This window comes from Streptomyces griseoflavus (assembly GCF_014649995.1).
Classification (GTDB): domain Bacteria; phylum Actinomycetota; class Actinomycetes; order Streptomycetales; family Streptomycetaceae; genus Streptomyces; species Streptomyces griseoflavus.
In genome coordinates, this window is record NZ_BMUC01000001.1 from 1,189,724 (window position 1) to 1,247,173 (window position 57,450).

Genomic DNA, 57,450 nt, shown 5'->3' on the forward strand with positions numbered 1-57,450 from the left:
AGGGCCGCCGTCACCGCCAGGGCTCCCCCGGCCGCGGCGAGGAGCAGCCGGTGATCGAGGAGTTCGACCAGCGCCGCTCCCACCGCGAGACCGAGGACGTTCGGGGAGAAGACCACGGTGTTGGCGGTGGCGGTGGCCCGGCCCAGCAGCGGGGCCGGGGTCTCCTGCTGCACGGCGGTCAGCGTGGCGATCAGCACGGCGGGCAGCCCCACCCCGATCGCCGCGCTGCACACCCACGCCAGGACGTCGTCCGGCACCGCGCGCAGCGCCACCCCGGCGGAGAGCAGGACGATGCCGCAGGCGGCGAAACGCCGGGGGCCGAAACGGCGCAGCGCCGGGCCGGAGAGCAGACCGACGGCCACCGACCCCGCGCCCTGCACGGCGTACAGCACGCCGGCGTACGCGGGGGAGCGGCCGAGGTCCTCCACCACGGCGTAGATCAGCGCCCCGCTGAGGCCCGCGCAGAGCATCGTCGCGCCGCCCGCCAGGACGAGGGGGCGCAGGAGGGGATGGGACCGCAGATGGCGGGCGCCCTCGGCGGTCCGCTTCCGCCGGCCGCCGGACGGGGGCGCCGGCCTGTCCTCCCGTACGCGCAGCAGCGCGTACACCACGGCGGCCAGCAGGAAGGTGACCGCGTCCAGGAAGGCGACGGCCGCCCCGCCGTACGCCGTGTACAGGGCCGCGCCGGCGAGCGGGGCCAGCAGCTTCATGCCCTCGTTGGCGGTCATCCGCAGCCCGTTGAAGTCACCGAGCAGGGAGCGGTCCACGGCGGTGGCGATCAGTGCCGACTCCGCCGCGTCGTGGACCACGCCCGAAGCCCCGTATACGAACAGCACCGCGTAGAGGAGCCACAGCCCGCCCGGCGACCCGACGCCGCACAGGGTGAGCAGCAGCCCCGCCATGAGCAGGCTCGTGGCGATCAGCAGCGGTCTGCGGCGCACCCGGTCCGCGAGCGTTCCCAGCAGCGGGCCCGCCAGGGTCGGCGCCCACATCGCGAGCACGCACAGGGCGGCGAGTCCGTCCGAGCCGGTGAGGTCCTTGACCCACACCCCGGAGGCCAGCCACAGCGCGGAGGTGCCGAAACCGGAGATGACCACCCCCGTGAGGTAGAGGCCCGCGTTGCGGTCGCGCAGCACCCGGACCGTCGTCCATCGCGTCGTCGTCATGCCTGCTCATCGTGGTGCTGAGGCGGGGCGGCCCGCATCGGGCGGATGCCTTAGAGGACGGCCGCGCGTGGCGGCCGGCGGGCGCGGGCGGTACGTCATCCGGACCATGGAGGACGGGGGCGGCCGGTGCGGGCAACGGGGGCGGCCGGTGCGGGCCGGGACGGGAGCGACGCGGCGGCCGATGAGTTCCGCCACCGGGGCCGGTCCACCCCTGTGGCACACCACCGTCTCCCGGGAGCAGGTCATGACCGACACCACGCTCGACCTCGGACCGCAGACCCTCGTCGTGGCCCGTCTCGCCGAGGCCGTCACCGACGCGCACCTGGCGGATCCGACGCCCTGTCCGCGCTACGCCGTACGTCACCTGCTGGGTCACCTCCTCGGGCTGGCCGTGGCCTTCCGCGACGCCGGGCGGAAGGACCTGGGCGTCACCACCGACACCAGCCCGGACGCCGCCCTGCCGGACATCGGGCCGGGCTGGCGCGAGGACCTGCCCAAGGTGCTCGACGAACTCGCCGGGGCCTGGCGCGACCCGGCCGCCTGGACCGGCACGACCCGCGCGGGAGGGGTGGACCTGCCGGGCGGGGTCGCCGGCGCGGTCACCGCCGACGAACTGGTCGTCCACGGCTGGGACCTGGCCCGTGCCACCGGACAGCCGTACACCCCCGCCCCGGCCGCGTTGGAGGCCGCGCACGGGTTCCTCCTGGCCGCCGCCCAGGAGGGCGAGCGGGGCGAGGGCATCTTCGGCCCCGTCGTCCCCGTCCCGTCCGGCGCCCCGCTCCTGGACCGGACGATCGGCCTCAGCGGCCGGGACCCGGGCTGGACGCGGCCCGCGTAGCGAAGCGGCCGCCCGTCCGGACACGGGGGAGCGGCGGCCGGGAAACGCCACCGCGGCCTCCGCACCTCCCGCGCCCACCGTCGGCGCCCCCCGCAAACCGGACCAGACCGGTCCCGCTCCCGGTCACCTTCCCGTGCGGCGGGGCGCCGAGGCGTGGGCCGGTGCGGGATCCAGGAGGTTCGCCGAGTTGCGGCGGCACACGGACCGGCGCGCAGCTGCTCCGCGTGGATCTCCCGCCCGCACCCTCCCCTCTCCCGGCCCCGGCCGGCCGGCGCCCCCGTCGCGATCTCCGCGCCGGGTGCGGCGCCCCACGCGCGGCGTCACCCCTCTCACCTCAGACGACGTCGTCCATGACGCCGGGGCCCACGGGCTGCGCGCCGAGTGCGCGGACCGGGGTCTCACCCCCTCCGTGTGCCGCGCCCACCGGAGCCACGCCCGACGCCGGCCCCTGCCTCCGCACGGAGGGCACCGGAACACGTCGCGACAGCGAACGGTTCCGCCTCGTCCCCGAGGCCCCCGCCGGCCCGGCCCCGACCGCCTTCGGCGGCTCCGCCGCCCCGCCCGTGAGGGCCGCGCCCGCACCGTGTGACGCAACGACAAGTTCCTTTGTCGGAAGCATTGACGAAACTCCGGGCCCGCTCCTACGGTCATCCGCGTCGTACTTCGTACGTCATATATGAGACGCGATACGCGAGATCTGATCCCGCGACATCCGAGAGGCGCGCATGACCTCTGTGCCCACGCCGATCCCCTCACGCACGCAGTTCGTGCTGGAGGAGATCAAACGCCGCATCCTCACCGGCCGGTTCACACCGGGCCAGGCCCTGGTCGAGACCGACCTCGCCGCACAGTTCGGGGTGTCCAAGACCCCGGTGCGCGAGGCGCTCAAGACCCTGGCCGGCACGGGCCTGGTCGTGATGAGCCAGTACAAGGGCGTCACGGTGCGCATGGTCGACGCGGACATGGCGCGCGAGGTCTACGACGTGCGGCTGCTCCTCGAACCGGAGGCACTCAAGCGCGCCGTGTGCCGCGGAGCCTCCCTCGACGCCGCGCGTGCCGCGCTGACCCGGGCCGACGAGGCCACGGACACCGCGGAACGCTCCCTCGCCAACCGTGAGTTCCACCGCGCCCTCTACGTGCCGTGCGGCAACCCGCTGCTCGGCCGGATGCTCGACGAGGTCCGTGACCAGGCCGCTCTGGTCTCCGCCGTCGCCTGGGCCGCCGACCCCTCCTGGGAGCGGGAGGCCGGCGAGCACCGGGAGATCCTGCGGCTCGCCCTCGGCGGGGACGCGGACGGCGCGGCGCGCGCCCTGCACTCGCACATCGCGTCGTTCGTGCGACGGGCCTTCCCCGAAGCGGAGTTCGAGGCGGCCCCGGAAGCCCAGAAAGAGGACGGTCAGGCATGACAACGACGTTCGAGACCCAGCGGGCGGCCCTGGCCGACGTGGTGGCGATCCCGGTGACCCCGTTCGCCGAGGACGGCTCCGTCGACCCAGGCACCTACCGGGCCCTGCTGCGTCGTCTCCTCGACGGTGGCATCACCACCCTCACCCCCAACGGCAACACCGGAGAGTTCTACGCCCTCACCCCCGGAGAGCGCCGCCTGATCACCGAGCTGACCGTCGAGGAGGCCGGCGGCCGCGCGGCGATCCTGGTCGGCGTCGGCCACGACGTGCCCACCGCCGTCGACTCCGCGCGGCACGCGCGGGAACTCGGCGCGCAGATGGTGATGGTGCACCAGCCCGTCCACCCCTACGTCTCCCAGAGCGGCTGGGTCGACTACCACCGCGCCATCGCCGAGGCGGTGCCCGAGCTGGGCGTCGTCCCCTACATCCGCAACGACCGGCTCACCGGCGCCCGCCTCGCCGAACTCGCCGACGCCTGCCCCAACGTCATCGGCGTGAAGTACTCGGTGCCGGACGCGGCGCGCTTCGCCGCGTTCGCCCGGGACGCGGGAGTGGAACGGTTCGTGTGGGTGGCGGGGCTCGCCGAGCCGTACGCCCCCTCCTACTTCTCGGCCGGCGCCACCGGCTTCACCTCCGGCCTGGTCAACGTCGCCCCGTCCGTCTCGCTGAACATGATCGAGGCGCTGCGCTCCGGCGACTACCCGACCGCGATGAAGGTGTGGGAGCAGATCCGCCGCTTCGAGGAACTGCGCGCCGCCAACGGCTCCGCCAACAACGTCACCGTCGTCAAGGAAGCCCTCGCCTCCCTCGGCCTGTGCCGCCGGGAGGTCCGCCCGCCGAGCAGGCCGCTGCCCGAGAACGAGCGCGCCGAAGTCGCCTCCATCGCCGCCGGATGGTCCCTGTGAAGTCCCCCGAACAGCTCCGCAGCCACCAGTGGTACGGCACCGACGGACTGCGCTCCTTCAGCCACCGCGCCCGCACCCGCCAGCTCGGCTACCTGCCCGAGGAGCACCTGGGCAAGCCCGTCATCGCGATCCTCAACACCTGGTCCGACATCAACCCCTGCCACGTCCACCTGCGCGACCGGGCGCAGGCCGTCAAGCGGGGCGTGTGGCAGGCCGGCGGCTTCCCCCTCGAGTTCCCCGTCTCCACCCTCAGTGAGACCTTCCAGAAGCCGACCCCCATGCTCTACCGCAACCTCCTCTCCCTGGAGACCGAGGAGCTGCTGCGGTCCTACCCGGTCGACGGGGCCGTGCTGATGGGCGGCTGCGACAAGTCCACCCCGGCGCTGCTGATGGGCGCCGCCAGCGCCGACCTGCCCACCGTGTTCGTGCCGGCCGGACCCATGCTGCCCGGGCACTGGCGGGGCGAGACGCTCGGTTCCGGCACCGACATGTGGAAGTACTGGGACGACAAGCGGGCCGGTGTCATCGGCGACTGCGAGATGCAGGAACTGGAGAGCGGCCTGGCCCGCTCACCCGGCCACTGCATGACGATGGGCACGGCCTCCACGCTGACCGCCGCCGCCGAGGCCCTCGGCGTCACCGTCCCGGGCGCCTCCAGCATCCCGGCCATCGACTCCGGGCACGACCGGATGGCCGCCAGGGCCGGCATGACCGCCGTCGACCTGGTCCACAAGGACCGGAAGCTGAGCGACATCCTCACCGCCGACGCCTTCGAGGACGCGGTCACCACCGTCCTCGGACTCGGCGGGTCCACCAACGCCGTCATCCATCTGATCGCCATGGCCGGACGCGCCGGGGTGAAGCTCACCCTCGACGACTTCGACCGTGTCGCCCGCACCGTCCCGGTGCTGGCCAACGTCCGCCCCGGCGGACAGAAGTACCTGATGGAGGACTTCCACTTCGCGGGCGGACTGCCCGGCTTCCTCTCCCGCATCCCCGATCTGCTCCACCTGGACCGGCCCACCGTCTGCCACGACACCCTGCGCGAGCAGATCGCCGGCGCGCGGGTGCACGACGACGACGTCATCCGCACCCGCGACAACCCGGTCGCGGACGAGGGCGGAGTCGCCGTCCTGCGCGGCAACCTCTGCCCGGACGGCGCCGTCATCAAGCACATCGCCGCCGAACCGCACCTGCTGAAGCACACCGGTCGCGCCGTCGTCTTCGACGACTACAAGCAGATGCAGCGGACCATCGACGACCCCGCCCTGAACATCACCGCGGACAGCGTGCTGGTGCTGCGGGGCTCCGGCCCCAAGGGCGGCCCGGGCATGCCCGAGTACGGGATGCTGCCGCTCCCCGACCACCTGCTCAAGCAGGGTGTGCGGGACATGGTGCGGATCTCCGACGCCCGCATGAGCGGGACCAGTTACGGAGCGTGCGTGCTGCACGTCGCCCCCGAGTCCCACGTCGGCGGGCCGCTGGCCCTGGTGCGCACCGGCGACACGATCACCCTCGACGTCGACAGCCGCGTGCTCCATCTCCACGTCGACGACGAGGAGCTGAAGCGGCGCAGGGCACGGTGGACACCGCCGCCCGCCCGCCACGAACGCGGCTACGGCGCCCTCTACGACGACCAGATCACCCAGGCCGACACCGGCTGCGACTTCGAGTTCCTCGCCCGTCCGGGCACGGTCCAGGACCCCTACGCGGGCTGACCCGCCGGATCCGGGCGGGCTCCCGCACACCCGCGAAGAAAGCGCTTCCACACCAGAGCTCGACGGCTCACGCACCGCACAGCACGTACCGAGAAACGGAGAACAGTCATGGCCCAAGCCGCAGCCGTGGCGAAACCGCCCACGCCACCCCGGCGGCGCCGTGCCTCCGCCACGCCCCGCAGGCTCCCCTACCTGCTGATCGCGCCGGCCGCCCTGCTCATGCTGGGGTTCATCGCCTACCCGGTCCTCAGCGTCTTCTACTACAGCCTGCAGGACTACAACCCCACCAAGCCCTGGCGGAACGGCTTCGCGGGCTTCGGCAACTTCACCCGCATCTTCACCGAGGACCCGCTGTTCTGGGACACCCTCGTCTTCAGCGCCAAGTGGGTGTTCGTCGAGGTCGGCCTGCAACTGCTGTTCGGCCTCGCCCTCGCCCTCATCGTCAACCAGACCTTCGTCGGCCGGGCCCTCGGCCGCGCCCTGGTCTTCTCACCGTGGGCCGTCTCCGGCGTGCTGACCTCCGCGATCTGGGTGCTGCTCTACAACTCCCAGACCGGCATCACCCGTTACCTCGCGGACATGGGCATCGGCGACTACGGCGTCAGCTGGCTGTCCGACACGTCCACCGTCTTCCCGGCCGTGGTCGTCGCCGACCTGTGGCGCGGTGTCCCCTTCTTCGCCATCCTCATCCTCGCCGACCTCCAGTCCGTCTCCAGGGACCTGTACGAGGCCGCCGAGGTCGACGGGGCCAGCCGCTTCAAGCAGTTCCTCCACATCACCCTGCCCCACCTGAAGGACGCCATCATCCTGTCCACCCTGCTGCGCGCGGTGTGGGAGTTCAACAACGTCGACCTGCTCTACACGCTGACCGGCGGCGGACCGGCGGGCGAGACCACGACCCTGCCGCTCTACATCGCCAACACATCAGTGGACGCACACGACTTCGGCTACGCGTCGGCCCTGACGACGGTCGCCTTCGTGATCCTGCTCTTCTGCTCGATGGTCTACCTGCGGCTGAGCAAGTTCGGAGGCGAGAAGTGATCACCAAGGAAGCCACCGCGGCCGCCCCCGCGCCCCCGCGCACCGCCCCCGAGCCCCCGCGTCCGGCGAAGAGGCGCCGGGCCTGGGACGAGGCACCCCGCTGGCAGATCTACCTGCCGCTCGGCATCTACCTCGTCTTCACCCTCATCCCCTTCTACTGGATCCTGCTCTTCGCGCTCCGCCCCGCCGGCTCCACCTCGCTGGTGCCCTGGCCGATGACCACCGTCCACTTCGAGAAGGTCTGGACGGACCGCGGTTTCGGCACCTTCTTCTACAACAGCGTGCTGGTCGGCGTCGTCACCCTGCTCATGACGACCCTGGTCGCGCTGGCCGGCGGCTACGCGCTCGCCCGCTTCGACTTCAAGGTCAAGCGCGGGTTCATGCTGGCCCTGCTCTGCTCCCAGTTCGTGCCCGGCGCGCTGCTCCTGGTCCCGCTGTTCGAGATCTTCGCCGGCCTGCAGATGATCAACTCCCTGATCAGCGTCATCATCGCCGAGACGGTCTTCCAGCTCCCCCTGTCGATGATCCTGATCAGCAACTTCATCAAGAACGTGCCGTACTCCCTGGAGGAGGCCGCCTGGGTCGACGGCTGCAACCGGTTCAGGGCCTTCCGGGTGGTCGTCCTGCCGCTGCTGCGGCCCGGTCTGATCGCCGTCGGCTCCTTCGCCTTCGTCCACTCCTGGAACCACTTCCTGTTCGCCCTGATGTTCCTCAACAACCAGGAGAAGCAGACCATCCCGGTCGGCCTCAACACCCTGATGAGCGCGGACAGCGTCGACCTCGGCGCACTCGCCGCGGGCGGCATCATCGCGGCCGTCCCCGTGGTGATCGTGTTCGCCTTCATCCAGAAGTGGCTGATCACCGGGTTCAGCGCGGGGGCGGTGAAGGGATGACCGCGACCGGCCGGCGGCCGGCGTCCGCCCCGCCCCTCCCCGTCGTCCTCGCCGGTGCCCGCGGCCACGGCCGCTGGCACGTCGAGAACATCCGCCGGCTCCAGGAGAAGGGAGTCGTCACGCTGGCCGGCATCTGTGAGCTCACCCCGCTCACCGAGGACGAGTTCGGCGGGAAACTCCCCGAGCAGTCGTCCGACTTCGGGGCGCTCCTCGACTCCACCGGCGCCCGCGTCGCGGTCATCTGCACCCCGATCCCCACCCACACCGACCTCGCCCTCACCGCCGCCGCCCAGGGTGTGCACATCCTGCTGGAGAAGCCGCCGGCACCGTCGTACGCGGAGTTCCGGCGGATGGCCGACGGGGTCGCCGCGGCCGGTGTCGCCTGCCAGATCGGCTTCCAGTCGCTGGGCTCGCACGCCGTGCCCGCGATCCGCGGGCTGGTCGCCGAGGGCGCCGTCGGCCGGGTGGCCGGCATCGGCGGGGCCGGCGCCTGGGTGCGGCCCGAGGCGTACTTCCGGCGGGCACCCTGGGCGGGCCGGCGCCGGCTGAACGGCGTCGACGTGATCGACGGGGCGCTCACCAACCCCCTCGCCCACGCCGTCGCCACCGCCCTCGCCCTCGGCGACAGCACGCGCGCCGAGGACGTCGCCGGCATCGAGACCGAGCTGCTGCGCGCCAACGACATCGAGTCCGACGACACCTCCTGCGTACGCGTCACCACCACGCGGGGCGGTTCGGTCACCGTCGCCGTGACGCTGTGCGCGGAGCGGGCGGACGAGCCGTACGTCATGGTGCACGGCACCAGCGGCCGGATCACCTTCTGGTACAAGCAGGACCGCGTCCTGCTCCAGCGCGCCGGCCACGGCCCGGAGGAGACCCGGTACGGCCGCACCGACCTGCTGGAGAACCTCGTCGCCCACCTCACCGACGGCACGCCCCTGCTGGTCACCCCGGACGGGACGGGCGCCTTCATGCAGGTCGTCGAGGCGATCCGGAAGGCCCCCGACCCGGCCCCGCTGCCCGCGAGCGCCTGGCAGCGCGTCCCCGGCGAGGACCGCCGGGTCGTGCCGGGCATCGACGGCCTGGTCGCGGCGGCCGCCGACACCCTGTCCCTCTACTCCGAGCTGGGCGCCCCCTGGGCGCTGCCCGCCCACCACCTGCCGAAAGAGGTGAGCACCCGATGACCGGACACGACGTCGTGGTGCTGCGCGTCGCGGGCCGGCCCGTCGGCCGGTACGTCACCCGGCCCGAACTGCCGGCCCGGCTCTCCCCGCGACCGTACCTGCACCCCGTCACCACCCTGGGCGGCACGGCCGTCACCGAACTGAGCCCGGCCGACCACGCACACCACCTCGGCGTCGGTGTCGCCGTCCCCGACGTCGAGGGGTTCAACTTCTGGGGCGGACGCACCTACGTCCGCGATCAGGGACCCACCGAGCTGGACAACCACGGCTCCCAGCGGCACACCGCCTACCAGCTGCGCGACCCCGACGGGTTCGTCGAGGAGCTGCGCTGGACGGCCGAGCCCGGCGAACTGCTGCGCGAGCGCCGCACGGTCGCCGCCACCGGACTCACCGACACCGCCTGGGCGCTGGACCTCACCTTCTCCCTCACCAACACCACGCCCGGCCCGCTGTCCCTCGGCAGCCCCGCCACCAACGGCCGCCCGGGAGCCGCCTACGGGGGCTTCTTCTGGCGGGCCCGCAAGGAGGAGACGGCCCCGGACGTCTTCACCGCCCACGCCGAGGGCGTGGACGAGGTCCACGGCAGGACCGCCGACTGGATCGCCCTCGCCGGATCCACCTGGACCCTGGTCTTCGCCGGGGTCACCGCACCGACCCGGCAGGACCCCTGGTTCGTCCGCACCGCCGAGTACCCCGGCGTCGGCTCCTCCCTGGCCCACGACGCCCGGCTGCCCGTCCCGCCCGGGGAGACCGTGGTCCGCCGGATCGTCACCGTCGTCGCCGACGGCCGGCTCACCCGGGACGAGGCCGCGGCCCTGGTCCGCAAGGCGGTGACCGCGTGAGCGCCGACCCGACGGACACCACCTACCGCAACCCGGTCCTGAACGCCGACTGGTCCGACCCCGACGTGATCCGCGTCGGTGACGACTTCTACCTGACCGCCTCCAGCTTCGGCCGCGCCCCCGGACTGCCCCTGCTGCACTCCCGCGACCTGGTCAACTGGACCCTCGTCGGCCACGCACTCCAACGCCTCGAACCCGAAGCGGAGTTCACCACGCCCCGGCACGACTGCGGGGTCTGGGCGCCCGCCCTGCGCCACCACGACGACCGCTTCTGGATCTTCTGGGGCGACCCCGACCAGGGCGTCTTCCAGGTCAACGCCCCCGAGATCCGCGGTCCGTGGACCGAGCCGCTGCTGGTGAAGGCGGGCAAGGGCCTCATCGACCCCTGCCCGCTGTGGGACGACGAGACCGGCGAGGCGTACCTCGTGCACGGCTGGGCCAAGTCCCGCTCCGGTGTCAAGAACCGCCTCACCGGCCACCGGATGCACCCGCACGGCACCGAACTCCTCGACGAGGGCCGGGTGATCGTCGACGGCGACCGCCTCCCCGGCTGGTTCACCCTGGAAGGGCCCAAGCTCTACCGGCACGACGGCTGGTTCTGGATCCTCGCCCCGGCCGGGGGAGTGGAGACCGGCTGGCAGGGCGCCTTCCGCTCCCGCGCGTTCTTCGGCCCGTACGAGGAGAAGGTCGTCCTCGAACAGAAGGACACCGACGTCAACGGCCCCCACCAGGGCGGCTGGGTGCGCACCCCGTCCGGCGAGGACTGGTTCCTGCACTTCCAGCAGCGCGGCGCGTACGGACGGGTCGTGCACCTGCAGCCGATGCGCTGGGACGCCGGGGGCTGGCCGGTGCTCGGCGACGACGGCGCCCCCGTCGCCGAGCACCGCCGCCCGGACCTGCCCCCGCAGCCACCCGCCGCGCCCGCCACCGACGACGACTTCCCCGGCGGACGCCACGGCCGGCAGTGGCAGTGGACCGCCAACCCCAGGGACGGCTTCGCCACCCAGCACTCCGGCGACGGACTGCGGCTCACCTGCGTCCGCTCGGCCGACGCGCACGACCTGCGCAAACTGCCCAACGTCCTCACCCAGCGGCTGCCCGGCACCCCGTGCACCGTCGAGGTGGAGCTGCGGCTCGACAGCGAGGAACCTGGCGCCCGCGCGGGGCTCACGGTCCTCGGGGACGCCTACCGCTGGATCGGACTCCAGCGGGACACGGACGGCACGGTGCACCTGGTGCACCGGTTCGCCGAGACGGCCGCGGAGGGGGAACGGGACGCCGATCGTCCGCGGCCCGCTCCGGACGGCCGGGCACTGCTGCGCATCGACATCGACGACGGTGCGCGCTGCCGCTTCTCGTACGACACCGGGGACGGCCCGCGCCCCTCCGGTCAGGTCTTCGCCGCCACGCCATGGCGCTGGGTCGGTGCCCTGCTCGGTCTGGTCGCCCTGGCGCCCTCCGGCCAGGGACACGCCGGCACCGCCACGTTCACCCAGTTCAGGATCAGTATCCAGAAGAAGAGAGCCGACCAATGAAGATCAGCATTCTCGCACACAGCGCCGGAAGAGGCCGCCGCACCTCGGCCGCCGTCGCCCTCGGGGCCGTGCTCGCCCTGACCGCCACCGCCTGCGGGGACGACGGCAGCGGCGCGGGCGGCGACGGCGCCGAGGGCAGCGGCAAGGGCAAGATCGTCTTCTGGGACAACAACGGCGGTGTCCGTACCGACATCTGGAAGCAGATCATCGCCGACTTCGAGAAGGCCAACCCGGACATCGATGTCCAGTACGTCGGCATCGCCTCCACCGAGTACCAGTCCAAGGTCGACACCGCCATCCAGGCCGACGGCCTGCCGGACGTCGGCGGCATCAGCGCCTCGATGCTCGCGGGCTTCGCCGCGCAGGGCGCGCTCGACCCGCTGGACGACCGGCTGGAGGGGTCGTCCCTCAACGGCAAGCTCAACAAGGACCTGGTCGAGTCGCTGCGGGCGGCCGGCGGCGGTGACGACAAGCTGTACTCCGTGCCGACCTCCGCCAACAACGGTGTCCTCTACTACCGCACCGACCTGTTCGAGAAGGCGGGCCTGGAGGAGCCGACCACCTGGGAGCGGTTCTTCGAGGCGGCGGAGAAGCTCACCGACAAGGGCGGCAACAAGTTCGGGTACACCATCCGCGGCGGCTCCGGCTCCATCGCCCAGGCGCTGGACGCGATGTACGGGCAGTCCGGCATCACCTCGTTCTGGGACGCCACCGGCAAGAAGACGACGGTCAACGACCCGAAGAACGTCGAGGCGCTGGAGAAGTACGCGGCCCTGTTCAAGAAGGTCACCCCCGCCGCCGACCTCAACAACGACTTCACCAAGATGGTCGCGCAGTGGGACTCCGGCGAGATCGGCATGCTGAACCACAACCTGGGTTCGTACCAGGACCACGTGAAGGCGCTCGGTGCCGACAAGTTCCGGGGCATACCGCAGCCCGTCGGGCCCGACGGCAAGCGTGTGCAGGTCTCCAACCCGGTCGACGGCGTCGGCCTGTTCAAGAGCTCCAAGAACAAGGAGGCCGCCTGGAAGTTCATCGAGTTCGCCACCTCGGCGGAGTCCAGCTCCAAGTTCAACGAGTCGGCGGGGCAGGTGCCGGCGCACCTGGACGCGGCGAAGGCCGACTGGATCGCGAAGGCCGAGCCCACGAAGCTGGCGGCGGACGCGCTGACCGACGGGTCGACGACCATCGTGCAGCTGCCGTACTACCTGCCGGACTGGAACACCCTGTCCAAGGCGGAGAGCGAGCCGAACTTCCAGAAGGTGCTGCTCGGGGACATGAGCGCGAAGGACTTCCTGGACGGTCTGGCCGAGAAGCTGAACGAGGCCCAGGCCGAGTGGGACGAGCAGATGGGCTGACCGGCGCCCTCGCGGTGGGGCGGCCCGTGGTTCCCGGGCCGCGGGCCGCCCCACGGCCGGCCGGGCATCGCCCCGGCCCCGCGCCCCCGGGCACCGGTACAGCCCCGCCCCAGGCGGGTTCGTCCCCACTCAGTCGAAAGGGCCACCGGCGTGTCGCTCAGCCGCAGACAGGTGACGTCCGCTGCCGTCGCTTCCCTCCCCCTGGCGTTCGCCGCGACCGGCGCCGCCCATGCCGGTGGACGCCGGCACCGCACCCTCCACATCGCCGGTGACTCCACCGCGGCCCAGAAGTACGCCGACGCCGCCCCCGAGACGGGGTGGGGCACGGCGTTGCCGTTCCTCCTGCACCGGCATCTCGGCGTCGCCAACCACGCCGTGAACGGGCGGAGTTCGAAGAGCTTCGTCGACGAGGGTCGGCTGGGGCCGATCCTCGACGCGATCCGGCCCGGCGACCTCCTGCTCGTCCAGTTCGCGCACAACGACGAGAAGACCGCCGATCCCACCCGGTACACCGAGCCCTGGACGACGTACCAGGAGTACCTGCGGAGGTACCTCGACGGGGCGCGGGCCCGGGGTGCCCGGCCCGTGCTGGCCACCGCCGTGGAGCGGCGGCGGTTCGACGCGGACGGACGGGCCCTGCCCAGCCACGGGGAGTACCCGGCGGCGATGCGGGCGCTGGCCCGTCGGGAACGGGTCCCGCTGCTCGACGTCCAGGCGCTGTCGCTGGCGCTGTGGCAGGAGCTCGGGGCCGAGGAGACCAAGAAGTACTTCAACTGGACGGCGTCCGAGCAGGACAACACGCACTTCAATCCGCCGGGGGCCATCGCCGTGGCGCGGCTGGTCGCCCGGGAGCTGCTGCGCACCCGCGTGCTGGCACCGCGCGACGTGCGGCGGCTGGACGCGGAGATCCCTCCGGCGTGGATCACCTGGCCGGAACCCGTCGTGCAAGACCCCTGGACCACGTGAAAAGGAGAGCCGCACCATGAACGGAACTGCATGGCATGGGCATGGCATGGTGAGAGCCGCCTCGCTGGCCGGCTGCACCGCCCTCGTCCTGGCCCTGACCGGCACGGGCGCCCAGGCGCACTCCCCGTCGCACCACCACCGTGACCCCGCCCGGCAGACACTGGCCGCGGGCGACGGCTGGGCCTCCCACGGCACCGGCACCACCGGAGGCGCCGCCGCCGACCGCGAGCACGTGTACACCGTGCGCACCTGGGCCGAGTTCAAGGCGGCCCTGGCGAACGGCGGGGACGCCCCGAAGATCATCAAGGTGAAGGGGACCATCGACGCGGTCTCCGAGGGCTGCGAGGCGTTCGCCGCGCCCGGCTACGACTTCGACGCCTACCTGGAGGCGTACGCGCCGGAGACCTGGGGCCTGGAGCAGGACCTGAGCGCCGAGCCGGACGGCAGCCCGGAGGGGCTGCGCAGGGCCTCCGCCGCCGCCCAGGACACCGCCATCAAGGCGAACGTCCCCTCCAACACCACGATCATCGGTGTCGGCCGGAACGCCGGCCTCAAGGGCGCCAGCCTGCAGATCAAGGGCGTGGACAACGTCATCGTCCGCAACCTCACCCTGGAGAGCCCGCTCGACTGCTTCCCGCAGTGGGACCCGACCGACGGCGACAAGGGCAACTGGAACTCCGAGTACGACACCGCCGTCGTGTACGGCTCCACCCACGTCTGGCTGGACCACAACACGTTCACCGACGGCGAGCACCCCGACAGCGAGGCACCCACCCACTTCGGCATGCTCTACCAGCAGCACGACGGAGAGCTGGACATCGTCCGGGGCGCCGACCACGTCACCGCCTCCTGGAACGTCTTCACCGAGCACGACAAGACGATCCTCATCGGCAACAGCGACAGCGAGTCCACCGCCGCCGGCGACCGGGGCAAGCTGAAGGCGACCTTCCACCACAACCTGTTCTCCGGACTGGTCGAGCGCGCGCCGCGCGTCCGCTTCGGACAGGTCGACGTCTACAACAACCACTTCGTCGCCGAGGCCGGCTACTCCTACAGCTTCGGCATCGGCAAGGAGTCCCAGCTCGTCGCCGAGCACAACGCGTTCACCCTGGCGAAGGGCATCAGCCCGGCCAAGATCCTCAAGCGGTGGAACGACTCACCCCTCACCGCCCGGCACAACACCGTCAACGGCAAGCGGACCGACCTGATCGCCGCGCACAACGCGGAGCTCCCCGGCACCCCCCTGCGGTCCGGCGCCGGCTGGACGCCCACCCTGCGCACCGCGGTCCACCCCGCCCAGGCGGTCCCGGCCCTGGTCAAGCACGGCGCGGGGGCCGGCCGTCTCGGCTGACCCCGTCCCCAGCCGGCCGGTGCGGTCCGCCCCCACTGCGGCCCGCACCGGCCGCCGTCCAAGGAGTACCCGCATGCCCTCCTCCCCGTCCCGAAGGGACGTCCTGCTCACCGGCGCCACGGCCGCTGCCGCGCTCGCCCTGTCCGCCGCACCCGCGCAGGCGGGCCGCCGGCCGCGCGGCCCGTTCGGCCGCTACGGCTCACCCTCCGCCCGGCTCACCCCCGGCACCCTGTACGTCCACCCGCGCGGCGCCGGCGACTTCACCGGCGTCCAGTCCGCCGTCACCGCCGCGACCGGCACCGGACGCACCCTCGTCATCGCGCCCGGCGTCTACCGCGGGACCGTCTCCGTCGACGCCGACCGCACCGGCATGACCTGGATCGGCGCCTCGGAGGATCCCCACGACGTGGTGATCGTCCACGACAACGCGGCCGGCACGCCGAAGCCCGACGGCTCCGGCACCCTCGGCACCTCCGGCTCGGCCACCACCACCCTGCGCCCCGACGGCTTCACCGCCCGCTGGATCACCTTCGCCAACGACTGGCTGCGCACCGACCTGCCCGGCACCAGCGGCACCCAGGCCGTCGCCCTCAAGGTGCAGGGCGACCGCAGCGCCTTCACCCACTGCCGGTTCCTCGGCCACCAGGACACCCTGTACGCCGACTCGCTGTCTCCGGGCACCTTCGCCCGCCAGTACTTCGCCCACTGCTACGTCGAGGGCGACGTCGACTTCGTCTTCGGCCGTGCCACCGCCGTCTTCGAGCACTGCCACTTCCGCACCCTGATCCGCCCCGACCTCACGAGCGCCCCGTACGGCTTCGTCTTCGCGCCCTCCACCGCCGGCGCCAACCCGCACGGCTACCTGGTGACCAGGAGCAGGATCAGCAGCGAGGCCCCCGACGGCCACTACAAGCTGGCCCGCCCCTGGGTGCCCGGCTCCGACCCGAGGGCCCGCCCGATGCTCACCGTCCGGGAGACCCGGCTCGGCGCCGGCATCGACGCGGTCGCGCCGTACACCGACATGTCCAGCGGCCACCCCTGGCAGGAGCAGCGGTTCGCCGAGTACCGCAACACCGGCCCCGGCGCGGTGGTCACCGTGCCCGTCAACCGGCCCCAGCTGTCCCGGGCCGAGGCCGCCTCCCACACCCCGCAGACCTTCCTCGGCGACTGGAGGCCCCGCGGGTGACCTCCGTCCCGGGCCCGCCCGGCCTGCACCAGGCGCTCAAGGACGACCTGACCTTCCCGCTCGCCTGGGGCACCTCGCCCGTCCGCGACTTCGCCCAGTGGCGCCGGGCGGCCCGGGCCGTGGTCGAGGAACACCTGATCGTGCCGGAGCAGGACGCGGTCCCGTACGCGCCCGAGTACACCACCGGACCCGGGGCGGACGGCTACGGGCGGGAACTGGTGACGCTCTCGCTGACCCGTCACACCCGGGTGCGCGGCGCCCTGCTCACCCCGCACGGCACCGGCCCGTTCCCGGCCGTCCTGCTGCTGCACGACCACGGCTCCCGCTTCGACATCGGCAAGGAGAAGTGCGTCCGTCCCTGGTACGACGACACCCGGCTCGCCTCCGCCGAGGAGTGGGCCGGGCGGTACTACGGCGGACGCTTCACCGGCGACGAACTCGCCCGGCGCGGCCACGTCGTGCTCTGCCTGGACGGGCTCGGCTGGGGCGAGCGCGGGCCGCTCGCGTACGAACAGCAGCAGGCGCTGGCGAGCGACCTCTACCACCTCGGCTCCTCCCTCGCCGGACTCCACGCCCGGGAGGACCAGCGGGCCGCCGCCTTCCTCGCCGGGCTCGGCCGGGTGGACGCCCGCCGGGTCGCCGCCGTCGGTTTCTCCATGGGCGGCTACCGCGCCTGGCAGGCCGCGGCGCTCAGTGACCACGTCGCGGCGGCGGCGAGCGTGTGCTGGATGACCGGGCTCAAGGACATGATGGTGCCCGGCAACAACACCCTGCGCGGGCAGTCGGCGTTCCACATGCTCCACCCCGGACTCGCCCGCCACCTCGACATCCCCGACGTGGCGGCCCTCGCCGCACCGAAGCCGATGCTGTTCTTCCACGGCGCCCGCGACGCCCTGTTCCCCGCCGACGGCGTACGGGTCGCGTACGACAGGCTGCGCGCCGTCTGGCGCGCCTGCGACGCCGGGGAACGGCTGCGGCTGAAGACCTGGCCGCGGCACGGCCACGCCTTCGGCGCCGGGATGCAGGACGAGGTGTACGCCTGGCTGGCCTCCGTCCTGTGAAGGGACCGGGCCGGCGGGCGCGCGCGGGAACGCCCCCGCCGGTCGTCACCGGCGGGGGCGTCCGTCGGGCCGGCCGAGTGGGGGCTCGGTCACGGCCTCCGGTGCGCGTCCGAGGGGGGCTCGGACGGCGCGAACCGGCCCGGAGGGCCGGGCCGGCCGGTCACTCGTAGGTGACGTCCGCGGCCTTGAAGTCGCAGGTCTTGCCGTACGGGCCGACCGGCGACAGCTTCTTGGGCTCCTTGCCGGAGCTGTTGCCGGTGTAGCGGGCGCAGGTCTCGGTCTTCTTCTTGCCGTCGCCGTGGATGCGGACGTTGCGCAGGGTGGCCGTGTCCCCGTAGTTCTCGTTGACGCCGACGATCGACTTGCCGGGCGCGACCACGTCGATGTCGTTCAGCACGATCGTGCGCTTGTACTGCTTCTTGCAGTTGCCGCAGGAGCGCACCAGCTTGCCGAAGTCCTCGACCCGGAAGCCGGTCACGGTGAGCGTGCCGGCGCCGTTGAACTGCAGCACCTTGTCGTCGGCCTTCTTCGCCCCGCCGCCGATCACCTTGTACTGCGCCGACGACGACGTGCCCTTGAAGCTGGCCGCGTCCTCGCCGACGTCCAGCCACCACACGTTCTGCAGGGTGCAACTGCCCTTGCAGTGCACGCCGTCGGCGGCGGGCGTGCCGATGATGACGTTCTTCAGCGTGGCACCGTCGGCCAGCTCGAAGACGGGGTCCTGGCCCTCGTCCTGGCTGTCGCCGCCCAGGGCGCCGGTGCCGTAGAACTTCTTCATGCCGCCGTCGTAGACACCGGAGACCGGAACGGTCTTCGACACCGGCTTGCTGCCGGTGTCGGACGGCCAGGACGAGGAGGCGGCGCCCGCGGTCGACAGCATCGACGTGGTGACGATCGCCGCACCCGTGATGCCGAGCGCGGACATCCCGGCGATCAGGGCCCGCCGCCCGGTGGTGCGGCGGCGGTGGGAGGCGCGCTGTTCGGCTCGTGCAGTCATGCCCGATTCCTTGCGTAAGAGAGTTGGTACGTCTCCTGGTCGCCACCGCCACCGGAAGGGTTGCCGCGTCCGGCGAACTTTTTTCTACGAACTTCCGCCGTCCGCCTCGTCCTTGTCGCGCTGGGCCGCGAAGTCGCCGCCGACCGCGTGCTGTCCGGCCCCGGCACCGGCCTCGGCCGTGTACCGGTCGCCCCCGGCGTCCCGGCCACCGCGTTCGTGGTTGTACTGGCCCGCGAACACCCACTCGCCCGCCGGGACGGTACGCCCCTTCTTCAGCGTCCAGGTGTAGAGGAGGAAGCCGTCCCGCTCGTCCACCGCGAGGTCGAAGTCGTCCTCGGGCAGGGAACGCCAGGCGCCCGTGGAGGACACCCCGCCGGTCTGCTGGATCCGCAGTTCCACGGTGAGCGCGGTCAGCGCGGTCCTCGTCCTCAGCGTCACATTGCTCTGCGCCCAGAACTCGTTGCTGTGCGGGTCCACCGAACCGTCCGACCACAAGGGACCGTCCTCGACCCCGGCCGGCGGCCGGGACGGTGCGGCGGACGAACTCGGCTTCCGGGAGGGAGCGGTGGCCGTGTCCCCGGGCGTGTCCGGGGCGTCCGGCGAGGGGTTCACCGGCGGCTCGGGCGGCCTGCTCGTCGCCTCCGGGGACGGTGTGGGCGTCGGCGAGACGGCCACCTGCCGCTGTGGTGTCCCCTCGTCCTTCACCGCCGACGCCACCGCGTAACCTCCGACCGCCAGCACCCCGGCCACCGCGGCCGTCGCGCTCGCCACCCGCACCCAGCCGAACAGCGGCGGACGGGCGGCCCGATGTTCCGGGCGGGCGGGGCCGGCCATGCCGCGCTCCACCCGCGCCAGCATGCGCTCCCGGTCCGGCTGGTGCGACCCGGCCGCCTCCCGCAGCCGGGCGCGCAGCTCCTCGTGCACGTCCCGCCGCATCATCGGTCCCCTCCCGCGGCCTCGTCGGCCCGCGCGGTCGCCGCCACCGCCGCCTGAACCCGCCGCGGTACCTCCTGCGTGCCCAGCAGCCGCTGCAGTTCGGTCATCCCCTTCGAGGTCTGGCTCTTCACCGTACCCACCGAGATGCCCAGAGCCAGCGCGGTGTCCTTCTCCGAGAGGTCGAAGGCGTGCCGCAGCACCACGCACGCCCGCTTGCGGAACGGCAGCCGGCGCAGCGCCTCCTGCACGTCCACCACGCCCGGCACATCGGGATTCTCGGCGCGTTCCTCCCGCGGCGACCAGAACAGCGCGACCCTCCGCCGCTCGCGCACCGCGCTGCGGATCCGGGTGCGGGCCAGATTCGCCACCACGCCCCGGGCGTACGCGACCGGATGGTCGGCCGCGCGCACCCGGTCCCAGCGGTGCCACAACGCCAGCAGCGCGTCCGCGGCCAGGTCGTCGGCGATGTCCGCGTCACCCGTCAGCAGATGGGCCAGCCGGGACAGTTCGGCGTAGTGGCGTTCGAAGAACGCGTGGAACTCCGCCGCGGCGGTGTCGTCGACGACGGCGCCCACGGGCGACCTCCCCTCGCACAGCGTGAAGTCCGGAGCGTAGCAGCGCTCTTCGCTCACCTGTGCGGAGGGTCGAACGGCGTCCGGTCCGCCGGTCCGCCGAGCGCGCCGTGCGCGCGGTGACGGGGCCGCCCCCGGGGGGATGGGGGCGGCCCCGTCCGTACAGACGTACCGGCGGCGGGAAAGGTTCAGTCCCGCAGGGCCGCCTTCATCGTGGCCCTGGCGACCGGGGCCGCCGGACCGTTGCCGGGGCGTACGGCGTCCTGCTGTTGTTCTCGCCGTGCCGCGCGGTACCGGTCCTGCCGCCCACGGTGGCGCCGGAGATCCGCGCGTTCGACCCCGGACCGGCCGGGTCAGCCGTCCAGGGCGAGCACCAGCTCCTCGATCTCCCCGCCCCGCCCCGGCGCGTACGCCGTGGCCCGCCCGGAGACCTCGAAGCCGCAGCGCCGCAGCACCCGCAGCGACGCCTGGTTGTCGGCGGCCACCCGCGCGTACAGCGGGCGTTCGTCCACCTCGGCCAGCAGGGCGCGCAGCGCGGCCGTGGCGATGCCCTTGCCCCAGTGCGCGCGGTCGACCCAGTACGTCACCTCGCGCTCGCCCGCCTCCCCGTAGACGGCCGCGTTGCCGACCACGTCGCCGTCGCCGAGCACGGTGCGCGCCACGATCTCCGGCGAGCTGCGGATGCGGGCCCAGTGGGCGTCGAAGCGGTCCCGGTCGGCCGGGTCCTCGGGTGTGAAGGCGGCCATGCGCAGCGCCTCCGGGTCGTTCAGCTGGCGGTAGAAGACCGGCAGATCGCTGTCGTGCACCGGCCGCAGGGCGATGTCCACGGTTCAGAGCCTCCGGGTGGCCAGGGTCAGCCGGTCGCGGGCGTCGAACAGGGCGTCCTTGACCATCTGTTCGTGTGCGGGGGTGAGCCGGGCCACCGGCACCGAGCAGCTGATCGCGTCCCGCGCGGGCGTACGGTACGGGATCGCCACGCCGAAGCAGCGCAGCCCCAGCGTGTTCTCCTCGCGGTCCACGGCGAAGCCCTGCTCCCGCACCTGGTGCAGTTCCTCGATGAGCTTCTCCCGGTCGGTGATGGTGTGCTCGGTCAGGGCCGGCAGCGTCTCCGGGAGCATCTTGCGCACCTGTTCGTCGGAGTACGTGCTCAGCAGCGCCTTGCCCAGCGACGTGGAGTGCGCGGGCAGCCGGCGGCCGACCCGGGTGAAGGGGCGCAGGTAGTGCTGCGACTGGCGGGTGGCGAGGTAGACGACGTTGGTGCCGTCGAGCCGGGCGAGGTGGATGGTCTCGGTGGTGTCGTCCGAGAGCCGGTCCAGGGTGGGCCGGGCGGCCGCGACGACCTCGTCGCCGTCGATGTACGACGTGCCCACCAGCAGGGCGCGCACGCCGATGCCGTACCGCGTGCCCGTCGCGTCCGTCTCCACCCAGCCGAGCTCCACGAGCGTGCGGAGCAGCATGTAGAGGCTCGACTTGGGGTAGCCCACGGCCTCCTGGACCGCGGCCAGGGAGTGCATGCCGGGGCGCCCGGCGAAGTATTCGAGCAGTTCAACGGTCCGCACCGCGGACTTGACCTGCGACCCGCCGCCTGTCTCGCCAGCCGACATCGCCCTTGACCCCTTCGTTCGCCGGGAAATAGTCTCCGAAGCGCATTCATCTACAGAGACAGCGTTCAGCATATCGAACACCGCTGAGGGATGACGCACATACGGCGGCATCGCACGCGGCGATCAAGTGGAGGGACCCCGGTGGCAGCAGCACCAGTCTGGAGTGTCGACCCCCGAACCGGGAAGCAGCGCGAACAGGTTGCGGTGGAGGCCACAGCCCAGGAGGTGGACACCGCCGTCCGCGCCGCGCACGACGCGCGCGGCGCGCTGACGGACCGCGGTGTCCGCGCGGCCTTCCTGCGCACCGCCGCCGACGAGCTCGAGGCGGCCCGCGACCGGCTCGTCGAGGCCGCCGACGCGGAGACCGCGCTCGGCCCGGCCCGGCTCACCGGCGAACTCGCCCGCACCTGCTACCAGCTGCGGGCCTTCGCCCGCATCGTCGACGAGGGCGCCTTCCTCGACGTCGTCATCGACCACCCCGACGACACCGCCACCCCGCCCGTGCCGGACCTGCGCCGCTACAAGATCCCGCTGGGTGTCGTCGCCGTCTACTCGGCGTCCAACTTCCCCTTCGCGTTCTCCGTGGCCGGCGGCGACACCGCGAGCGCGCTCGCGGCCGGCTGCCCGGTCGTCGTCAAGGCCCACCCCGACCACCCGGCCCTGTCCGAGCTGGTCGCCGCGGTGCTGCGCCGGGCCGCCGCCCGGCACGACATCCCCGGCGGCGTCCTCGGCCTGGTGCACGGCTTCGAGGCCGGCATCGCCCTGATCGAGCACCCGCTGGTCGCGGCCGCCGGCTTCACCGGCTCCGTCCGTGGCGGGCGCGCCCTCTTCGACGCGGCCGCCGCCCGGCCCGTACCGATCCCCTTCCACGGTGAACTGGGCTCCCTGAACCCGGTCGTCGTCACCGAGGCCGCCGCCGCCGAGCGCGGCGAGGCCATCGGCGCCGGGCTCGCCGGCTCGATGACGCTCGGCGTCGGCCAGTTCTGCGTCAAGCCCGGCCTGGTCCTCGCCCCCGCCGGACCGTCCGGCGACGCGCTGCTGAAGTCCCTGACGGAGGCGGTCAGCGACACCGAGGCGGGCGTCCTGCTCGATCACCGCATGCGCGACAACTTCGTCGCCGGCGTCGCCGAGCGCACCGGACTGCCCGACGTGGAGTCCCCGGTGACCCCGGGCGCCGGCGGCGAGCACACCGTCAGCGCGGGCTTCCTCACCGTCCCCGCGAGCCGGCTGGCCGAGGAGGGCGCGCACGACCTGCTCCTGGAGGAGTGCTTCGGCCCGGTCACCGTGGTGGCCCGCTACGAGGACGACGACGAGGTGCGCGGTGTGCTGTCCCGGCTGCCGGGCAACCTCACGGCGACGGTCCAGCTGTCCGCCGCCGAGGCGGCCGGCGAGGGCCGCGGGGCCGAACTGGTGCGGGACCTGACACCGCTCGCGGGACGCGTCCTGGTGAACGGCTGGCCGACGGGCGTCGCGGTCGCCCCGGCACAGCACCACGGCGGCCCCTACCCGGCGACCACCTCCACCTCCACGTCGGTGGGCGGCACCGCCATCGAGCGCTGGCTGCGGCCGGTCGTCTACCAGGGCACCCCCGAGGCGCTGCTGCCCGCGGAGCTCAGGGACGACAACCCCCTGGGACTGCCCCGGAGGTTCAACGGCGGCCTGGAGCGCTGAGGACGCTCACCCCGCGGTCGGCTCCAGGCCCGCGTCCCGGGCCAGGAGCGCCGCCTGCACCCGGTTGTCGCAGTCGAGCTTGGTCAGGATGCGGCTGACGTACGTCTTCACCGTGGCCTCGCTCATGTGCAGCCGCGCGCCGGCGTCCGCGTTGGACAGGCCCTCGCCGAGCAGGGCCAGCACCTCGCGTTCGCGCCCGGTCAGGCCCGCCAGGCGCCGCCGCGCCTCCTCGCCGCGCACGGTGGCGGCGGGGGAGGCGAGGGTGTCCACCACGTGCCGGGTGGCGGCCGGCGACAGATAGGCGTTGCCGGCCGCTGCCGCGCGGACCGCGTGGATCAGTTCCTGCGGCGCGGAGTCCTTCAGCAGGAAGCCCGCGCTGCCGTGGCCGAGCGCCCGCAGGACGTTGTCGCGTTCCCCGAACGTGGTCAGGATCAGCACCCGTACCGACGGCACGCAGCGGGCCATCTCGGCCAGCGCGGTCAGACCGTCCATCTCGGGCATCTGGATGTCCAGCAGGGCCACGTCGACCGCGGTGCGGCGCGCGGTCTCCACCGCCTCCCGGCCGTCGCGGGCCTCGGCGACGACATCGATGTCCTCGGCGGAGGTCAGGATCATCCTGATGCCGGCCCTGATGAGCGGCTCGTCGTCGGCGACGAGAACCCGGATCACACGGCCTCCTGCGCGGGGTCGGTAGGACAAGATGACGGAGCCCGCCCATCATGCCCGATCCCGCCCCCCGTGCGGACGCGTACCGCGGGCTCATATCTCGTGCGGATAGGACTCCTTGGAGGACAGCTTCCCGTCGGTGAAGCAGAACCGGTAGACGATGTCCTCCTCGTCGTCCACGAAGTGCTCGCAGGTCGCGTCCTCCGGCAGCGGCGGGCCGTCCTTCTCCACGCCGTCGGTGAGCAGCGAGTCGCCTTCCGGGAACTTCTCGCGGAGGTCCGCCTCGGCGTCCCCGACCCGGGCCGACTCGTAGACGCCGGCCGGGATGACGCCCGCCTCCACTTCGTCCAGCAGTTTCGACACCCCCCACACCAGCAGGCCGACGATGCCCGTGACGATGACGACGGCGACGAGGGAACACCCCAGGGTGACGTTCTTCCTGCTGCTCATGATGGCGGCGAACTCCTTCTGCGGATCGGGCCGGTGGTCGGTGCCGGCACCACCCTCGCCCGCCGCGGCCCCACCGGTCCGCCCCCGGAAGTCGTCGTCCGCGACGACGGAAGTCGCGCCCCGCGGACGGGACGCCGTGCCGCCGTCGCCGTAGGGCAGCACACCGGCGAGCCGGAAACCCCCGTCGGGGGTGGGCCCGGTGTGCACCATGCCGCCGACCAGCCGGGCCCGCTCGCCGAGGCCCGCCAGGCCCTGGCCGCCGCTGACCGGGGGCGGACCCGCGGGTGTCCCGGCGGGGACCGGCCCGTTGGCCACCTCGACGAGGAGGCTGTCCGGCTCGTAGCGCAGGGACACGGTGATCGGGGCGCCCGGCGCGTGCTTGTGCGCGTTGGTCAGGCCCTCCTGGGCGATGCGGTACACCGCGTGGTCGGCGGCGGGCGCGAGGGGCCGTTCGGTGCCCGAGCGGCACAGCTCCACCGCCGTGCCCGCGGCCCGCGACGACTCCACCAGCCGGTCGACGGAGGCCGCCACCCGGGCCGACGGGGACCCGGCGTCGTCCTGGGGCGTCCGTGCGGCGTCCGCCACGCCGTCCCGCAGGATGCCCACCGCCTCCCGCAGCTCCCGCATCGCCGTCCTGGAGGCCTCCCGGAGGATGCCCACCCCTTCCCGCTGCCGGTCGCCCAGTTCCGGGTCCACCTCCAGCGCGCCGGTGTGCACGGCGATCAGGGCGAGCTGGTGCCCGAGGCTGTCGTGCATGTCCTGGGCGATGCGCTGCCGTTCCAGCAACCGGGCCTGGTGCGCCACCATCGTCTGCTCGCGCACCAGTTGGGCGTTGTGCCGCTGCAGCGCGTCCAGCAGGTCGTGACGCTGGGCGCGGTACCGGGAGGCGAGTCCCGGCACGACCGCGAGGACCAGGAACGGGCTGGCGCCCAGCACGGCCGTCATCAGCAGCGACAGGCCGAGCTCCTCGCCGGCCGTGCTGCCGAGACTCGCGGCGAAGAAGAGCACCAGCCCGGCGGCGTACGCGGCCAGCGCGCGCCACGGGCTCTTGACACGGCTGCCCGCCGACCAGCTCGCGTAGATCAGCAGGGGCACCGTGCCGGCGACCGCCCCGGCCAGCGCGGAGGAGATCATCAGCACTGTCGCGGGCAGCGCGCGGCGGCCCAGCGACAGCACGGCGACGGCCAGGGCGAGGCCCGCGGCCCGCGCAGGGGAGCCCGACTCCGTCGCCTGGAGCAGCCCCGCGAGCCCGGAGAGCACCAGGGCGAGGACGGCCTCCCCGACGACGCGCCCGCGGGACCAGGGGGAGGCGGCGGCGATCCGGGAACGGAGCGGCAGCTCGGCGCGGGGTGTATCGGCTACGTCCACGCGCAGACCATAGAGGCCCCCACCCGGGTGCCCGCATCCCCCCTTCGGCGCGCTGCCGCACGACGAAAGTGAACACACCCCGCCGCCACCGCCTCTTGTCCTCTTTGGTCGTCGGAGGCGTCGACTTACGGAGACTCCCCCCGGCCCGGGGCGCGGGACGACGATGGCCCCGCCGGACGCGAGCGGGAGGCGACGGCAGGCACGGGCCGGACCGGCCCGACGATGCGAGGGAGCGCGGCAGTGAACAGCACACCGGGGCAGGGACACGGCCGGTTCACCGTACGGCAGAGGACCACCCTCATGGTCAACCGGTACGTCGTGACCGAGACGCTGTCCGACGGCTCCGACGGCAGGGTCCTCGCCTTCGCCGAGCAGAAGCGGATGACGCTCAGGGAACAGATGACCTTCCACACCGACGAGTCCGGGCGGAAGGTCCTGTTCACCGCCACCGCGCGCCAGGTCGTCGACCTCGGCGCGGTCTACGACGTGAGCGACGCGGACGGCCGGCCCATCGGCACGTTCCGCAAGAGGTTCGCCGCCTCCCTGCTGCGTGCGACGTGGGAGCTCGACCAGCCCGGCTCGCTCGCCGCCGTCGGGCGCGAACGCAACCGGTTCGTGGCCGTGGCCCGCCGCCTGTGGGACCTGCTGCCGCTCGACCTCGTGCCGTTCATGTGGCCGTACCACTTCGACTTCGTCTCGGACGGCGGGCCGGTGATGAGGGTGGACAAGAAGTTCGGGCTGCGCGACCGCTACGCCGTCGACGTGTCCTCGCCCGCCCTCGACCCGCGCCTCGCCATCGCCCAGGCCGTGGCCCTGGACGCCCTGCAGTCCCGCTGACCTCGGGCGCCACCCCTCGGGCCCGGTGGCGGGCCGCGCCTGGGAGACTTCCGCCATGGACCTGAAAATCGCCGAACTCCCCTTTCCCTTGCGCACCTACGGACCCGACGGCTCCTGGTCGTACGAGGACGGTGTCCTCACCGGGTGGGCCGGGGCGCGGCAGGACCGTTTCGTCCCGCCGACCGGCGAGGCCCTGGACCCGGCCGCGGACGCGCCGCGGCTGCTGGGCGCCCCCGAGGGCGACTTCCAGCTGATCGCGCGGGTCACGGTCGGCTTCGCCGGCACCTTCGACGCCGGGGTGCTGTACGTCCACGTCGGCGAGCGGGCCTGGGCCAAGCTCTGCCTGGAGTACTCCCCGGACGTGCCCACCGTCTGCACCGTGGTCACCCGGGGCCACTCGGACGACGCCAACTCCTTCACCGTCGACGGCAGTTCCGTCTGGCTCCGGGTGAGCCGCACCGGCCGTGCCTTCGCCTTCCACGCGTCCCGCGACGGCGAGCGGTGGACCTTCGTCCGGTTCTTCACCCTCGGCGAGGAGAAGGAGACCGGCGCCGCCCTGGTCGGCTTCATGACGCAGTCACCGATGGGGGAGGGCTGCGTGGTGACCTACGACCACCTCGAGTACCGGCCGCACTGGCCGCGCGATCTGCGGGACGGCAGCTGAGGGGGGAATGAAACCGGCTGCTTGAAGGTTCATCCAGTTGCGAGGGGGCCCCGGCACCCGCGCGACCCGCACCCGTACCAGTACCCGCACGACCCTGGAGAGAGCCGACTCATGCGCGTCGAGATCTGGAGCGACATCGCCTGCCCCTGGTGTTATGTCGGAAAGGCCCGTTTCGAGAAGGCGCTGGCCTCCTTCCCGCACCGTGAGCAGGTCGAGGTGGTGCACCGCTCCTTCGAACTCGACCCGGGCCGTGCCAAGGGCGACATCCAGCCGGTGATCACCATGCTGACCGGGAAGTACGGCATGAGCGAGGCGCAGGCCCAGGCCGGCGAGGACAACCTGGGCGCCCAGGCCGCCGCCGAGGGCCTGCCCTACCGCACCCGGGGCCGCGACCACGGCAACACCTTCGACATGCACCGGCTGCTGCACTTCGCCCGCGAGCGGGGACGCCAGGTGGAGCTGCTCGACCGGTTCTACACGGCGAACTTCGCCGAGGAGCGGTCCGTCTTCGGCGACGACGAACGGCTCGTCGAGCTGGCCGGCGAGGCCGGCCTCGACACCGACGCCGTACGCGAGGTCCTCGCCGACCCCGAGGCCTACGCCGACGAGGTCCGCGCCGACGCACGCGAGGCCGCGGAGCTCGGCGCGAACGGTGTGCCGTTCTTCGTCCTCGACCGCACGTACGGCGTCTCCGGCGCCCAGCCCGCCGAGGTCTTCACCCAGGCGCTCACCCGGGCCTGGGGCGAGCGGCCGCCGCTGCGGACGGTCGGCGGCGACAGCGATGCCCAGGCGTGCGGCCCGGACGGATGCGCGGTGCCGCAGAAGTAGAACGATCCAGGTCAGGGCGCATGCGTAAGCGTTCCTTCGCGGTAGCGCGCACCATCCGCCCATGGACGGGGAGATCACGGGGCCGCACAGTGGATCCATGGAGACCCTGGAGAACCTCGTCCGTGCCGAGTTCGCCCCGAAGACGACCTACCTGAACACCGCGAGCAACGCCCTCCTGCCGGCCCGTACGGTGACCGCGCTGGAGCACGCCGCGCGGCTGCGCGTGGAGGGCCGTCCGCTGGACTCCCTGAACGCCGACGTCGAGGCCGGCCGGGCCGCCTACGCCCGGCTGGCGGGCGTCCCGGCCGAGCGTGTCGCGGCCGGTGCCACGGCCGCCCTGTACACCTCGCTGGTCGCGGCCTCGCTGCCGCCGGGCGCCGAAGTCCTCACCGCGGAGGACGACTTCACCTCCGTGCTCAACGCCTTCCACACCCGTGGTGACCTCAAGGTGCGGGCCGTGCCGCTGGAGCGGATCGCCGACTCCGTACGGCCGGGCACGGCACTGGTGGCGGTCAGCGCGGTCCAGTCCGCCGACGGCCGGATCGCCGACCTGACGGCGCTGTGCGAGGCGGCCCGGACGCACGGGGCGCGCACCTACGTCGACTTCTCCCAGGCGGCCGGCTGGCTGCCCATGGAGGCCGGCGCCTTCGACTACTCCGTCTCCATCACCTACAAGTGGCTGCTCGGGCCGCACGGTGCGGCCTTCCTCGTCGTGCCCGAGGACCTCGGCGATCTGCCGCCGTTCCAGGCGAGCCACGTGGGCGCGGAGCACCCCTGGGCCATCTGCTACGGTCCGGTCACCGAACTCGCCCGCTCGGCCCGGCGGTTCGACTCCAGCCCGGCCCTGTTCACCTACGCGGGCCTGCGGGCCTCCCTCGAACTCGTCGAGGAGGTCGGCGTGGACGCGATCCGCGCCCACGACCTGGACCTCGCCGGGCGCTTCCGCGCCGGCCTCGCGACCCTGGGCCACACGCCCGTGTCCGCGCCCGGTTCACCGATCGTGTCCGTGCCCGGACTCGGCCACCGTCAGTCCGCCCTGGCGGCCGCCGGCGTCCAGGTGTCCGACCGCGCGGGCCACCTGCGGGCGTCCTTCCACCTGTACAACACGGCCGACGACGTGGACCGGCTGCTCGACGCCCTGTCCGGCTGACCCTCCCGCCGGGCACACGGCAGCGGGCCGGTGCCTCCCTGTCCCACACGAGGAGGCCCCGGCCCGCGGTCCGGGCGGTGTGTCCACCGCACCGGCACGGCGGCTACCGCACCGGCGTGAAGTCCCGCGCCCCGATGAACTCGGGCCGCCTGATCGGTGCCGCGAACGGCTCGACCGCCGTGTTCTCGACGCTGTTGAACACGATGAACACGTTGCTGCGCGGGAACGGCGTGATGTTGTCGCCGGAGCCGTGCATGGCGTTGCAGTCGAACCAGGTCGCCGAGCCGGCCCTGCCGGTGAACAGCCTGATGCCGTGCTCCGACGCCATCCGGGTCAGCGCCTCGTCGGACGGGGTCCCCGCGTCCTGCATCTGCAGGGACTTCTTGTAGTTGTCCTTCGGCGTGGCCCCGGCGCACCCGAGGAACGTCTTGTGCGACCCCGGCATGATCATGAGACCGCCGTTGGTGTCGTAGTTCTCGGTGAGCGCGATCGAGACCGATATCGTGCGCATGTTCGGCAGGCCGTCCTCGGCGTGCCAGGTCTCGAAGTCCGAGTGCCAGTAGAAGCCACTGGCCCCGAAGCCCGGCTTGACGTTGATCCGCGACTGGTGGACGTAGACGTCCGAACCGAGGATCTGCCGGGCCCGCCCGACGACCCGCTCGTCACGCACCAGGTTCGCGAAGACCTCGCTGATCCTGTGCACCTCGAAGACGGACCGGATCTCCTTGGACTGCGGCTCCACGATCGACCGCTCGTCCGCGCGGATGTCCGGGTCGTTGACCAGCCGCTCCAGCTCGCGCCGGTACACGGCCACCTCGTCGGGACCGATCAGCTGGTCGATGGCGAGGAAGCCGTCGCGGTCCAGCGCCTGCAGGTCACCGGCCGACACGGGCCCGGGGGTGTCCGGGGAACCCCAGACGACCGGGTCCTGCCGGGGGGTGGCCACCTCGGTGGCGCCGCGCGTGGGATAGAGGTCGGTGACGTTCGTGGTCGTGGTCACGGTGACTCACACCTCCTCGGTGAGCAGCGGGTATACGCCGTTCTCGTCGTGGTCCTCCCGTCCGGTGACGGGCGGGTTGAAGACACAGATGCAGTGGAAGTCCTCCTTGACCTTGAGCGTGTGCCGCTCGTGGCCGTTGAGGAGGTACATGGTGCCGGGGGTGATGTGGTACGTCTCCCCGGTCTCGCGGTCGGTCAGCTCGGCGTCGCCCTTGGTGCAGACGACGGCCTCGATGTGGTTCGCGTACCACATCGACGTCTCCGTACCCGCGTAGAGGATCGTCTCGTGCAGGGAGAAGCCGACCTTCTCCTTGGCGAGGACGATGCGCTTGCTCTCCCAGGTGCCGGACGCGGACTTCACGTGCCGGTCGGTGCCTTCGAGCTCCTTGAACGAACGGACGATCACGGTGTTGCGATGCCTCCTCGGCTGGGATGTGTCTTTCAGGCGGTTTCCCGGACGGCGCGGGCGAGGGTGGTGAGGCCCTCGTCCAGGTCGTCCGAGGTGATGGTCAGGGACGGGAGCAGCTTGACGACCTCGCTCTCCGGGCCGGACGTCTCGATCAGCAGCCCGAGTTCGAAGGCGCGCTTGGCGATGCGGCCCGCGCGCTCCTTGTCGTGGAACTCCAGTCCCCACACCAGGCCGCGGCCGCGGTACTCCTTGACGTCGGCGAGGTTCTCCTCGGTGATGGCGATCAGCGCCTGCTCGACCTGCTCGCCGCGCGAACGGGTCTGCTTCTCCATCGCGGAGCCGTCCGCCCAGTACGCCTCCAGGGCCGCGGTGGCCGTGACGAAGGCGGGGTTGTTGCCGCGGAAGGTGCCGTTGTGCTCGCCCGGCTCCCAGACGTCGAGTTCGGGCTTGAACAGGGTGAGCGCCATCGGCAGCCCGTAGCCGCTGATCGACTTGGACACGGTGACGATGTCGGGCGTGATGCCGGCCTCCTCGAAGGAGAAGAAGGCACCGGTGCGGCCGCAGCCCATCTGGATGTCGTCGACGATGAGCAGCATGTCCTGGCGCTCGCACAGGGCGGCCAGGGCGCGCAGCCACTCGGGCCGGGCGACGTTGATGCCGCCCTCGCCCTGCACCGTCTCGACGATCACGGCGGCGGGCTTGTTGAGGCCGGAGCCCTGGTCCTCCAGGAGCCGCTCGAACCAGAGGAAGTCCTCGACCTTGCCGTCGAAGTAGTTGTCGAACGGCATCGGCGTGCCGTGCACCAGCGGGACGCCGGCGCCGGCCCGCTTGAAGGCGTTGCCGGTCACGGCGAGCGAGCCCAGCGACATGCCGTGGAAGGCGTTGGTGAACGACACGATCGCCTCGCGTCCCTTCACCTTCCGCGCCAGCTTCAGCGCGGACTCCACGGCGTTGGTGCCCGTCGGGCCCGGGAACATGACCTTGTACGGCAGGTCGCGCGGGCGCAGGATGTAGTTCTGGAAGGACTCCAGGAAGGCGCGCTTGGCCGTCGTCGACATGTCGAGGCCGTGCGTGACGCCGTCCCGCTCCAGGTAGTCGATCAGCGCCCGTTTCAGGACGGGGTTGTTGTGCCCGTAGTTGAGTGAGCCGGCTCCGGCGAAGAAGTCGAGGTACTCGTGGCCGTCCTCGTCGTACATGCGGCTGCCGTGCGCACGGTCGAAGACGGTGGGCCAGCCGCGGCAGTAGCTGCGTACCTCGGACTCGAGGGTCTCGAAGACGCTGAGGTCGGGCTGGGTGATGGTCACGGCAAATCGCTCCTCGGTGGCGTGGGAAGTCAGAGGGAGTCGGAAGATCAGGGGGGTCGGGCCGGGCGGGCCGGTCAGAGTGCGAACGGCCCGATGCGGTACAGGACCTCGGGGTCGTGCGGTCCGTCGGGGAAGTGGCCGGCGTCGAACAGCACCTCGCGCTCCAGCAGGGCGTCGTGGCGCTCCGCGAACGCGGTGAACAGGCGCTCGGACGCGGTGTTGCCCGGCGTGATGGTGGTCTCCACGGTGTCCACCCCGTGCTCGGCCGCGGTCCGGGCGGCCAGACCGTCGAGCAGGGCGGCGGCCAGACCGCGGCCGCGGTGGGACGCGTCGACCGCGACCTGCCAGACCAGCAGGGTGCGCGGGCTGTCCGGCCGCAGGAATCCGGTGACGAAGCCGATCGGCTCGCCGCGCTCGTCACGAGCGACGGCCGACGTGGCGGCGAAGTCACGGCACCACAGCAGATAGCTGTACGACGAGTTCAGGTCGAGGACCTTCGAGTCCCTGGCTATCCGCCACAGCTCGGCTCCGTCCGCCACGGTGGGGCGGTCGATTTGCAGGTCTGCTTGTGCGGCAGTCATGCGAATTGAACTTACCCAGGTAAATTCAAAATTGCATCGTCTCTCGGGGTTACGTGCAGGCGCGATCTGTGTTATCGCGCGTGCGGGCAGGTCCGCGCGAGATCACGGCGGGATGCACCATTTGTCCTGGTGCATACGCGACAAAAGGGACCGCTTGTGGATCCGGTCACAAGTATGTAACTCCCGTGACGGCCCTCGGAATGCTCGCGAAATCGTGGCGTTTAGGCCCGGAGATCCGGGGCAGAAGAAGACGGGAAGCTACTCGCCGGATAATAGAAAAATAAGCGATGGAATACGTCGGGGGAATGCGCGCGAATGATTTCAGGATTCCCTGGAATTCATCCCCCGGTGGCCCGCCCGACGTTTCCGGGCGGGGCCGCCGGGCCCCGCGGGCGATCAGCGCCAGGCGGCGTCCGCGGCCCGCAGGGCCCCGTCCGTGTCCACGCGGAGGCCCGTCTCGCCGAGGGCGGCTCCCAGCGCCGCCAGACTCGCCCGCACGGCGCCCGGCCTCGCCTCCGGCCCGTAGTGGTTGACGCGGATCATCTCGCCCGCCAGCGCCCCGCCCCCGGCGGCCAGCGGGAGGGCCGGGTCGGCGGACAGGGCGCGGGCCACCAGGTCCGCCGCCACCGTCCCGGACGGCGCCCGCAGGGTCGTGGCGACCGGGGCGGCCTCCGCCGCCTCACGCACGTACGGCTCGAGACCGCCGCCCAGCGCCACCGCGCCGGCCCGCGTCGCCGCCGCGGCCGACGCGTGCCGGGCCATCACCGTCTCCAGGCCCGCCGCCTCGACACGCTCCACGCACGCCTCCAGCGCCAGCATCTCCAGCTGCGCCGGGGCGTGCAGCAGCGCCTTGCGGCCGCCGTCGATCCAGCGCTCCTTCCAGTCCAGCAGCGACAGGTACGAGCGGCGCGGCGCCCGCGGGTTCGCCGCCATCCGCGCCCACGCCCGCTCGCTCACCGACACCGCCGACACCCCGGCGGGACCGCCCAGCGCCTTCTGCGCCCCGATCACGCACAGGTCCACGCCCCACGCGTCCGGCAGCACCGGCTCCGCCCCGACGGACGCCACCGCGTCCAGGTAGAACAGCGCCCCGTGGGCCCGCACCACCTCACCGATCTCCGCGACCGGGTTGGTGTTCCCGGTGGCCGCCTCCGCGTGCACCAGGGACACGAAGTCGATCTCCGGGTGCTCCGTGAAGACGCCTCGGACCTGCTCGGCCGTCACCGCCGTGTGGAACGGCACGGTCAGGTCGATCACCGTCGCGCCGCAGTCCCGCAGCCAGTCGCCGAAGGTCTGCCCGTAGGGGCCGGTGACGACGTTCAGCGCGGTCGTGCCGGGGCCGGCGGTCGCGCGGATCGCGCCCTCCAGCGGCAGCAGCGCCTCACCCTGCGTGATCACGACGTCCTGCCTGGTGCTCAGCAGCCGTGCCACCCGGTCCTCGATCGAGGCGAAGTGAGCGGCGCTCATCGGGGGCAGGTCGAGGAGGAGGTGGGTCACGGCGGGGCTCTCTTTGCTTCGCGACTGCGCGGGTACGGAGGACGAGGTCGAGGGTAGACCTTCGCCCGCAGGGAAGCCCCACCGCGGGGTTCCCAGGCGGAAAGGCCCCCTGCTCATGGGTTTGGTTGGGGAACCTCAAAGACATCCTTATAATCGGAACGTTCAGTTCCCTGACAGGAGGCTCTCCCGTGAAGACGCTCCCCGGCCGCCGGACCCGCATCCTGGCCGCCACCACCGCGACGGCCGGGCTGGTGCTCCTGACCGCCTGCACCTCCAGCGACGACGGAGGGAGCGGCTCCAAGACCGCCGCCGGCGGTGTCGAACTCGTCAAGGCGGGGCAGCTCACCACCTGCACCCACCTGCCGTACCCGCCGTTCCAGTCGGAGATCGACGGCAAGGTGCAGGGCTTCGACGTCGCGCTGATCGACCTGGTCGCCGAGGACCTCGGCGTGAAGCAGGCGATCCTCGACACGCCCTTCGAGAACTTCAAGACCGGTGCCTTCCTCAACTCCGGCGAGTGCGACCTGGCCGCGGCCGGCATGACCATCACCGAGGAGCGGAAGAAGAACGTCGACTTCTCCGACCCTTACTTCAACGCCACCCAGGCGGTCCTCGTCGCCAAGGGCAGCGGCGTCGGCTCCCTGGCGGACGTGAAGACCAAGGACGTCGCGCTCGGCGCCCAGGCGCAGACCACCGGCGAGGACCACGTCAAGAAGGAGGGCCTCGACCCGGTCTCCTTCGAGTCCTCCGACGCCGTCCTCAACGGCCTGCGCACCGGCCAGGTCAAGGCCGTCGTCATCGACTACCCCGTCGTCCAGGGCTGGCTGAAGGACAAGGCGAACGCCGACGCCTTCGAGGTCGCCGAGCAGATCGACACCGGCGAGGAATACGGCGTCACGGTGAAGAAGGGCAACACCGCGCTGCGCGAGGCGATCAACAAGGCGTTCGCCGACGCCAGGGCCGACGGCACGTACAAGAAGCTGTACGAGCGGTGGATCGGCCCGTACGACGAGTCCGCCGCCTCGCCGGCCGCGTCCTGAGCCCATGACCGACACGGAGAAGGCACCGCTCCAGCCGAAGAAGAAGGGCCTGACCCGGCGGCAGAAGCGCACCCTGTCGCGGGGCATCCAGTACGCGGTCTTCGTCGCGGCCGTGATCGCCTTCGCGGTCTCGGCCGACTGGGGCAGGCTGCAGAACCAGTTCGCGCAGGTCGACATCGCCGAGCGGATGTTCCCCGACGTCATCACGCTGGCGCTGAAGAACACCGTGCTCTTCACGGTGACCGGCTTCGCCGTCGGTCTCGCCCTCGGCATGGTGATCGCGCTGATGCGGCTGTCGTCCGTCGGGCCCTACCGCTGGCTGGCCGGCATCTACATCGAGATCTTCCGCGGCCTGCCCGCCCTGCTGATCTTCATCTTCATCGGCGTCGCCGTGCCGCTCGCCTTCCCCGGCACGGAGATCATCGGCGGCACCTACGGCAAGGTCGCCCTCGCGCTCGGCCTGGTGGCGGCCGCCTACATGGCGGAGACGATCCGGGCCGGCATCCAGGCCGTGCCCAAGGGACAGATGGAGGCGGCCCGCTCGCTGGGCTTCTCGCCCGCCCGGGCCATGATCTCCATCATCATCCCGCAGGCCTTCCGGATCATCCTCCCGCCGCTCACCAACGAACTCGTCCTGCTCTTCAAGGACTCCTCGCTGGTGCTGTTCCTCGGCGTGACCCTGGGGGAGCGCGAACTGTCCAAGTACGGCCGCGACCTGGCCAGCCAGACCGCCAACTCCACCCCCATCCTGGTGGCCGGCCTGTGCTACCTGCTGATCACCGTCCCGCTCGGCTTCGTCGTGCGCCGTATGGAGGCCAAGGCCCAGGAGGCCGTGAAATGACCGCGAGCCCGCCCGAGATCCGCGTCAGCGGCCTGCACAAGTCCTTCGGCGACAACCAGGTGCTGCGCGGCATCGACCTGGAGATCGGCCGGGGCGAGGTGGTCTGCGTCATCGGCCCGTCAGGGTCCGGCAAGTCCACCCTGCTGCGCTGCGTGAACCTGCTGGAGGAACCCACCGAGGGCCAGGTCTTCGTCGGCGGTACGGAACTCACCGACCCCGACGTCGACATCGATGCCGTACGCCGCCGCATCGGCATGGTCTTCCAGCAGTTCAACCTGTTCCCGCACCTCACGGTGACCGAGAACCTCACCCTGCCGCAGCGCCGGGTGCTGCGGCGCGGCAAGGCGGAGGCCGCGGAGGTCGCCGCCGCGAACCTGCGGCGGGTGGGCCTCGCCGAGAAGGCGGACGCCTACCCCTCCTCCCTCTCCGGCGGCCAGCAGCAGCGCGTCGCCATCGCCCGGGCGCTGGCGATGGGCCCCGAGGTGATGCTGTTCGACGAGCCGACCTCGGCGCTCGACCCCGAACTGGTCGGCGACGTGCTCGCCGTGATGCGGATGCTGGCGGACGAGGGCATGACGATGATGGTCGTCACCCACGAGATGACCTTCGCCCGCGAGGTCGCCGACCGGGTCGTCTTCATGGACGGCGGCGTGGTCGTCGAGGACGGCACGCCCGCCCAGGTCATCGGCAGCCCCCGCCACGAACGCACCCGCCACTTCCTCTCCCGCCTCCTCGACCCCGCCATGGCGGACGTCGAGGAGGAGACCTCGGACCAGGTGGGCAAGCCGGGGTAGGGCCTGACTAGGGTGCCGGTATGACTGAGCGCGCGGTGCTGCACGTGAAGGGACGGATCCTCGTCGGCCCGGACGAGGTCCGCGACGAACTGTGGGTCGTCGGCGGGCGGATCTCCTACGACCGCCCCGCCGGCGCCCGCGACGTCCGCACCGTCGACGGCTGGGTGCTGCCCGGGCTGGTCGACGCCCACTGCCACGTGGGCCTGGACCGGCACGGCGCGGTCCCCGCGGAGGTCGCCGAGAAGCAGGCCCTCACCGACCGCGACGCCGGCGCCCTGCTGCTGCGCGACGCCGGCTCGCCCTCCGACACCCGCTGGACCGACGACCGCGACGACCTCCCGAAGATCATCCGGGCCGGCCGGCACATCGCCCGCACCCGCCGCTACATCCGCAACTACGCCTGGGAGGTCGAGCCCGACGACCTGCCCGCGTACGTCGCCCAGGAGGCCCGGCGGGGCGACGGCTGGGTGAAGCTGGTCGGCGACTGGATCGACCGCGACCTCGGTGATCTGTCGGCCTGCTGGCCGCGCGGCGCCGTCGAGGCGGCCATCGCCGAGGCGCACCGGCTGGGCGCCCGCGTCACCGCGCACTGCTTCGCGGAGGACTCCCTGCGGGACCTGGTCGAGGCCGGCATCGACTGCGTCGAGCACGCCACGGGCCTCACCGACGAGACCATCCCGCTGTTCGCCGAGCGAGGCGTGGCGATCGTCCCCACGCTCGTCAACATCGCCACCTTCCCCGCGCTCGCCGACGGCGGCGAGTCCAAGTTCCCGCGCTGGTCCGCCCACATGCGCCGGCTCCACGAACGGCGCTACGACACCGTCCGCTCCGCCCACGACGCCGGCGTGCCCGTCTTCGTCGGCACCGACGCCGGCGGGTCGCTCCCGCACGGGCTGGCCGCCGAGGAGGTCGCGGAGCTCACCCGGGCCGGCATCCCGCCGGTCGAGGCGCTGGCCGCCGGCACCTGGGCGGCCAGGAAGTGGCTCGGCCGCCCCGGCCTGGACGAGGGCGCCCCGGCCGACCTCGTGGTCTACGGCGCCGACCCGCGCGCGGACGTGACCGTGCTGACCGATCCGCGCCGGGTGGTGCTCAACGGGCGCGTGGTCGCCTAGCGGCGCGCGCCCGGTGGTGCGTACGAGGGTGACGGCGGGGAACAACCGTGCCCCGGTATTCGAACGAATCCACCAGGTCTCCTCGAAGGGGTGAACAGTCGGCGGATCGCTGACGGCCTGCTGTTCGCGCGGACATCCTTTCCGGGTCCCAGTCGTGTCTCATGGGGGTCCCACCACCTTGTACACCATCAACGTCCGTATGCCCGCACGCCGTTGGGCGGTCGCCGCCGCGGCAGCCGCCCTCACCGCCGGGCCCGCCGCGCTGGCCGGAGCGGGCTCCGCGCACGCCACCGGGGAGAGCGGCAGCGCGAGCGCCGCCGTCCTGCGCACCGGGCTCGACGTGGCCCTGCTCAACAAGACCGTGCACGCCCCGCTCGCCGTCTCCCTCAACGAGGTCCGGGCACCCGGGGACGCGCGGAGGACGGCACTCACCGCCAGCCTCGACGGCGTCGACGGCGGCAAGCCCTTCAGCGTGCTGCGGGCGGAGGTGGCCGACGCGAAGGCGACGGTGAACGGCGAGCGGGCGGAGGCGTCCACCACCCTCACCAAGGCCCGGCTGCACGTGCCGGGTCTGCCGCTGCTGTCGGTCGTCGAGCTGGAGGCGGTGAGCTCCAAGGCGGTCTGCGAGGCCGGGCGGAACCCGCACGCCTCGGTGACCCTGCCCGCCTCGGTGACGGTCCTCGGCAAGCGCGTCGCGCTGACCGCCGGAGGCCCCACCCACGTCGAGGTGCCGGGTGTCGGCGAGGTCCGGCTGGACCTGTCGAAGACCGACACCACGTCGACCACGGCCGCGGCCACCGCCCTGCGGCTGGAGGTGTCCGTCGACCCGCTGGAGCTGAACGTGGCCGAGGTCGAGGGCACGCTGACCCTGGCCGAGTCCAGGTGCGAGACCCCGGCGGCGCAACCGGCCGCGCCGGGAGCACCGGCCGCCCCGGAGGCCGCCGTCCAGCCGCAGGGAGCACGCGCGGAGGCCGACCTGGCCGAGACGGGAGGCGATCCGGTGACCCCGTACGTCGCGGCCGGCGCGGTGGCCCTGCTGGCGGCGGGCGGTGGAGCGGTGGCGCTGTCCCGGCGGGGGCGCGGTAACTGACGTCTTCCGCCCCCGCCGCCCCTCGACGCTCCTCGACGCCGGAGGGGCTGACATCAGCTCCTCCGGCGTTTGAGGAGCGGGGTCCGGGGCGGAGTCCCGGTGTCGGGACGGGAAGGGGCGGCGGGGGCGATTCCGGCCGTGCGCAGCGCCGGCCCCAACGCGCGCAGAAGGCCGTCCGTCGTCCCCCGGCCCCGGACCGCCACACGCAGCCAGCCTCCGTCCAGACCAGGAAACGTGTCCCCCCGCCGCACCGCGTAACCCGCGTCACGCAGCCGCCCCCGCACAGCAGCCGCGTCCGGCAGCCGCACCAGCACGAACGGCCCTTCCGCGGGCTCCACGACCCGCACCCCGAGATCGGCGAAGCCACGCAGCCCGGCGATCAGGTACGCCCGGTCCGCCGCGACGCGCTCCGCCGCCCCCGCCGCCTCCGCCAGGGCCGCCGCCCCCACGCACGCCTCCGCCGCCGCCAGCGCCGGCGTGGACACCGGCCACAGCGGCTGGGCGCGCTCCAGTTCCGCGACGGTCTCCTCGGCCGCCAGGACGTAGCCGATGCGCAGCCCCGCCAGCCCCCAGGTCTTGGTGAGGCTGCGCAGCACCACCAGTCCCGGTACGTCCGTCCGCCCGGCCAGCGCCTCCCGCTCGCCCGGCACCGCGTCCATGAACGCCTCGTCCACCACCAGCGTCCGCCCGGGACGGGCGAGCCCGGCCACGGTGGCGGCCGGATGGAGCACCGACGTCGGGTTCGTCGGGTTGCCGATCACGACCAGGTCCGCTTCCGCGGGCACCGCCGCCGGGTCCAGCCGGAAGCCGTCCGCCTCCCGCAGCAGCACCCGGTGCACCGTGTGCCCGGCATCGCGCAGTGCCGCCTCCGGCTCGGTGAACTGCGGGTGCACCACCACCGGCCGGTTCACCTTCAGCGCCCGCGCCAGCAGCACGAACGCCTCCGCCGCGCCGGCCGTCAGCAGCACCCGTTCCACCGGCAGCCCGTGCCGTGCCGCCACCGCGGCCCGCGCGGCCCGCCCGTCCGGGTAGGCGGCGAGCCCGGACAGCGACGCGGCGATGTGTTCCCGCAGCCACGCCGGGGGCGTGTCCGTGCGGACGTTCACCGCGAGGTCGGCCAGCGCGGACCCGTCGTCGCGGACCTCGGCGTCCCCGTGGTGGCGCAGGTCGTGTCCGCCGGCCACCGGATCAGTGCGCATGCGAGTGGGCGTGCCCGTGCCCGTGGTGGTGGTGGCCGTCGTCGTCGGGGTGGAAGTGCGGCTGCTGCGGAAGCCCCACCTTGTCCTCGAAGCCGGGCAGCGCGATCCGGTACACGCACGAGTCGCAGTTCATCCTGAGATCACCCTTCACGGCCTCCTCGTAGCGCTCCATCACCAGGTCCAGCAGCTCCGGCTCCGGCCCGACGACGTCCGCCGACCGTACCTCGGTGTCCGGACGCGCCGCCGCCCACGCGGCGGTCTGCCGCCGTACCCGGTCCGGCAGGATCCCGGTGAAGAGGAAGTACGGCAGGACCACGATCCGGCGGGCGCCCAGGCGCGCGCACCGGTCCAGTCCGCCCGGCACGTCCGGCGCCGCCAGCGACACGAACGCCGTTTCCACGCCCGCGTAGCCGCGCCCCTCCCACAGCAGCCGTGCCGCCTTGAACACCTCGGCGTTGGCGTCCGGGTCCGTCGAGCCGCGTCCCACGAGCAGCACCGTCACCTCGGACGGGTCCCAGGACGGATCCACCGCCTCGGCCAGCCGCCGCTCCAGCACCCGCAGCAGCGTGGGATGCGGGCCCAGCGGACGGCCGTAGGTGTACGAGATGCCCGGGTGGCGTTCCTTCTCGCGGGCCAGGGCCGCCGGGATGTCACCCTTGGCGTGCCCGGCGGACACCAGCATCAGCGGAACGGCCGCGAACCGCCGCACGCCCCGCTCCACCAGCTCGGCGACGGCCTCGCCCAGCGGCGGCGGGGACAGCTCGATGAAGCCGCCCGCGACGGGCAGCCCGGGGTGACGGCGGCCCAGCTCCCGCACGAAGTCGCGGAACGCCTCCGCTCCGGCGTCGTCCCGGGTGCCGTGGCCGGCGATGAGCAGGGCGGGCGGGGTGGTCACAGGTTCTCCTCGGGACTCGGACTCGGATCCGGGTGTGGGTATGGGTGCGGGTGTGTGTAGGGGTGTGTGCGGAGGGACGCGGTTCACCGCGGCTCCTCCTGCCAGCGGTAGCCGCGCGGGGTGACCATGCGCCCCGCGATCTCGCGGGTCGCCGTGTTGCCGACGGTCACCACCGTCATCATGTCGACCGTCGCCGGGTCCAGCGCGGCCAGCGTGGTCAGCCGGCTCGACTCGTCCGCCCGGGACGCGTTGCGCACGACTCCCACCGGCGTGGCCGGCTCCCGGTGCCCGGCGAGGATCGACAGCGCCTTGGGCAGCTGCCAGTCACGGCCCCGGCTGCGCGGGTTGTAGAACGTCACGACGATGTCCGCCTCGGCCGCCGCCCGCACCCGCCGCTCGATGACCTCCCACGGCGTGTGCAGGTCCGACAGGCTGATCGACACGTGGTCGTGGCCCAGCGGCGCCCCCAGGACCGCCCCGGCGGCCAGCGCCGCCGTCACACCCGGCACGCCGACCACGTCGATGTCGTCCGACGCCTCGGCCAGAGCGGGCGAGGCCATGGCGTACACCCCCGCGTCGCCGCTGCCGATCAGCGCGACCGCGTGCCCGCGCCGGGCCTCCGCCACGGCCGTACGGGCCCGCTCCTCCTCCGCGCCGAGACCGGACTCCAGCACCCGCGTGCCGGGCCGCAGCAGATCACGGATCTGGTCGACGTACTGGTCGAGGCCCACCAGCACGGAGGCGCGCCGCAGTTCGGCCCCGGCCCGCGGGGTGAGCAGGTCCCGGGCGCCCGGCCCGAGGCCGACCACCGCGAGCCTCCCGCGCGCCGGGCGCCGTACGACGGCACAGGTCGCCATCGCGGGACGCGCCGCCGACTTCCGCTTGGGCACCAGCAGTTCACCCCCGCCCAGCAGCGCGGCCGCCTCCGCGACCGATGGGGTGCCGACGGCGGCCAGGGGCGCGTCGGAGGGGTTGGGCACCTCGACGCGCGCCAACTCCCCGGCGGTGTACGTCACCAGGGGCACCCCGAGCCGCCGGGCGGCCGCGACGATGCCGGGCTCGTCCGCCTTGGCGTCGACGGTGGCGAGCGCGGCGAGCGACGCGCCCGACAGTCCCGCGTCCCGCAACGCCCCCTCGACCAGACCGAGTACCTCCTCGGCGGGGGCGCCCCGGGAGGCGCCCACCCCGGCGACGAGGGTCGGGGGCCGCAGCACCACCTCCCGCTCACCCGGTTCGACCAGCCGGTCCGTGACGCGGATCGTGTACGCCCCGTCCCCGGCGACCGGCAGCGGCGGCAGCGGCCAGGTCACCTCGGCGCGCAACGCCACCGCCTCACCGTCCAGCAGGGCCCGCGACACGGCGGCCACGTTCCCCTCCACCGGCAGCCCGAGGGTGTCCAGGCCCGGCAGACGGACGGCATCCGTCGCCGTCGTCACCACCGGCTCGGCGCCCAGCACCTCGCCGACCGCGCGGGCGAGTTCGTTCGCCCCGCCGCCGTGCCCGCCGACCAGGGACACCGCGAACCGGCCCGCCTCGTCGACACAGACCACGCCCGGGTCGGACGTCTTGCCGTCCAGCAGGGGCGCCACGAGCCGCACCACGGCCCCGGTGGCGAGGAAGCACACGAGCTGCTCGCACTCGGCGAACGCGGCCCGTACCGCGTCCGCCACCGGACCCTCGTACACGCGCGTACGGTCCGGCCAGGCGGCGGCCAGCCGGTCCCGCGCCGACGTTCCGGCCGCCGTGGCGGAGATGAGGCCGATCACCTGTCGACTCCTTCGGTACGGCCGTGGGACCGGACGCCCCACGGCAGGGAAACGGGACGGGGCAGCACGACGGTGATCACGTGCTCGCACCCCGCGAACGCAACGCCCGGCGTGCCTCCGGGTCGGCCTTGCGGAAGCCGTGGAAGTGACCCGGGTGGTAGAGGTGCGACCGCGTGCCGTGCGCGTCGAGCGCCGGACCGACCAGGAACAGCGTGTGCTTCCACAGCCTGTGCTCCTTGACGGTCTCCTCCAGCGTGCCGATCGTGCACTTCACCACCAGCTCCTCCGGCCAGGTCGCCTGGTACGCCACGACGACCGGCGTGGACGTCGGGTAGCCGCCCTCCAGCAGCTCCCGCACCAGCTGCCCGCTGCGGGCGGCCGACAGGAAGACCGCCATGGTGGTGCCGTGCCGCGCGAACTCGCGGACCTCCTCGCCGGGCGGCATCGGCGTCTTGCCGCCGCCGAGCCGGGTCAGCACCACCGACTGCGCCACCTCGGGGATGGTCAGTTCCCGCCCCGCGAGCGCCGCGACCGCCGAGAACGACGACACCCCGGGCACGATCTCGGTGGCGATGCCGAGCTCCGCACACCGGTCGACCTGCTCCTGGGTGCCGCCCCACAGCGCGGGATCGCCCGAGTGGATCCGCGCGACCCTCAGCCCTTCCGCGCGGGCCCGCTCGTAGACGGCCACCACGTCCTCCAGGGACATGGCCGCCGAGTCGAGGACCTCCGCGTCCTCACGCGCGTGCCCCAGCACCTCCTCCTGCACCAGACTGGCGGCCCAGATGACCACATCGGCCTCGGCGATGGCCCGGGCGGCACGGAACGTCAGCAGATCGGCGGCGCCGGGACCGGCCCCGACGAAGGTCACCTTGCCGGTGGGGGCACCGGTCGGGGCATCGGTCATGGGAAACGGTCCTCTCCTGCGGATGAATGATCAAGACGGTGGGCGGCGAGCGGGCTGTCACGCGTGCGCGACGGGCCGCCGATCCGATACGAAGGGCACATGGCGGTTCTCGTCGCGCTCGGCGCGTTCCTGATGACGCTGGCCGGCGGCTGGACGGCACACCGCGTGACCGACCGCCGCCATCTGGTGCTGGGCCTGGCCGGCGGGCTCATGCTGGGCGTGGTCGGCCTGGAACTCCTCCCCGAGTCCCTGGAAGCGGCGGGCACCGAGATCCACGGCGTACCGGCGGCCCTGCTGCTCTTCGTGGCGGGCTTCCTCCTCGCCCACCTGGTGGAACGCCTGCTGGCCCACCGGCAGGCCCCGCACGGCGCCGGGGAGACCGTGTCGGCGGCTCGGGCCTGTGGGCCTGCGCCGGGCGCCGGCGCGCCGCCGCGGCTCTCCGGCGAACGCAACCCCGAGGTGGGTCTGACGGCCGCCGCGGCGATGGTCGGCCACAGCGCCATGGACGGCGTCGCGATCGGAGCGGCCTTCCAGGTCGGCGGCGGCATGGGCGCAGCCGTCGCCGTGGCCGTCATCGCCCACGACTTCGCGGACGGCTTCAACACGTACACGCTCACCCGCGTGTACGGCAACGCCCGCCGCCGCGCGCTGACCATGCTGGTCGCGGACGCGGCCGCACCGGTCGCCGGCGCCGCCTCCACGCTCTTCTTCACGATCCCGCAGCCCCTGCTCGGCGGCTACCTGGGCCTGTTCGGCGGCGCGCTGCTCTACCTGGCGGCGGCCGAGATCCTGCCGGAGGCCCACCACCGGCACCCGGCCCGCTCCACCCTGCTGTGCACGATCACGGGCGTGCTGTTCATCTGGCTCGTGGTGGGCGCCGCGCACTGAGCGCGACCGGGCCCGGCTCACAGTTTCCCGCCCCGCCCGCCGTCACGCCGCGGCGGCGCGATGAGCGTCGAGAGGTACGACAGCGGCGCCCCGTCCAGCTCGGCGGCCGGCCGCACCGACTCCTCCGGCAGCCCCAGCGCCGACCCCCACACCGCGTCACCGATCCGACCGGTCTCCCGCAGCGCCTCGGCCACCTCACCGGCCTGCCGCCCGAACTTGTAGGCGACGACGGTCCCGGGCCCGGCCAGCGCGTCCCTGAGCACGGCCGTCCCCGCGGTGACCGGCACCAGCGTGAGCGGCTCGGTCCCCTCGGTCAGCACCGCGCCCGAACGCGCCGCCAGGTCCTGCATGGCGGTGATCCCCGGAACGGTCTCCACGACCGTCCCCGGCACCAGCGCGCCGACGGTCTGCGCGAGATAGGTGAACGTCGAGTACACATTGGGGTCCCCGATCGTCGCGAAGGCGACGGCCGCGTGCTCCCGCAGCAGCCCGGCGACCCGCTCGCCGGCGGCGTCCCAGGCCGCCTCCCGCCGCGCCCGGTCGGTCCGCTCGTTCAGCGCGAACACCACCCGGACGACCTTCCCGGCGGGCACGTGGTGCAGCACCGTCGCCTCGGCCCGCCCGCGCTCACCGGTGTCCAGCACCGGCACCACGACGACATCCGCGGCCCGCAGCGCGTTGACCCCCTTGACGGTCACCAGTTCCGGGTCCCCGGGCCCCACACCGACCCCGATCAGCCTGCTGCTCATGACGTCCGGCACCTCTCCACGAACCGACGGGCCACACCGGGCTCGGACGCCCAGTGCGTGTGCAGATAACTCGCGTGCACACCACGCTGTACGAATCCCTCGACACGCCGTTCGGGCGCCCGCATCCCCCAGGCGGGCTCGTCCCCGGCCACCGGCGAGACGACGGTCCGGTGGAACTCGTGCCCCCGCATCCGGGTGCCGGCGCGGGCCAGCGCGCTGTCGCTCACGGCGACGGCGTCCCGGTATCCGAGGGTCAGCCGCTCCGACATCCGAGCGGAGGCGTCCAGCACCCCGCACATGGGCAGTCCGTCCAGCTCCCGGCACAGGTACAGCAACCCGGCACACTCCGCGGCCACCGGAGCACCGCCGAGGGCGAGGTCGCCGACGGCCTCGCGCAGCGCCTCGTTGGCGGACAGCTCCGCGGCGTACACCTCGGGAAACCCCCCGCCGATGACCAGCCCTGCCGTCCCCTCGGGCAACGCCTCGTCCCGCAACGGATCAAAGACCACGACCTCGGCCCCGGCAGCCGCGAGCAACTCCGCGTGTTCGGCGTACGAGAACGTGAAGGCCGCCCCACCGGCAACGGCCACCCGGACAGTCCGCCCGGTATCCCGCAGCCCGTCCGCCGCTCGACGCCGAGACCCGGCACCCCCGAGCCCACCCGCCGCATGAGGACGAGGCCCGGCATCCGCCGGCCCGTCCGGCGTGTGAGGACGAGGCCCGTCCAGGGCCGGACGGGGGTCCGGGGGCAGAACCCCCGGGGACGATGGGGGTCCCCCCGCTCGAGCGGAGCCGAGAGTGGGGGAGGGAAGGGGCGGCGGGGGCGGGGAAACCAAGGCCTCACCCGCGTCCCACCCCGCACCCGCCAAGGGACCCGCACTCCGCGCCAACGCGACCAACGCCGCCAGATCGCACCCGCCGCCGACCTGCGCGGCCATCGCCGCGACCGCCTCGACGGCCAGGGCACCCCGCTCGGCCACCGGCACCAGCCCCAGATGCCGGGACGGCGTCTCCACCGGCGCGGCCCGCCGCAGAACCCCCAGCACCGGCACCCCGACGGAGTCCAGCGCCTCCCGCAGCAACCCCTCGTGCCGCTCGGAGGCGACCTTGTTGAGGATCACGCCCCCGACCCGCACCTCCGGGTCCCAGCTCACGAACCCGTGCACCAGCGCCGCCACCGACCGCGACTGCGACGACGCGTCGACGACGAGCACGACCGGCGCCCGCAGCAGCTTCGCCACCTGCGCGGTGGACGCCAGCTCGCCCTCACCGGCCGCGCCGTCGTACAGCCCCATCACGCCCTCGACGACGGCGATGTCGCACCCCCGCGCACCGTGCGCGAACAGCGGAGCGACCAGCTCCGGCCCGCACAGATAGGCGTCGAGGTTGCGCCCCACGCGCCCGGTGGCGAGCGTGTGGTACCCGGGGTCGATGTAGTCCGGCCCGGCCTTGTGCGGGGACACCGCGAGCCCCCGCGCGGTGAGCGCGGCCATCAACCCCGTGGCGACGGTGGTCTTGCCGCTGCCCGACGAGGGCGCGGCGATCACCAGCCGGGGTACGGAGGTCACCACTCGATGCCCCTCTGCCCCTTCTGCCCGGCGTCCATGGGGTGCTTGACCTTGGACATGTCGGTCACCAGGTCGGCGAACTCCACCAGTTCGGCGGGCGCGTTGCGCCCCGTGATCACCACGTGCTGCGTCCCCGGCCGCTCCCGCAGCACGGACACCACCTCGCCGGTGTCGATCCACCCCCAGTGCATCGGGTAGGCGAACTCGTCGAGCACGTACAGCCTGTACGTCTCGGCGGCGAGATCCCGCTTGACCTGCTCCCAGCCCTCCCGGGCCTTCTCCTCGTTGTCCATCTGCGCGTCGCGCTGGACCCAGGACCAGCCCTCGCCCATCTTGTGCCAGTCGACGGTCCCGCCCTCGCCGGAGGCGCCGAGCACCCGGAGCGCGTTCTCCTCGCCGACCTTCCACTTCGCCGACTTGACGAACTGGAACACCCCGATCGGCCACCCCTGGTTCCAGGCCCGCAGCGCCAGGCCGAACGCGGCGGTCGACTTGCCCTTGCCGATGCCCGTGTGGACCACGACCAGCGGCCGGTTGCGCCGCTGACGGGTCGTCAGCCCGTCGTCGGGTACGACACTCGGCTGCCCCTTCGGCACTACGCGGCCCTCCTCGAAGTCCCCTGCACGTCCCTGACCAGCCCGGCGATCGAGTCCGCCCGCAGCTCGTCCAGCGTCACCGCCGTACCGCCCAGCTCACCCGCGAGCTGCCCGGCGAGTCCCAGCCGCACCGGCCCCGACTCGCAGTCCACGACCACCGAGGCGACCGGGTCGGCCGCGAACATCCGCGCCGCGCGCCCCGCCAGGGCCACCGGCTCCGGACCGCCGGTCGCCCGCCCGTCCGTCACCACCACGACCAGCGGTCGCCGCGCCGGATCCCGCAGCCGCTCCACCCGCAGCACGTCGTGCGCCGTGAGCAGCCCGGCCGCCAGCGGCGTACGCCCGCCCGTCGGCAGCGACTCCAGCCGGGCGGCCGCCGCGTCCACCGACGAGGTCGGCGGCAGGGCGACCTCGGCCGCCGATCCCCGGAAGGTCACCAGACCCACCTTGTCCCGCCGCTGGTAGGCGTCGAGCAGCAGCGACATCACGGCGCCCTTGACGGCGCTCATCCGCTGCCGTGCCGCCATCGACCCGGAGGCGTCCACGACGAACAGCACGAGGTTCGACTCACGTCCCTCGCGTGTGGCCTGCCGCAGATCGTCCCGCCGCACCACCAGTCCGGGCCCGGACCGGCCCCGTGCCCGCTGGTGGGGAGCCGCCGCCCGCACGGTCGCCGCCAGGTGCAGCGCGGTCAGCGCCCCCCGCGGCCGCCGTGCCCCGGTGGTCCGCCCCTGTTCGGTCCGCGCGCGGGAGCGTCGCCCGGCGGCTCCCTGACCGATGCCCGGCACGTGCAGCACCTTCGTCCGGAACGGCTCCGCGGCCCGTACGGCGGACTGCTCCCCGGCACCGGGCCCCGCCTGCGGCTCCCCGTCCTCGCCGGCCTCGGGCCGGGCGGCGGTGTCACCGTCTCCCCGGGGGCCTTCACCGGGTGCCGGCTGCCCGCCCGGGCCGCCGTCCGGTCCCGGGTCGGGATCGCCGTCCGGTCCCGGGTCGGGATCGTCGTCCTCGCCCCCGTCCTCGCCGGGCCCGCCGAACTCCTCCAGCGTCTCGTCGAGCCGGTCCTCGTCGAGGCCCGGCGCGTCGAACGGATTCCGCCGCCGCCGGTGCGGCAGCGCCAGCAGCGCGGCCTGCCGCACGTCCTCGGCCAGCACGTCCGTCCGGCCCGCCCAGGCCGCCAGCGCGGTCGCCGTACGCGCCATCACGATGTCGGCGCGCATGCCGTCCACCTCGAAGGCGGCGCAGGTCGCCGCGATCTGCCGCAGCGCCCCGTCGCCGAGCCGCACCGACGGCAGCAGCTCCCGCGCCGCCACGATCCGCGCCCGCACGGCGGACTCCTCGCCGGCCCAGCGGGCGGCGAAGCCGGCCGGGTCGTCGTCGTACGCCAGCCGCCGCCGGACCACCTCGACCCGCTGGTCGGGCTCGCGCGAGGCGGCGACCTCGACGGTCAGCCCGAACCGGTCGAGGAGCTGCGGACGCAGTTCGCCCTCCTCCGGGTTCATGGTGCCGACGAGCAGGAACCGCGCCGCGTGCCGTACCGAGACGCCCTCGCGCTCGACGTACGAGGCACCCATGGCCGCCGCGTCCAGCAACAGGTCGACGAGATGGTCGTGCAGAAGGTTGACCTCGTCGACGTACAGGATCCCGCGGTGCGCGTCGGCCAGCAGCCCCGGCTCGAACGCCTTGACGCCCTCCGCCAGCGCCCGCTCGATGTCGAGCGCGCCGACCAGCCGGTCCTCGGAGGCACCGACGGGCAGCTCGACCATGCGCGCCGGCCGCGACTCGCCCGCCCCCGCCTCGTGCGGCCCGTCCGGGCACGCGGGGTCGGGGGAGCCGGGGTCACAGGAGAAACGGCATCCGGAGACGACGTCCACCGCCGGCAGGAGCGCCGAAAGGGCGCGTACGGCCGTGGACTTGGCGGTGCCCTTCTCCCCGCGGACCAGCACGCCACCGACCTGCGGCGACACCGCGTTGAGCAGCAGCGCGAGCCGCAGGTCGTCCTGACCGACAACGGCCGTGAACGGGAACGGGGTGGTCACTTGTCGTCGCCCTCCAAGTCGCCTTCGAGTTCCAGGTAGGTGGCACGCAGCCGCTCCAGCGTGTCCGCGTCCGGCTCCGCCCACAGGCCGCGGTCCGCCGCCTCCAGCAAGCGTTCCGTGATGCCTCTCAGGGCCCAGGGATTCGACTTCCGCATGAAGTCCTGGTTCTCGGCGTCGAAGACGTACTCGGCGCTGAGCTTCTCGTACATCCAGTCGTCCACGACCCCGGCCGTGGCGTCGTAGCCGAAGAGGTAGTCCACGGTGGCCGCCATCTCGAAGGCGCCCTTGTAGCCGTGGCGCCGCATCGCCGCCATCCAGCGGGGGTTGACCACCCGGGCCCGGAAGACCCGGTGCGTCTCCTCGCCCAGCGTCCGGGTTTTCACCTGGTCGGGCGTGGCGGAGTCACCGACGTAGGCCTCGGGCGAGGTGCCCGTGAGGTGCCGCACCATGGCGACCATGCCGCCGTGGTACTGGAAGTAGTCGTCCGCGTCGACGAGGTCGTGCTCGCGCGTGTCGACGTTCTTCGCCGCCACCGCGATCCGCCGGAACGCCGTCTCCATGTCGCCGCGCGCCGCACGGCCGTCGAGCCCGCGCCCGTAGGCGTAGCCGCCCCAGACCGCGTACACCTCGGCGAGGTCCGCGTCGGAGCGCCAGTTGCGGGCGTCGATCAGCGGCAGCAGACCGGCGCCGTACGCGCCCGGCTTGGAGCCGAAGATCCGGGCCGTGGCCCGGCGCCGGTCGCCGTGCGCGGCGGTGTCCTCGTCGGCGTGGGCGCGTACGTAGTTGGCCTCGGCGGGCTCGTCCAGCTCCGCCACCGCCCGCACCGCGTCGTCGATCAGCCCCACGACGTGCGGGAACGCGTCCCGGAAGAAGCCGGAGATGCGGACCGTGACGTCGATGCGCGGCCGGCCGAGCTCCTCCGTCCCGACCACCTCGAAGCCGGTCACCCGGCGCGAGGCGTCGTCCCACACCGGACGGCAGCCCAGCAGCGCCAGGATCTCGGCGATGTCGTCGCCCTGGGTGCGCATCGCGGATGTGCCCCACACCGTCAGGCCGACGGACTTCGGATACTCACCCGTGTCCCGCAGGTACCGCTGCACCAGCGAGTCCGCCAGCGCCTGCCCGACCTCCCAGCTCAGCCGGGACGGGATCGCCTTGGGGTCGACGGAGTAGAAGTTCCGGCCGGTCGGGAGCACGTTGACCAGTCCGCGCGTCGGTGATCCCGACGGGCCCGCCGGGACGTAACCGCCGTTCAGCGCCCGCAGGATGTGCCCGATCTCGTCCGTGGTCCGGGCGAGCCGGGGCACGACCTCGGTGCAGGCGAACTCCACCACGGCCACCGCGTCCGGGAGTTCGGCGCCGAGCACCTCGCGCACCAGCGGCGCGCTCTGCTCGACCGCCCAGCCGCGCTCCTCCATGCCCTCCGCGATCCGCCGGCACAGCTGCTCCAGCAGGTCGATCGCGTCGGAGGCCGACCGCGCCGGACCGTCCACCAGTGCCGTCAGCTCCGCCGGCACCTTCAGCGGGGCACCGGGCTCGGCCAGCAGTTCCTTCTCCACCAGCCCGAAGTGCTCGGCCAGCGAGGCCCGCAGACCCGGCAGCGCGTTCGCCCGTCCGCCCCACACCTGCGCGGCGCGCAGCACCGCGAGCACCAGGTTGACGCGCGGCTCGCCGACCGGACCGCCGCCCAGGATGTGCAGCCCGTCGCGGATCTGCACGTCCTTGATCTCGCACAGATAGCCGTCGATGTGCATGACGAACGAGTCGAAGTCGTCGTCGTCCGGCTGGTCGTCCACGTGCAGGTCGTGGTGGAGCTCGGCCGCCTTCACCAGCGTCCAGATCTGCGCCCGTACCGCCGGGGCCTTGTCCGGGTCCAGGTCGGACACCAGGGCGTACTCGTCGAGGAGCTGCTCCAGCTTCGCCAGGTCGCCGTAGGTGTCGGCCCGCGCCATCGGCGGGACGAGGTGGTCGACCACGGTCGCGTGCCCGCGCCGCTTGGCCTGGGTGCCCTCGCCGGGGTCGTTGACGATGAACGGGTAGATCAGCGGCAGGTCGCCGAGCACCGCGTCCGGGGCGCACCCGGAGCCCAGTCCCAGCCCCTTGCCCGGCAGCCACTCCATGGTGCCGTGCTTGCCCATGTGCACGATCGCGTCGGCGCCGAAACTGTTCTCCAGCCAGCGGTAGGCCGCCATGTAGTGGTGCGACGGCGGCATGTCGGGGTCGTGGTAGATCGCGATCGGGTTCTCCCCGAAGCCGCGCGGCGGCTGGATCATCACCACGACGTTCCCGAACCGGAGGGACGCCAGCACGATGTCGTCGCCGTCGACGTACAGCGAGCCCGGCGGCTCGCCCCACGCCTCGGTCATCGCCTCCCGCAGCCGCGGGTCCAGCTTCTCGAACCAGGCCCGGTAGTCCGCGAGCGGCACCCGTGCGGGCGCGGCGGCGAGCTGGTCCTCCGTCAGCCACTCCACGTCGTGGCCGCCGGCCTCGATGAGCCGGTGGATCAGCTCGTCGCCGTCGTCGGGGTGTCCGTGCACCCCGTACCCGGCGTCCCGCAGGGCGTCCAGCACCCGTACCGCCGAGGCGGGGGTGTCGAGGCCGACCGCGTTGCCGACGCGGGAGTGCTTGGTCGGGTAGGCGGTGAAGACCAGCGCGAGTTTCTTCTCCCCGTTGTCCAGGTGCTTCAGCCGGGCGTGCCGTACGGCGATCCCGGCCACCCGCGCGGCCCGCTCCGGGTCGGCGACGTACACCGGGACGTCGTCCGGGCCCTGCTCCTTGAAGGAGAACGGGACCATGATCAGCCGTCCGTCGAACTCCGGGATGGCGACCTGCATCGCCGCGTCCATGGGGGACAGGGCGGCGTCGGACCCCTCCCACGCGGCGCGCGACGAGGTGAGGCACAGCCCTTGCAGCACCGGCACGTCCAGGTCGGCGAGCGCCCCGATGTCCCAGGCCTCCTCGTCACCGCCCGCCGACGCCTGCGAGGCGTGCGTGCCACCGGCCGCCAGCACCGTGGCGACCAGCGCGTCCGCCCGCTCCAGCAGTGCGTACAGTCCCGCGTCCGCGCCGCGCAGCGAACCGCAGTACACGGGCAGGGCGTTGGCGCCCCGCGCCTCGATCGCGTCGCACAGCGTGTCCACGAAGGCGGTGTTCCCGCTCAGTTCGTGGGCGCGGTAGAACAGCACGCCGACCGTGGGGCGGCCCTGCCGCGGGACACGTTCGCCGTGGACGCCGTACTCCGGCATCGTCCGCGGCTCCTCGAACCCCTCACCGGTCAGCAGCACGGTGTCCGACAGGAACCGGGCCAGTTCGGTGAGGTTGTCCGGGCCGCCCTCGACGAGGTAGCGCAGCGCCTCCGCGACCACACCCGCGGGGACCGTCGACTCGGCCATGAGTTCCGCGTCCGGCACGGCCTCACCGCCGAGCAGCACCGCCGGGATCCCGGACGCCCTGAGCGCCGCGAGCCCGTCCTCCCAGGCGCGCTTGCCGCCCAGCAGCCGTACGACGGCGAGGTCCGCCCCGTCCAGCAGCGCGGGCAGTTCGTCCGTCACGTCCACGCGGGTCGGATTGCCGATCCGGTAGGGGGCGCCGGAGGCACGGGCCGCCAGCAGGTCCGTGTCGGCGGTCGACAACAACAACACAGTGCTCATGCGGGCGCTCCCGGTGGAATGAAGGGCAGTCCTCGTGGCGCGCCGGACTCGATGAGCCGCCACAGCGCGTCCGTGTCCGCGTGCTGTTCGATCAGGTCGCCGAGCCGGTCGAGCTGCTCCTCGCGCAGCGCGGCGAACGAGGTGTCGGGGGCCGGGACGAAGCGGCGCCCCGCGGCGGCGGCCACCTCGCGCAGGAAGGCGCGCCGGAAACCGTCCGACTCCAGCGAGCCGTGCCAGTGCGTGCCCCAGGTCTGTCCGACCCGGCAGCCGTCCAGGCGGTGTCCGCGGTCGTCGGAGATGAACGCCTCGCCCCCCAGTACGTCGGCGACCCCGTGGTGGATCTCGTAGCCCTCGACGGGTTCCCCGAGGGCCCGGCCGGCGGGCCTGGTGAGCGTCTTCTCGCGGGCGAACCGCACCCGCACGGGCAGCACGCCGAGCCCGTCGACGTGCCCGGCGCGGCTCTCCACCTCGTCCTCGATGTGCTCGCCGAGGAGCTGGAAGCCGCCGCAGACACCGAGCACGGGCCGCCCCGCGGCCGCCCTGCGGAGCAGCTCCTCCGCCAGCCCGCGCTCGCGCAGCCACCGCAGCGCCCGTACGGTGCCGCGCGTCCCCGGTACGACCACGAGGTCGGCGTCGGCCAGTTCCTCCGGCCGGTCCACGAACCGCACCACGACGCCCGGCTCGGCGGCCAGCGCGTCCACGTCCGTGAAGTTCGACATCAGCGGCACCGCGCACACCGCGACCCGCAGCACGTCCTCGCCGGCCGGCGCGGCCACCGCCGACTCGCGCACGGCACCCCGCAGGGAGACCCGGAGCCCGTCCTCCTCGTCGATGCCGAGCCCGTGCCGGAAGGGCAGCACACCGTACGTCCGCCTCCCGGTCAGGCCGTGCAGCATGCCGAGCCCCGGTTCCAGCAGCGACACGTCGCCCCGGAACTTGTTCACCAGGAACCCGGCGACGAGGTCCTGGTCCTCCCGGGACAGCAGGGCGACGGTGCCGAAGAACGACGCGAAGACGCCGCCCCGGTCGATGTCGCCCACGATCAGCACGGGCAGTCCGGCGCCCCGGGCGATCCCCATGTTCACGATGTCCGTGCGCCGCAGGTTGATCTCGGCCGGGCTGCCGGCCCCCTCGCAGATCACCGCGTCGTGGGTGTCCCGCAGCTGCTCCAGACAGTCCAGTACCGTGCCCAGCAGGCGCTGCTGCCGCCCGCCGTGATAGCCGCGCGCGCTCATCTCGCCGACGGGCCTGCCCATCAGGACCACCTGGCTGGACCTCTCGCCACCGGGCTTGAGCAGCACCGGATTCATCAGCGCCGTCGGCTCGACCCGGCAGGCCTGCGCCTGCATGGCCTGCGCCCGCCCGATCTCGGCGCCCTCCCGGGTCACGAACGAGTTCAGCGACATGTTCTGTGCCTTGAACGGCGCGACCTTGACGCCGCGTCGCACCAGCCACCGGCAGATCCCGGCGGTCACCACGCTCTTGCCGGCGTCCGAGGTGGTCCCGGCCACCAGCAGCCCCCCACCGGTCATGTCCTGCGTCCCTTCCACACGTTCCGTGCGAGGGCACCGGCGCCGAGCGCCAGCCAGCCCACGCGCCGTGACAGCCGTACCGCCCGGTCGATGTCCCGGACGGCGACGGCCCGTCCGCCGCCGTTGAGCACCGGCCGGTGCTCGACCCGGCCCCCGTAGGAGAGCGTCCCGCCGAGCCGCACTCCGAGCGCGCCGGCGAAGGACGCCTCGACGGGGCCGGCGTTGGGGCTCGGGTGCCGGTGCGCGTCGGCCCGCCACGCCCGCAGCGCGCCGCACGGATCCGGCCCGCAGGCCGCCGCGAGTACGGCGGTCAGCCGCGCGCCCGGCCAGCCGGCGACGTCGTCGAGGCGGGCGGAGGCCCAGCCGTAGCGGCGGTGCCGGGGGGACTTGTGGCCGACCATCGCGTCCAGGGTGTTGACGGCCCGGAAGCCGAGCAGGCCCGGCACCCCGGCGGCGGCACCCCACACGAGGGCGCCCACCACGGCGTCGGAGGTGTTCTCGGCGACCGACTCCACCACCGCGCGGGCGATCCCGTCGGCGTCCAGCGCCTGCGGGTCCCGGCCGCACAGGTGCGGCAGCCGCGCCCGGGCCGCCTCGACGTCCCCCGCCTCCAGGGCCCGGCCGATGGCACGGGCCTCCCGGGCCAGCGAGGTGCCGCCGACGACCGCCCAGGTGGCGACACCGGTCAGGGCGACGGACGCGGCGGGGGAGGAGCGCACGCAGCGTGCGGCCAGCCCGCCCAGCGCCACGGCGCCCCCGACGCACACCGCGGTGTGCACGGCGCCCCGGCCCCGGTCGTCGCGCCACAGCACTCGTTCCACGGCAGCCGCGGCCCGCCCGAAAGCGGCGACCGGGTGCCCGCGGCGGGGATCGCCGAGCAGCAGGTCGCCGAGGAGGCCGGCGGCGGCGCCGTACGCGAACACGCGATCGGCACCCACGGGGTCAGCCGGTGAGGGATCCGGAGGGAGCGGCCCCGGGACGGGGTGGGGTGTCGCTGATCGACCTCGGCAGGCAGCCGCGCATGGCGATATGTCCTCACTCAGGGTGTCCGCGCCCTGGTTCGACGAGACCGGCGGTGAGAGTTCCTGGCTCCCGGGTGTTCACCCGGTGACAGTGGCGGGACCGCGCCGGAATCGCACCGGCTTCCTCTCCTGCCGCCGTATTGGCTGAGGCAGTCCACCACGGCCGCCGAAGGGCCGTCAACCTGCCGTTGACCTGCGAGGCTGAAGTGTGCTGAGACCCACAGCGGGGTTTCGGAGGGTGAACCGCGGGCGGGGCGCGCACACGTCGGCGGGCGGTGCGGGAGCCGTGGCTGCCGCACCGCCCGCCGGACGGTGTCGCTCGTGGATCAGGGCGTGATCCGGGCCGGTGTCAGGCCATGATCAGGTAGATCCCGTAGGCGACCGCGGCGGCGCAGGCCGCGAAGCAGGCGTAGGCGCCGGTGACGGCCAGCACCGCGGACTCGCCCTGCGCGGCGGCCCGCTCGCGGCGGGACAGGCCGGTGATGCCGAGGGTGAACAGGGCCACCAGGGCCACGGTGACCACGAGGCTGACGCCGAAGACGGAGCCGAGGGCTGCCCAGTCGATCTGCATGGTGCTTCTCTTCCTTCGTACCGGTTCGCGGTCAGACGGTGGTCTTGGCCGGCGATGCCGGATCGTTGGGTGCCGGGATGGTGGCCGAGAGTTCCTCGCTCACGGTGCCCGCCGGGGGCGGGGTCACGGCGGCCATCGCCTGCGTCACCACTCCGGACGGCTCCTCGCCCGGCGCCTCGTGGTCGTTGACGTTGGTGTGGTCGACGATCTCGCGCCGGGAGATCTTCCAGATGGCGAAGCTGGAGGCGACCAGGAAGACGGCCACGACCGCGGTACCCCAGCTGCCGAAGCCGCAGATCCACTCGGCGACGGCCGCGACGAAGGCCGCCGCGGGCAGGGTCAGGCCCCAGGCGACGAACATCCGCGTCGCGGTCGACCAGCGGACGACACCGCCCTTGCGGCCCAGGCCCGCGCCCATCACGGCACCGGAGACGGAGTGCGTGGTGGAGAGGGAGAAGCCGAGGTGCGAGGAGGCCAGGATGACCGTCGCGGCGCTGGTCTGGGCGGCGAAGCCCTGCTGCGGCTGGAGGTCGGTCAGGCCCTTGCCCATGGTGCGGATGATGCGCCAGCCGCCGAGGTAGGTGCCGAGCGCGATGGCGACGCCCGCGGAGACGATGACCCACAGCGGCGGGTCGGAGTCGGGGGCGAGGACGCCGCCGGCGACCAGGGCGAGCGTGATGATGCCCATCGTCTTCTGCGCGTCGTTGGTGCCGTGGGCCAGCGAGACCAGGCCGGCGGAGGCGATCTGCCCCGCGCGGTAGCCCTTCTCGGAGGCCTTGCCGTCGGCCTTCCTGCCCAGCCGGTAGGTCAGCCGGGTCGCGAACATCGCGGCGAGACCGGCCACCAGCGGGGCGGCGATCGCGGGAATCAGCACCTTGGTGACGAGGACGTCGCCGTGCACCGCGCCGAAGCCGGCGGAGGCGACGGTGGCGCCGATCAGACCGCCCATGAGGGCGTGCGAGGAGCTGGACGGCAGTCCGACCAGCCAGGTCAGCAGGTTCCAGAGGATCGCGCCGACCAGGGCGGCGAAGATGACCTCGGGACGGATGCCCGCCTCGTCGACGAGGCCTTTGGAGATCGTGTTGGCGACCTCCACGGAGAGGAATGCACCCACAAGGTTCAGCACGGCGGACATGGCCACCGCGACCTTGGGCCTCAGCGCACCGGTCGAAATGGTCGTTGCCATCGCGTTCGCGGTGTCGTGGAAACCG

51 protein-coding genes, 1 pseudogene and 1 riboswitch (1 of these 53 running past the window's edge) are annotated in these 57,450 nt (G+C 73.1%); of the genes and pseudogenes, 25 read left to right on the forward strand and 27 right to left on the reverse strand.

Translation table 11 applies throughout. From position 1 onward, the window contains the following. A partial coding sequence (locus tag IE172_RS05255) for an MFS transporter (protein ID WP_190095861.1) occupies positions 1 to 1,166 on the reverse strand: 1,166 nt, incomplete at its 3' end. A 244-nt stretch (positions 1,167 to 1,410) separates the two neighbouring features. On the opposite strand from IE172_RS05255, the gene IE172_RS05260 reads away from it, so the two are divergent. The 14 genes from IE172_RS05260 to IE172_RS05320 all read left to right on the forward strand — a co-directional run bounded on the left by IE172_RS05260 (position 1,411) and on the right by IE172_RS05320 (position 17,450). Continuing rightward, complete coding sequence (locus IE172_RS05260; protein ID WP_190095862.1) at positions 1,411 to 2,004, forward strand: TIGR03086 family metal-binding protein; 594 nt, start codon at positions 1,411 to 1,413, stop codon at positions 2,002 to 2,004. Positions 2,005 to 2,729: 725 nt separating this feature from the next. After that, positions 2,730 to 3,410, forward strand: a complete 681-nt coding sequence (locus IE172_RS05265) for a GntR family transcriptional regulator (protein ID WP_190095863.1) — start codon at positions 2,730 to 2,732, stop codon at positions 3,408 to 3,410. Beyond that, positions 3,407 to 4,315: a dihydrodipicolinate synthase family protein gene (locus IE172_RS05270; RefSeq protein ID WP_190095864.1), complete on the forward strand. Its 909-nt coding sequence runs from the start codon at positions 3,407 to 3,409 to the stop codon at positions 4,313 to 4,315. Before IE172_RS05265 ends, IE172_RS05270 begins: the two co-directional genes overlap by 4 nt. Continuing rightward, entirely contained in the window at positions 4,303 to 6,033 is a 1,731-nt protein-coding gene (araD, locus tag IE172_RS05275; protein WP_190095865.1) for an L-arabinonate dehydratase, read from the forward strand. The genes IE172_RS05270 and araD overlap by 13 nt, the downstream gene beginning before the upstream one ends. Before the next feature lie 108 nt (positions 6,034 to 6,141). After that, a complete protein-coding gene (locus IE172_RS05280) occupies positions 6,142 to 7,074 on the forward strand; it encodes a carbohydrate ABC transporter permease (protein WP_190095866.1) in 933 nt (310 codons plus the stop codon). Next, positions 7,071 to 7,967, forward strand: a complete 897-nt coding sequence (locus tag IE172_RS05285) for a carbohydrate ABC transporter permease (protein ID WP_190095867.1) — start codon at positions 7,071 to 7,073, stop codon at positions 7,965 to 7,967. The genes IE172_RS05280 and IE172_RS05285 overlap by 4 nt, the downstream gene beginning before the upstream one ends. After that, positions 7,964 to 9,151: a Gfo/Idh/MocA family protein gene (locus IE172_RS05290; RefSeq protein WP_190095868.1), complete on the forward strand. Its 1,188-nt coding sequence runs from the start codon at positions 7,964 to 7,966 to the stop codon at positions 9,149 to 9,151. The genes IE172_RS05285 and IE172_RS05290 overlap by 4 nt, the downstream gene beginning before the upstream one ends. Further along, positions 9,148 to 9,993: a DUF6807 domain-containing protein gene (locus IE172_RS05295; RefSeq protein WP_190095869.1), complete on the forward strand. Its 846-nt coding sequence runs from the start codon at positions 9,148 to 9,150 to the stop codon at positions 9,991 to 9,993. The genes IE172_RS05290 and IE172_RS05295 overlap by 4 nt, the downstream gene beginning before the upstream one ends. Beyond that, positions 9,990 to 11,528, forward strand: coding sequence for a glycoside hydrolase family 43 protein (locus IE172_RS05300; protein WP_190095870.1), 1,539 nt, complete (start codon positions 9,990 to 9,992; stop codon positions 11,526 to 11,528). Before IE172_RS05295 ends, IE172_RS05300 begins: the two co-directional genes overlap by 4 nt. After that, positions 11,525 to 12,886 (forward strand): ABC transporter substrate-binding protein, encoded by a 1,362-nt coding sequence (locus tag IE172_RS05305; RefSeq protein WP_190095871.1) that lies wholly within the window; start codon positions 11,525 to 11,527, stop codon positions 12,884 to 12,886. Before IE172_RS05300 ends, IE172_RS05305 begins: the two co-directional genes overlap by 4 nt. Positions 12,887 to 13,036: 150 nt before the next feature. Further along, the gene (locus IE172_RS05310; RefSeq protein WP_190095872.1) at positions 13,037 to 13,852 is read left to right on the forward strand and encodes a rhamnogalacturonan acetylesterase; all 816 of its coding nucleotides are present in this window, start codon (positions 13,037 to 13,039) and stop codon (positions 13,850 to 13,852) included. Positions 13,853 to 13,868: 16 nt separating this feature from the next. Then, positions 13,869 to 15,203 (forward strand): pectate lyase family protein, encoded by a 1,335-nt coding sequence (locus tag IE172_RS05315; protein ID WP_190095873.1) that lies wholly within the window; start codon positions 13,869 to 13,871, stop codon positions 15,201 to 15,203. Positions 15,204 to 15,276: 73 nt separating this feature from the next. Then, positions 15,277 to 16,389: a pectinesterase family protein gene (locus IE172_RS34340; protein ID WP_229885773.1), complete on the forward strand. Its 1,113-nt coding sequence runs from the start codon at positions 15,277 to 15,279 to the stop codon at positions 16,387 to 16,389. After that, the gene (locus IE172_RS05320; RefSeq protein ID WP_229885774.1) at positions 16,386 to 17,450 is read left to right on the forward strand and encodes a dienelactone hydrolase family protein; all 1,065 of its coding nucleotides are present in this window, start codon (positions 16,386 to 16,388) and stop codon (positions 17,448 to 17,450) included. Before IE172_RS34340 ends, IE172_RS05320 begins: the two co-directional genes overlap by 4 nt. A 160-nt stretch (positions 17,451 to 17,610) precedes the next feature. On the opposite strand, the gene IE172_RS05325 is transcribed toward IE172_RS05320, so the two are convergent. The 6 genes and pseudogenes from IE172_RS05325 to IE172_RS05345 all read right to left on the reverse strand — a co-directional run bounded on the left by IE172_RS05325 (position 17,611) and on the right by IE172_RS05345 (position 21,559). Beyond that, positions 17,611 to 18,447, reverse strand: coding sequence for a pectate lyase (locus IE172_RS05325; RefSeq protein WP_190095874.1), 837 nt, complete (start codon positions 18,445 to 18,447; stop codon positions 17,611 to 17,613). An 84-nt stretch (positions 18,448 to 18,531) separates the two neighbouring features. Beyond that, positions 18,532 to 19,383 (reverse strand): hypothetical protein, encoded by an 852-nt coding sequence (locus tag IE172_RS05330; protein WP_190096020.1) that lies wholly within the window; start codon positions 19,381 to 19,383, stop codon positions 18,532 to 18,534. Then, the gene (locus IE172_RS05335) at positions 19,383 to 19,958 is read right to left on the reverse strand and encodes a SigE family RNA polymerase sigma factor (RefSeq protein ID WP_190096019.1); all 576 of its coding nucleotides are present in this window, start codon (positions 19,956 to 19,958) and stop codon (positions 19,383 to 19,385) included. The genes IE172_RS05330 and IE172_RS05335 overlap by 1 nt, the downstream gene beginning before the upstream one ends. Before the next feature lie 185 nt (positions 19,959 to 20,143). After that, positions 20,144 to 20,301, reverse strand: a pseudogene (locus IE172_RS34345) (penicillin-binding protein 2); the annotation flags it as partial. Between the two features lie 7 nt (positions 20,302 to 20,308). Beyond that, positions 20,309 to 20,782 carry a GNAT family N-acetyltransferase gene (locus IE172_RS05340; RefSeq protein ID WP_190095875.1) on the reverse strand — a complete coding sequence of 158 codons (474 nt, stop codon included), beginning with the start codon at positions 20,780 to 20,782 and terminating at the stop codon, positions 20,309 to 20,311. A 3-nt stretch (positions 20,783 to 20,785) separates the two neighbouring features. Next, entirely contained in the window at positions 20,786 to 21,559 is a 774-nt protein-coding gene (locus IE172_RS05345; protein WP_190095876.1) for an IclR family transcriptional regulator, read from the reverse strand. A 141-nt stretch (positions 21,560 to 21,700) separates the two neighbouring features. On the opposite strand from IE172_RS05345, the gene IE172_RS05350 reads away from it, so the two are divergent. After that, a complete protein-coding gene (locus IE172_RS05350; RefSeq protein WP_190095877.1) occupies positions 21,701 to 23,230 on the forward strand; it encodes an aldehyde dehydrogenase (NADP(+)) in 1,530 nt (509 codons plus the stop codon). Between the two features lie 6 nt (positions 23,231 to 23,236). On the opposite strand, the gene IE172_RS05355 is transcribed toward IE172_RS05350, so the two are convergent. Together IE172_RS05355 and IE172_RS05360 are read right to left on the reverse strand one after the other, a co-directional pair. Next, the gene (locus IE172_RS05355) at positions 23,237 to 23,899 is read right to left on the reverse strand and encodes a response regulator transcription factor (RefSeq protein WP_190095878.1); all 663 of its coding nucleotides are present in this window, start codon (positions 23,897 to 23,899) and stop codon (positions 23,237 to 23,239) included. A gap of 90 nt (positions 23,900 to 23,989) precedes the next feature. Continuing rightward, on the reverse strand, positions 23,990 to 25,714 hold the full coding sequence (locus IE172_RS05360) for a sensor histidine kinase (protein ID WP_190095879.1): 1,725 nt from the start codon (positions 25,712 to 25,714) through the stop codon (positions 23,990 to 23,992). Between the two features lie 222 nt (positions 25,715 to 25,936). Between IE172_RS05360 and IE172_RS05365 the strand changes: the two genes are divergently transcribed. The 4 genes from IE172_RS05365 to IE172_RS05380 all read left to right on the forward strand — a co-directional run bounded on the left by IE172_RS05365 (position 25,937) and on the right by IE172_RS05380 (position 29,193). Further along, a complete protein-coding gene (locus tag IE172_RS05365; RefSeq protein WP_190095880.1) occupies positions 25,937 to 26,551 on the forward strand; it encodes an LURP-one-related family protein in 615 nt (204 codons plus the stop codon). A gap of 55 nt (positions 26,552 to 26,606) precedes the next feature. Then, positions 26,607 to 27,215, forward strand: a complete 609-nt coding sequence (locus IE172_RS05370) for a DUF1349 domain-containing protein (protein WP_190095881.1) — start codon at positions 26,607 to 26,609, stop codon at positions 27,213 to 27,215. Positions 27,216 to 27,326: 111 nt separating this feature from the next. Next, positions 27,327 to 28,043 carry a DsbA family oxidoreductase gene (locus IE172_RS05375; RefSeq protein ID WP_190095882.1) on the forward strand — a complete coding sequence of 239 codons (717 nt, stop codon included), beginning with the start codon at positions 27,327 to 27,329 and terminating at the stop codon, positions 28,041 to 28,043. Between the two features lie 61 nt (positions 28,044 to 28,104). Further along, entirely contained in the window at positions 28,105 to 29,193 is a 1,089-nt protein-coding gene (locus IE172_RS05380; protein WP_229885775.1) for an aminotransferase class V-fold PLP-dependent enzyme, read from the forward strand. A gap of 103 nt (positions 29,194 to 29,296) precedes the next feature. On the opposite strand, the gene thpD is transcribed toward IE172_RS05380, so the two are convergent. The 5 genes from thpD to IE172_RS05405 form a co-directional block, all read right to left on the reverse strand. Beyond that, complete coding sequence (gene thpD / locus IE172_RS05385; protein ID WP_190095883.1) at positions 29,297 to 30,193, reverse strand: ectoine hydroxylase; 897 nt, start codon at positions 30,191 to 30,193, stop codon at positions 29,297 to 29,299. Between the two features lie 6 nt (positions 30,194 to 30,199). Then, positions 30,200 to 30,598, reverse strand: coding sequence for an ectoine synthase (locus IE172_RS05390; protein WP_190095884.1), 399 nt, complete (start codon positions 30,596 to 30,598; stop codon positions 30,200 to 30,202). Positions 30,599 to 30,633: 35 nt separating this feature from the next. Beyond that, positions 30,634 to 31,905, reverse strand: a complete 1,272-nt coding sequence (ectB, locus tag IE172_RS05395) for a diaminobutyrate--2-oxoglutarate transaminase (protein WP_190095885.1) — start codon at positions 31,903 to 31,905, stop codon at positions 30,634 to 30,636. 74 nt (positions 31,906 to 31,979) lie between these two features. Then, positions 31,980 to 32,486 (reverse strand): diaminobutyrate acetyltransferase, encoded by a 507-nt coding sequence (gene ectA, locus IE172_RS05400; protein WP_190095886.1) that lies wholly within the window; start codon positions 32,484 to 32,486, stop codon positions 31,980 to 31,982. Positions 32,487 to 32,882: 396 nt separating this feature from the next. After that, the gene (locus IE172_RS05405; RefSeq protein ID WP_190095887.1) at positions 32,883 to 33,983 is read right to left on the reverse strand and encodes a pyridoxal-phosphate-dependent aminotransferase family protein; all 1,101 of its coding nucleotides are present in this window, start codon (positions 33,981 to 33,983) and stop codon (positions 32,883 to 32,885) included. Between the two features lie 188 nt (positions 33,984 to 34,171). Here IE172_RS05405 and IE172_RS05410 point away from each other — a divergent pair, with 188 nt between their 5' ends. The 5 genes from IE172_RS05410 (at position 34,172) to IE172_RS05430 (ending at position 38,860) form a co-directional block, all read left to right on the forward strand. Next, the gene (locus IE172_RS05410; protein WP_190095888.1) at positions 34,172 to 35,023 is read left to right on the forward strand and encodes a transporter substrate-binding domain-containing protein; all 852 of its coding nucleotides are present in this window, start codon (positions 34,172 to 34,174) and stop codon (positions 35,021 to 35,023) included. Positions 35,024 to 35,027: 4 nt separating this feature from the next. Then, entirely contained in the window at positions 35,028 to 35,864 is an 837-nt protein-coding gene (locus IE172_RS05415; protein WP_190095889.1) for an amino acid ABC transporter permease, read from the forward strand. Beyond that, positions 35,861 to 36,658, forward strand: coding sequence for an amino acid ABC transporter ATP-binding protein (locus IE172_RS05420; RefSeq protein ID WP_190095890.1), 798 nt, complete (start codon positions 35,861 to 35,863; stop codon positions 36,656 to 36,658). Before IE172_RS05415 ends, IE172_RS05420 begins: the two co-directional genes overlap by 4 nt. Positions 36,659 to 36,678: 20 nt before the next feature. Continuing rightward, positions 36,679 to 37,770 carry an amidohydrolase family protein gene (locus tag IE172_RS05425; RefSeq protein ID WP_190095891.1) on the forward strand — a complete coding sequence of 364 codons (1,092 nt, stop codon included), beginning with the start codon at positions 36,679 to 36,681 and terminating at the stop codon, positions 37,768 to 37,770. Between the two features lie 199 nt (positions 37,771 to 37,969). Further along, a complete protein-coding gene (locus tag IE172_RS05430) occupies positions 37,970 to 38,860 on the forward strand; it encodes an SCO1860 family LAETG-anchored protein (protein ID WP_190095892.1) in 891 nt (296 codons plus the stop codon). 53 nt (positions 38,861 to 38,913) lie between these two features. Here IE172_RS05430 and cobC read toward each other — a convergent pair whose 3' ends face one another. From cobC to cobM, 4 genes are all read right to left on the reverse strand, one after another. After that, positions 38,914 to 40,059, reverse strand: coding sequence for an Rv2231c family histidinol phosphate aminotransferase CobC (gene cobC, locus IE172_RS05435; RefSeq protein WP_190095893.1), 1,146 nt, complete (start codon positions 40,057 to 40,059; stop codon positions 38,914 to 38,916). After that, positions 40,049 to 40,954 (reverse strand): sirohydrochlorin chelatase, encoded by a 906-nt coding sequence (locus IE172_RS05440; protein WP_190095894.1) that lies wholly within the window; start codon positions 40,952 to 40,954, stop codon positions 40,049 to 40,051. The genes cobC and IE172_RS05440 overlap by 11 nt, the downstream gene beginning before the upstream one ends. An 83-nt stretch (positions 40,955 to 41,037) precedes the next feature. Further along, on the reverse strand, positions 41,038 to 42,720 hold the full coding sequence (gene cobJ, locus IE172_RS05445) for a precorrin-3B C(17)-methyltransferase (RefSeq protein ID WP_190095895.1): 1,683 nt from the start codon (positions 42,718 to 42,720) through the stop codon (positions 41,038 to 41,040). A gap of 76 nt (positions 42,721 to 42,796) precedes the next feature. Next, positions 42,797 to 43,627 carry a precorrin-4 C(11)-methyltransferase gene (gene cobM, locus IE172_RS05450; protein WP_190095896.1) on the reverse strand — a complete coding sequence of 277 codons (831 nt, stop codon included), beginning with the start codon at positions 43,625 to 43,627 and terminating at the stop codon, positions 42,797 to 42,799. A 99-nt stretch (positions 43,628 to 43,726) separates the two neighbouring features. On the opposite strand from cobM, the gene IE172_RS05455 reads away from it, so the two are divergent. Next, positions 43,727 to 44,515, forward strand: a complete 789-nt coding sequence (locus tag IE172_RS05455; RefSeq protein ID WP_190095897.1) for a ZIP family metal transporter — start codon at positions 43,727 to 43,729, stop codon at positions 44,513 to 44,515. Between the two features lie 17 nt (positions 44,516 to 44,532). On the opposite strand, the gene cobI is transcribed toward IE172_RS05455, so the two are convergent. From cobI to IE172_RS05500, 9 genes are all read right to left on the reverse strand, one after another. Next, positions 44,533 to 45,264 carry a precorrin-2 C(20)-methyltransferase gene (gene cobI, locus IE172_RS05460; RefSeq protein ID WP_190095898.1) on the reverse strand — a complete coding sequence of 244 codons (732 nt, stop codon included), beginning with the start codon at positions 45,262 to 45,264 and terminating at the stop codon, positions 44,533 to 44,535. Then, a complete protein-coding gene (locus IE172_RS05465) occupies positions 45,261 to 46,835 on the reverse strand; it encodes a cobyrinic acid a,c-diamide synthase CobB (RefSeq protein ID WP_190095899.1) in 1,575 nt (524 codons plus the stop codon). The genes cobI and IE172_RS05465 overlap by 4 nt, the downstream gene beginning before the upstream one ends. Continuing rightward, entirely contained in the window at positions 46,829 to 47,428 is a 600-nt protein-coding gene (gene cobO / locus IE172_RS05470; RefSeq protein WP_190095900.1) for a cob(I)yrinic acid a,c-diamide adenosyltransferase, read from the reverse strand. Before cobO ends, IE172_RS05465 begins: the two co-directional genes overlap by 7 nt. Continuing rightward, positions 47,428 to 49,464, reverse strand: a complete 2,037-nt coding sequence (locus tag IE172_RS05475; protein ID WP_190095901.1) for a putative cobaltochelatase — start codon at positions 49,462 to 49,464, stop codon at positions 47,428 to 47,430. Before IE172_RS05475 ends, cobO begins: the two co-directional genes overlap by 1 nt. After that, entirely contained in the window at positions 49,461 to 53,114 is a 3,654-nt protein-coding gene (gene cobN / locus IE172_RS05480) for a cobaltochelatase subunit CobN (RefSeq protein WP_190095902.1), read from the reverse strand. The genes IE172_RS05475 and cobN overlap by 4 nt, the downstream gene beginning before the upstream one ends. Continuing rightward, positions 53,111 to 54,646 (reverse strand): cobyric acid synthase, encoded by a 1,536-nt coding sequence (locus tag IE172_RS05485; protein WP_190095903.1) that lies wholly within the window; start codon positions 54,644 to 54,646, stop codon positions 53,111 to 53,113. The genes cobN and IE172_RS05485 overlap by 4 nt, the downstream gene beginning before the upstream one ends. After that, a complete protein-coding gene (locus IE172_RS05490) occupies positions 54,643 to 55,584 on the reverse strand; it encodes a cobalamin biosynthesis protein (protein WP_190095904.1) in 942 nt (313 codons plus the stop codon). The genes IE172_RS05485 and IE172_RS05490 overlap by 4 nt, the downstream gene beginning before the upstream one ends. A gap of 122 nt (positions 55,585 to 55,706) precedes the next feature. After that, positions 55,707 to 55,842: riboswitch (cobalamin riboswitch) on the reverse strand. A 175-nt stretch (positions 55,843 to 56,017) separates the two neighbouring features. After that, complete coding sequence (locus IE172_RS05495; RefSeq protein WP_190095905.1) at positions 56,018 to 56,239, reverse strand: hypothetical protein; 222 nt, start codon at positions 56,237 to 56,239, stop codon at positions 56,018 to 56,020. A gap of 31 nt (positions 56,240 to 56,270) precedes the next feature. After that, a protein-coding gene (locus IE172_RS05500) for an inorganic phosphate transporter (RefSeq protein ID WP_190095906.1) crosses the window boundary here: on the reverse strand, positions 56,271 to 57,450 show its 3' portion. Its footprint extends 65 nt past the window's final position; 1,180 of the gene's 1,245 nt are visible here — the last part of the coding sequence; its start codon lies beyond the right edge, outside the window; it ends in the stop codon at positions 56,271 to 56,273.

What these genes read in the sequence shown, in the direction of transcription:
- IE172_RS05260 (WP_190095862.1), top strand. Translation starts at nt 1,411, where the DNA reads ATGACCGACACCACGCTCGACCTCGGACCGCAGACCCTCGTCGTGGCC.
- IE172_RS05345 (WP_190095876.1), bottom strand. Translation starts at nt 21,559, where the DNA reads ATGTCGGCTGGCGAGACAGGCGGCGGGTCGCAGGTCAAGTCCGCGGTG.
- IE172_RS05280 (WP_190095866.1), top strand. Translation starts at nt 6,142, where the DNA reads ATGGCCCAAGCCGCAGCCGTGGCGAAACCGCCCACGCCACCCCGGCGG.
- ectA (WP_190095886.1), bottom strand. Translation starts at nt 32,486, where the DNA reads ATGACTGCCGCACAAGCAGACCTGCAAATCGACCGCCCCACCGTGGCG.
- IE172_RS05455 (WP_190095897.1), top strand. Translation starts at nt 43,727, where the DNA reads ATGGCGGTTCTCGTCGCGCTCGGCGCGTTCCTGATGACGCTGGCCGGC.
- IE172_RS05325 (WP_190095874.1), bottom strand. Translation starts at nt 18,447, where the DNA reads ATGACTGCACGAGCCGAACAGCGCGCCTCCCACCGCCGCCGCACCACC.
- IE172_RS05380 (WP_229885775.1), top strand. Translation starts at nt 28,105, where the DNA reads ATGGACGGGGAGATCACGGGGCCGCACAGTGGATCCATGGAGACCCTG.
- IE172_RS05375 (WP_190095882.1), top strand. Translation starts at nt 27,327, where the DNA reads ATGCGCGTCGAGATCTGGAGCGACATCGCCTGCCCCTGGTGTTATGTC.
- IE172_RS34340 (WP_229885773.1), top strand. Translation starts at nt 15,277, where the DNA reads ATGCCCTCCTCCCCGTCCCGAAGGGACGTCCTGCTCACCGGCGCCACG.
- IE172_RS05265 (WP_190095863.1), top strand. Translation starts at nt 2,730, where the DNA reads ATGACCTCTGTGCCCACGCCGATCCCCTCACGCACGCAGTTCGTGCTG.
- IE172_RS05270 (WP_190095864.1), top strand. Translation starts at nt 3,407, where the DNA reads ATGACAACGACGTTCGAGACCCAGCGGGCGGCCCTGGCCGACGTGGTG.
- cobI (WP_190095898.1), bottom strand. Translation starts at nt 45,264, where the DNA reads ATGAGCAGCAGGCTGATCGGGGTCGGTGTGGGGCCCGGGGACCCGGAA.
- IE172_RS05290 (WP_190095868.1), top strand. Translation starts at nt 7,964, where the DNA reads ATGACCGCGACCGGCCGGCGGCCGGCGTCCGCCCCGCCCCTCCCCGTC.
- IE172_RS05365 (WP_190095880.1), top strand. Translation starts at nt 25,937, where the DNA reads ATGCGAGGGAGCGCGGCAGTGAACAGCACACCGGGGCAGGGACACGGC.
- IE172_RS05495 (WP_190095905.1), bottom strand. Translation starts at nt 56,239, where the DNA reads ATGCAGATCGACTGGGCAGCCCTCGGCTCCGTCTTCGGCGTCAGCCTC.
- IE172_RS05425 (WP_190095891.1), top strand. Translation starts at nt 36,679, where the DNA reads ATGACTGAGCGCGCGGTGCTGCACGTGAAGGGACGGATCCTCGTCGGC.
- cobC (WP_190095893.1), bottom strand. Translation starts at nt 40,059, where the DNA reads ATGCGCACTGATCCGGTGGCCGGCGGACACGACCTGCGCCACCACGGG.
- IE172_RS05485 (WP_190095903.1), bottom strand. Translation starts at nt 54,646, where the DNA reads ATGACCGGTGGGGGGCTGCTGGTGGCCGGGACCACCTCGGACGCCGGC.
- IE172_RS05430 (WP_190095892.1), top strand. Translation starts at nt 37,970, where the DNA reads ATGCCCGCACGCCGTTGGGCGGTCGCCGCCGCGGCAGCCGCCCTCACC.
- IE172_RS05305 (WP_190095871.1), top strand. Translation starts at nt 11,525, where the DNA reads ATGAAGATCAGCATTCTCGCACACAGCGCCGGAAGAGGCCGCCGCACC.
- araD (WP_190095865.1), top strand. Translation starts at nt 4,303, where the DNA reads ATGGTCCCTGTGAAGTCCCCCGAACAGCTCCGCAGCCACCAGTGGTAC.
- IE172_RS05420 (WP_190095890.1), top strand. Translation starts at nt 35,861, where the DNA reads ATGACCGCGAGCCCGCCCGAGATCCGCGTCAGCGGCCTGCACAAGTCC.
- IE172_RS05330 (WP_190096020.1), bottom strand. Translation starts at nt 19,383, where the DNA reads ATGCGGCGGGACGTGCACGAGGAGCTGCGCGCCCGGCTGCGGGAGGCG.
- IE172_RS05315 (WP_190095873.1), top strand. Translation starts at nt 13,869, where the DNA reads ATGAACGGAACTGCATGGCATGGGCATGGCATGGTGAGAGCCGCCTCG.
- IE172_RS05415 (WP_190095889.1), top strand. Translation starts at nt 35,028, where the DNA reads ATGACCGACACGGAGAAGGCACCGCTCCAGCCGAAGAAGAAGGGCCTG.
- IE172_RS05370 (WP_190095881.1), top strand. Translation starts at nt 26,607, where the DNA reads ATGGACCTGAAAATCGCCGAACTCCCCTTTCCCTTGCGCACCTACGGA.
- cobM (WP_190095896.1), bottom strand. Translation starts at nt 43,627, where the DNA reads ATGACCGATGCCCCGACCGGTGCCCCCACCGGCAAGGTGACCTTCGTC.
- cobN (WP_190095902.1), bottom strand. Translation starts at nt 53,114, where the DNA reads ATGAGCACTGTGTTGTTGTTGTCGACCGCCGACACGGACCTGCTGGCG.
- IE172_RS05295 (WP_190095869.1), top strand. Translation starts at nt 9,148, where the DNA reads ATGACCGGACACGACGTCGTGGTGCTGCGCGTCGCGGGCCGGCCCGTC.